The following is a 57,465-nucleotide window of genomic DNA, read 5'->3' as shown; positions in this document are numbered from 1 at the left end:
CTGGATCACTTCGCTGCTCAGTGGTTTGCTGACCACGTAGCGACCTTCGACCACGGAAACGGTTGGCGGCTTGTGGGTCTGTTCAAAGTAATCGTATCCCGGCTTCAACTGAGCCCAGAAGTCCTTGTAATAAGAATATTTGTGGCGTTGCATGTTGGCATCCGTCATTCGGAACGGATAGATGCTGACCTGCACGCTGGACTGACCGAAAACCAGCGCTCCCGTCACGAACTGAAAAATCTCATCAATGCCGCTGTCCGTCATGGCATAACAGCCAACGGAGACGCAGGCGCCGTGAATCATCAGGTATTTGCCTTCATAACCATGCGCGCGATCGTAGGCATTCGGGAAGCCGATATTAATCGCTTTATAGAAGCGGCTGTCCGGTTTGAGCTGGTTACGCTGTACGCTGTAGAAACCTTCCGGGCTTTTGAAATCGCCCTGACGCTGTTTCGGGCCTAATCCACCGGAATAGTTGCAGATTTTGTAGCTGTCGAGCAGTTGATATTGCTCACCCATTTTAACGTAGAGATCGAGGGTGCGCTCTTCTTTGAAAATCTGAATATAGACCGGGGACCCCATCAACTGCTGCTTATACTCTTTGCCGATCGGCGTTGTCGAACGGCCGCTGCTCAGCAAACCGGCAAATGACACGCACGGGATCAAAAGCATCGCAATAAATAATGCGATTTTACGCATACTGCTTGTTCCTTGATAAAACGGTTACACACGCCAGAACGGCCAAAAGGATCCCAAATCGGAGATACCCTGAGTCAGTCGGGTTGCAATAACGGGCAGGCAACCTGAACGAGGATAGGGATAAATCTGAATCTGGAGCGCTCACATTAGCACCACAATATTTTTTCGCAAGTCTCTCGTGCTGTGTTTACAATGTGTACCGGAAATCAACCATCAGGGCAGTCCAGCGCCAGGTAGCCAGATTGTCAGGCTGCGATTTATTCATATTTTTTATTTTACTGAAATAAAAGTATTAATTTTTTAATAATGGATAATTAAGCATGGCGAATATATCGCCGCGATAAACTAAACAAACATTATTTGAACGGGTAATTTTTGTTTATGTCTTTTTCTGGCACTCCCAGGCTGATTTTACCGGGGCTGCTTTCGTTGTGTGTTGTTTTTTCACCGTTGTATGCAGCAACAGTTCCACATTCAACATCCCCTCTTAGCTATGCGGCGAAGTTGCGTATGCGCAACCGTGAACGGCTGCTTAATCAGTTTCACACGCAAATCAAAAAGCAGGCGCGCTATATCGTGGAGGGGACGCCGGAAAGCAAAAAAGCGCTACGACAGCAGAACCGACAGCGGATTAAACAGCATCCGGAGTGGTTCCCTGTGCCATTAAAAGCCAGCGATCGCCCCTGGCAGGCACTGGCGGAAAATAACCACTTTCTCAGCAGCGATCGCTTACATAACATCACGGAAGTGGCTATTCATCGCCTTGAGCAGCAATTGGGAAAACCGTATGTATGGGGAGGCGTTAATCCGCAGCAGGGATTTGACTGCTCAGGTCTGGTTTTCTACGCCTATAACAAAATTCTGGCGTCAAAATTACCGCGCACAGCCAATGAAATGTTTCACTACCGTCGGGCGACTATCGTCTCTGACCGCGATCTGCGGCGTGGCGATCTGCTGTTTTTCCATATTCACAGCCGGGAGATTGCCGATCATATGGGGGTGTATTTGGGCAATGGGCAGTTTATTGAGTCACCGCGCACGGGAGAACGGATTCGGATAAGCCAGCTGGCCGCGCCTTTTTGGCAGGATCACTATCTTGGCGCCCGCCGTATTCTGACGGAAAACACGATTATCTGAACCGTAATATCGCCATAAAATTATTCCGGCGAGTACGGCATTGGCCCGATCGAGGCGGGGAGCCGGAACGCCCCCTCAGACGAGCGGTGGATTCAGAGCCAACTGAAGCCACCGCCTTATCCTTACTAACTTAATGCCCCCATAATTTTTAATTCCAGTTCGTCGGCCACTTCATTGTAAGAAAGCACATGCAGTCCTGGGGCGAAAAGCCGGGCATAGCGGGCTAACAGCGGACGTAGCTGCGGCGCCACTAACAGAACCGGTTCCTTACCCGCCGCCTTCATCTGTTCTTTAATCTGCGGCATATTGGTCTGGAACTGGTTGAGCATATTGGGATCGACGGGCACGCTGTCGAGCATCACTTTTCCACTTTGTTGTGCCTGGTTCACCACGCTGGAGAGCAGGTTTTCCAGCTCGTTATTCAGCGTGTAAACGGCCAGCTCATGCTTGCGGACAAACGCATGGGTGATGCTGCGGCGCAGCGCCAGGCGCACATCCGCAGCCAGCAAAATGTGATCCTTCGTGGTGGCGCTACTGGCGACCAACACCGTGGCAATGGTAACGATATCCCGCAGTGAAACCCCTTCAATTAGCAGAGAGCGGTACACTTTCAGCAGCTGACTGTAGTTCAGTGCGGCGCTGAGATCCTCCCCCAGTCGTGGCGCCATTGAGGAGAGACGATTGTGCAGCTGGGTAATATCGTCATAGTTGAACAGATCGGGAATATAGTGACGGATAACCTTATTCACGTGTGTCGCAATCACGCTGGCGCTATCAATCACCTGATAACCCATATTCAGCGCTTTCGCTTTCTGCGCTGGCTGAATCCAGGTCACGGGCATACCGTAAGCCGGGTCGTTGCCTAACACGCCGTCAATCTCGCCATAGGTTTCACTGGAGGGCAGCGCCATCAGCTTATCGGAAGGAATATCCGCTTCATCGGCTTTGATGCCGTTGATGAAAATCGCATACTGACTGGGCTTCAGGCGGAAGTTTTCCCGAATGCGAATTTCCGGTAACAGGACGCCGTTGCTATCGGAAATGACCTGTCGGACACCACGAATGCGCTGGGTGAGCGGGTTGCCTTTTGACTTATCCACCAGCGAAACCAGCTTATAGCCAAGACTCAGGCTGATCGGTTCAATCAGCGGAATGGTTTCCCAGCTGACCTGTTGCTCTGTGTTTTCGGTGATGGTTTTGGTTAGCGTTTCGAGGTTTTTTTCTTCCGTTTCCGCCGCTTTTGGCCGCTTACTCATTCGCCAGGCGGCAAATCCGAGTAGTCCGCTGAAAATCAGGAACGGAAAGTGCGGCATACCGGGAACAATCGCCAGCACAAACATAATGCTGGTGGCGGTATACAGTACGGAAGGGCTGGCCAGCAGCTGGGTGCGAACGTCAGTGGCAATATCCCCGTTATCACTCACGCGAGTGACGATGATCGCCGCCGCAGTGGAGAGCAGCAGGGAGGGGATCTGGGCGACCAGACCGTCGCCGATGGTCATCAATACATACTGGCGAAAGGCCGCCTCAGCGCTTAAATCGTATTTAAAGATCCCAATACAGACGCCGCCGATCAGGTTGATCGCCAGAATCATCATCCCGGCAATGGCATCCCCGCGCACGAATTTTGAGGCGCCGTCCATTGCCCCGTAGAAATCGGCTTCACTGGCGACATCTTTACGGCGCGTCTGCGCCTGCTGCTGGTTGATAAGGCCGGCGTTGAGATCGGCGTCGATCGCCATCTGCTTGCCCGGCATCGCGTCCAGAGTAAAGCGCGCGGAAACTTCAGAGATACGCTCTGCACCTTTGGTCACCACGATAAAGTTGATGATCATCAGGATGATGAACACCACGAACCCGACGACGAAGTTGCCGCCAATCACCACCTGGCCGAAGGATTCAATCACTTTACCCGCTGCGCCTGCCCCCATATGCCCGTGCAGCAGAACCACACGCGTAGACGCGACGTTCAGCGTCAGTCGCATCAGGGTGGTAATCAACAAAATAGTGGGGAATACGCTGAATTCAAGCGGCCGTTTTGCCGATACGGCTACCAGCAGCACCATCACGGCCAGGACAATGTTAAAGGTGAACAGAATATCCAGCAGCGCCGGGGGGAGCGGCAGGATCACCATCGCCAGGATACAAAGTATCACCAGCGGCACGCCGATATTGCCGTTGCGCAGCAGCGCCAGGAGTTGTTTAGTGATTTTCGGCATCCAGTTTAAGAACCTCTTTTGGAATAGAAATATGTCTGTTCAGTGAGGGGCGTGGCTGTGAACCATCGCGCCAGTGTTTCATCTGCAACACGTATGTCAGCACATGGGCAATGGCCCGATAGAGCTGAAAGGGAATTTGTTGGTTAACCTGCGTGGTGTAGTAGACCGAGCGCGCCAGTTTTGGAAACTCCACCACTTCAATGTTGTTCTCAGCTGCGACCTGACGAATATAGAGGGCAATTTCATCCGTTCCTTTTGCGACCACAAAGGGCGCGGCGGCGCGTGACTGGTCATACTGCAATGCGACGGCGTAATGGGTTGGGTTGGTTATCACCACGTTTGCTTTCGGCACTACTTTGCGGATTTGCCCCATCGCTATTTGTCGTTGCAGGCGGCGCACTCTGGCCTTGACCTCTGGCTTCCCTTCCTGGTTTTTGTACTCTTCCTTCACTTCCTGTTTGGTCATCTTCAGCCCTTTGGTGAACATTTTTTTCGCCAGAGGGACATCGATGAGGGCAAAAAAGATAAACAAAATGACAAAGTTGCGCATGATGCCGCTGTAAAGCGTCAGGCCATCGCTGACGGCCTGTTTAAACCACAGCTCTTGCAGGCCGAGAAAGAGCGTGAAGTTATTGCGCAGGCTTATCCACAGCATCACCAGCAGCACTATCGCCTTCAGCGTCATCTTGCTGGTCTCTATCAGGTGTTCTGATGAAAACAGGCGACCGGCCCCTTTTAGCGGACTGATCTTACTGAAATCCGGCAGGATTTTTTGCGGCAGAAAAACCCAGCCGCCGGGAATCAGCGATGAAACCAGCGCGGCGGCGGGCATGGGGAGCAGCGTCAGAATAAATTTCGCTAAAATCAGCAGGTGGTGCTGTAAAAATTGTCCGATGACGTCCGGATCGTTAATGTTCTGCGCATACTGATGCACGCTGATAAAGCTCTCGCGCACGAACTCTTCATACCAGGGAAAGCTGCTGGAGATCACCATAAATGCTGCAAAAAAGCTCGCTGCCAGCCCCATGTCTTTGGAACGCGGTATCTGCCCCTCTTCTCTGGCTTTGCGAAGTTTTTGCGCCGAGGGTTTTTCTGTTTTTTCTGCGCTGCTGCTATCAGCCATAGTGCCCCTTCAACGCGTCAAGCTGTTGTAAAACGAAGTTCGCCAGATGCAGATAGTGGTCCGGCAGGTTGTACAACAACGTGGCAAAACAGATAAGGCCCGCCAGCATATTGATCGGAAAGCCCAGTGAATAGAGGTTCAACGGTGGCGCGATGCGGTTGAGCAGGCCAAAGCAGCCCTGAACGATCAGCATAATAAAGGTGGTGGGCAGGGCGAGGAGCATCGCCGACGCCACGACCCAGCTGAAGGCCAGCGAAATAGTACGCAGGGTTTGCGGATGCAGCGCGTTGCCGATGGGCCAGTAAGTGAAGCCTTTGTACAAAATGCTCACCAGCAGCAGATGCCCGTCCATCGCGAAGAACAGGATTATCGCGTAAATATTAATCAGCTCAGCCAGCACCGTCGTGGATGCGCCGCTACCGGGATCGTTCATCACCGCCATGCTCATCCCCATATTAAACGAGAGGATTTGCCCCGCCAGCTGAAGCGCGAGAAACAAAAATTGCAGCATCAGGCCGAACAGCATCCCCCACAGGATCTGCTCAGCCGTCAGGATGAGGCTGTTGATGGACAAGAGATCGGTGGGCACGGGGTGCGGGATCATGGGGGTCATAATAATGGCCAGAGCCAGCGATAAAATAATCCGCACGCGGAGGGGCAACGCGCCGTTATCGAAAACCGGCACGTAGCGAATAAACGCCATGATGCGTACAAAGGGAAACCATAATCCCAGCACCAAATTTGTGAGCTGTGTGATATCTGTTTCGCGCATCTCAATGCACCAGAATGGCGGCCTGAGTGAATAAATGAATACAGAGATCGTTCAACTGGACGATCATCCATTTTCCACAGATCCCCAGTACCGCCAGGGTAACAATGAGACGCGGCAGGAAGCTCAGCGTTTGCTCGTTAATTTGGGTTACCGCCTGGAAAATGCTGACGAGAAGCCCAACCAGCAGGCTGGGAACGACCAGGACGCAGACCAGAATAATGACGACTTTTATGCCGCTGGCGACAATGTCTGCCGCTACATCGATGGTTAACATGAGCGCCTCGTTTATCCCAGCCCCAGACCGCGAATGCTGGACGTCAGCGTACCGACGGTGAGCGACCAGCCATCAATCAGAACAAACAGCATCAGCTTGAATGGCAACGAAACAATGAGCGGCGAGAGCATCATCATCCCCATCGCCATCAGGACGCTGGCGACAATCAGATCAATCACCAGGAACGGGATATAAATCATAAAGCCGATCTGAAAGGCGGTTTTCAGCTCGCTCAGAACGTAGGCCGGGACGAGGATCGACAGATCCTGGGAGGCGGCGTTACCTTTGGCGTCTGCAATGGTCATGATCTGGGCCATCGCTTTCTTATTGGTCTGCGCCAGCATAAAGCGCTTCAGTGGCGACGCCGCGGTGCTCAGGGCATCACTCAGGGTTATCCGATCGTTTTCAAAGGGGATCACGGCACGATCGTAGATATTTAGCCAGATCGGGCGCATCACCAGCATCGTCAAACAGAGCGCGATGCCGATCAAAATACGGTTGGGCGGGGTGTTCTGCAAACCCAGCGCCTGACGCAGCAGAGACAGCACAATAATAAAGCGGGTGAAACAGGTCATCATCAGCAGCAACGTCGGGAGTAAACCGACGAGGGTCATCAGAATCAGGACCTGGATCTTAACGCTATATTCCTGGTTATTTCCGTGGGTAACCACATTCAGCAGGGTAATATCGCCGCCCTGTGCACAGGCGAAGGGCGACAGAACGAGTAACGAGATACCCAGCGCGAGCGTCAGTGTTGATGCGAGCTTCATGGTGCCAGGTCGTTGATTTCGTGAGTATTGAATTCGAGAACGCGCAGGCCGTACTTTTCGTTGACCACCACCACTTCGGCTTTGCCAAGCAGGATATTGTTGACCTTGATATCCAGCGGCTCTCCGGCGAGTTTGTCCATTTCTATGACCGTGTCGTCATCAATGTTCAGCAGATCGGACAGCATGATTTCCACTGAAGAAACTTCCAGCGTCAGCGTAACAGGGATACGTTTAAGTAGAGTCATTGATTCAGACAGACGATCCTCCGAACGTGCCGCCCGCGTTTCGGTAACCGATGTCACCGGGATTTCCGGGGTATCGGTGTTGAGTTCGAAACCTTGCTCTAAAATATCTTCTTGCTTACTCATAGGATTTCTCAGTCTTACTCGTTAACTCGGACAGAAACAGTTTGTCTTTATCCTCGACGATCAGGGCATTAAATAATTCAGATTTCCCGATAAATACCGGGAAACTCTCAGGCATATTAATAGGTAAAATATCACCGGGTTTAAGGGTGGTGAGATCGGCGACATTCATCGCCAGTTCGGCAATCTTCACATTCATCGTCAGCGGCAGCGTATGAATAATCTGTTTGATTAACGTCTGTTTCTGCGCGCCGGATGCACTTTTATCGACCTGCTGCTTCGCCTGGCTATGTTCGCTGCGACGAATGAGATTCAAAATATAATCGGTATGAGCATCATCGAGTAGGATCCGGAAATGGCTCTCCTCATCCTCGCCCAATACAAAAGAGAGCTGGTAAGCCCAATGGGTCTGCACGGTGCTGCTATCCATTTTGAGCGTGAGTGGAATACCTGAGGTGTTTTTATTAAAAATAAGATTGCAGATATCCGTCGCCAGTCTGCTTTTCAGCCGGGTTTCTGTTTTTGTTGGCACGCCGTCGGCAGCACTATTATCAGCCAGCGTGGATTCCAGACCGTAAAAATTACCTAACAGCATCAACAAGAGTGAGCGATCAATATCAAATGCCAGATGCCCAACCTGAGAAATCATTAGCTCGGCATTTTTATTGATAATATCCATCTCACAACATATTTTCTTTAGCGTAATATTGGTTCGATGTTTTTTGAGAAAATAGTTTCCGAGATGTGATTCAATTGTGTCAAAATTACCGGTAAACATCGTCGGCAGACGATGATAGGGACGCCCAAGTCTGTTACCTTCCAGTTTGAAGATGCCGGGAGTTTGACTGTACTTCAGCATGATGCACGTTCTCTGCTGTAATGTTTCGACGCGGAAAAACGGATATCAAGTCCCGCGGTTTTTGAAGAAATTAAGAGCCTGACTCATCAGGTTCTGGATTTCTGTTTAATAAATTGCTCATCCCTGTCGCTATTCTCATCTGTTGATGATGACCTCAACGAATTCTGCCATCGGGCATTCATCAATGAACCAGGGTGTGACATTAAATAACCTGTCGTGTTTTTCTGCAAATTATTAATATTGCAAGATAGTAATTAAAAAATAATTAAACGCCTGACGCCGCGAGTTTCTGTGCGCTGCGTCTGATTTTTAGCATAAATCCCATGCGTTTTTTCTGCGCAGGGGTTTGTGTATCTTGTTGTTTTTAAATAAATAATATTTTTATAATGGTTTAATTCAGCATTGTTAACGTAACGAGTGATAGCATTTACTCAGGAGAACCTGACCTGATTATCGACGAGTGGTCTGTGCCGGCCGCTATATCATGATGGTGGATGACGGTAAAACATGAACAGGGATAGATAAAGACAAGACAGGACGATATCTTTTTTGATAATGGTGTCCTGACATAATTTGTGTATTTCTCGTAACGGATGTTAATTTACTCACTGCTAAGTGTGAAATAATCATGTTTGAACTTATTGCGAAATCAGCTTCCAGTATTAATGCCTTTTCCCTGGCAAGGCGCATCGCCTCATTTAATGTTCCGGTTCTTATTCAGGGCGAAACCGGGACAGGGAAAGAGTGTATTGCTAAATATATTCACGCGCTGGCGTTTGCTCAAAATGAGAATGCGCCGTATATCGGTGTGAACTGTGCGGCTATTCCTGAAAATATGCTCGAAGCCACGCTGTTTGGCTATGACAAAGGGGCGTTTACCGGGGCGATTACGACCGTGCCGGGAAAAATGGAGCTGGCCAATAATGGCACGCTGTTACTGGATGAAATCGGTGATATGCCGTTATCGCTACAGGCGAAGATTTTACGCGTTTTGCAGGAGCAGCAGCTCGAACGATTAGGCAGTAATCGCCAGATTAAACTTAACTTCCGTTTAATTGCCTGCACGAATAAAAACCTTGAGGATGAAGTCGCCGCCGGGCGGTTCAGGGAAGATCTCTATTATCGACTGTCGGTTATCCCGGTCATCATGCCGCCTTTACGCGAACGGACGGACGATATTATTCCACTGGCCGAATCGTTTATTAAGAAATATGCCACCGTGCTGGTGAAAAACATCAAACTCTCTGAATCCACGCGCCGGACGCTGATGAGTTATGCCTGGCCTGGTAATGTTCGTCAGCTTGAGAACGCTATCCAGCGCGGCATGATTCTGAATCGTGATGGGGTGATTTATCCCGATTCATTAGGGATCCCAGCGGTACAAATTGATGAAAACGTCGAGTCTGAGTGGCAGACGGTACCCCGTTTACAGATAACGGAAAGCGATAATCTGGGACAGCATGGCCGCAGCGCGCAGTACCAATATATTGCTGATTTGATGCGTAAGTATCAGGGAAATAAAAGCAAGATTGCTGATTTATTAGGGATTACACCTCGCGCTCTTCGCTATCGCCTGGCATCCATGCGCAAGCAGGGATTTGAAGTTTTCTCCTGAGTCGGTCCTTAGCACACATTTTTTAAGAGTAGGTCATGAGCATAACGAATATAAATCCAGCCAGTACGATGCAGACCCGGCTGATGCAGGATATGCAGCAGATGAAAGCGGTCGCCCAGGCGCCGGTTCTCTCCCCCATGCAGATGAACCCCGTTGGGGGGCACTCCACGGTATCTCAGGTCTCTTTTGACCAGGTGATGCAGGGCGCGCTGAACCATGTCGATCGTTTCCAGCAAAGCGCAGAACAGAAGCAAACGGCCATTGATATGGGAAAAAGCGACGATCTGGCGGGGGCGATGATTGCGAGCCAACAGGCATCGCTGTCATTTTCCGCGCTGGTGCAGGTAAGAAACAAAATTGCCACCGGATTCAATGACCTGATGAGCATGTCAATCTAACGCTATGAATGAACTGATTAAGAAGTTAACGCAATCGCTCCCGGCGCTGAACCTCAGGCTGGACGGCAACAGGCGCTGGGCGTTGCTGGCGGCGGCGGCCGTTGCGGCAACGGCGATCATCGTCAGCGTGCTGTGGAACGGCAACCACGGTTATGTTTCGCTGTATGGTCGTCAGGAGAACTTACCGGTTTCGCAGATCGTAACCGTGCTGGATGGCGAAAAGCTCCAGTACCGCATCGATCCGCAAAGCGGGCAGATTCTGGTTCCGGAAGACGCATTATCCAGGACGCGGATGACCCTCGCCGCCAAAGGGGTGCAGGCGATTTTACCCAACGGCTATGAGCTGATGGATAAAGACGAGGTGCTGGGGAGCAGTCAGTTTATCCAGAACGTTCGCTATAAACGCAGCATGGAAGGGGAGCTTGCCCGGAGCATTATGACGCTGGATGCGGTGGAGAGTGCCCGCGTACACCTGGCGTTGAATGAGGAAAGCTCTTTTGTCGTCAGCGATGAACCGCAAAACAGCGCTTCAGTGGTGGTTCGCCTGCACTATGGCGCGAAGCTGGGGATGGATCAGGTCAACGCTATTGTACATCTGGTTTCCGGGAGCGTGCCGGGGCTGAACGCCTCGAAAGTCAGCGTTGTCGATCAGGCCGGAAATCTCCTGACCGATGGGATTGGCGCGGGGGAGGCGGTTGCTGCCGCTACGCGAAAACACGATCAGATCCTCCAGGATATTCAGGATAAAACGCGGGCCAGCGTGGCGAATGTGCTGGATTCACTGGTGGGAACCGGTAACTACCGGATAAGCGTCATGCCGGAACTCGATCTCAGCAATATTGATGAAACCCAGGAGCACTACGGCAACTCGCCGAAGCTCAATCGGGAAGAGAACGTCCAGGACAGCGACACCAGTCAGATTGCGATGGGGATCCCCGGTTCACTGAGCAACCGTCCCCCGATTGCGCCCAATCAGATGACCAGTGCTAACGCGCCTGCAGCGGAGAGTAACCCGCCAGCGGCGTTGTCGAAGCACAGCGAGAATAAACGGGATTACTCATACGATCGCAGCGTGCAGCATATTCAGCACCCAGGTTTTACGGTTAACCGCCTGAATGTGGCGGTGGTACTGAATCAAAACGCCCTGGCGCTGAAAAACTGGACGCCGGAACAGACCACGCAGCTCACGGCGTTATTGAACAACGCCGCAGGTATTGATACCCGGCGCGGCGATAACCTTACGCTATCCATGCTCAGCTTTGTTCCGCAGGCGGTGCCGGTAGAGCCGGTCATTCCGTTATGGAAGGATGACAGCGTCCTGACCTGGGTGCGGACGATCGGCAGCGGTCTGCTGGCGCTGCTGCTGCTGCTGTTTGTTGTGCGTCCGGTCATGAAACGGCTGACGGCGCTACGCCAGAACGCAACGCCTGCGGAACCCGTGCTGGATCCCTCCGCGCTGGCGATCCCGGCCACCGCGTCGCATTTTGTTGCGACGGACGATGAACGTAAAAGTGTTGAACTTCCTTCTTTCCCCGGTGATGACAGCCTGCCTTCGCAAAGCTCTGGTCTGGAAGTGAAGCTGGAGTTTCTGCAAAAACTGGCGATGAATGACACCGATCGCGTCGCTGAAGTTCTCAGACAATGGATTACCAGCAATGAGCGAATTGACAATAAGTAACAGCAGTACCAACAGCTACCTGGAGCAGGCCGCTATTTTGTTGCTGTGTCTGGGAGAAGAAGCGGCGGCCACGGTGATGCAAAAACTGAGCCGGGAAGAGGTGGTGCGCCTGAGCGAAAATATGGCGCGTCTGTCCGGGGTGAAAACCAGCATGGCGCGCAAAGTGATCAATAACTTTTTCGAGGAGTTCCGTGAACAGAGCGGGATTAACGGGGCATCACGCTCCATGCTACAGGGGATCCTCAATAAAGCGCTGGGGAACGAGATTGCCAGCAGCGTGATCAACGGCATTTACGGTGATGAGATCCGCTCGCGCATGGCGCGGCTGCAATGGGTTGAGCCACGACAGCTGGCGATTTTAATCTCTGAAGAACACCTGCAGCTCCAGGCGGTTTTTCTCGCGTTTCTGACGCCGGAAATCTCCGCCACCGTGCTCGCTTACATGAATGAATCGGTGCAGAACGAGATCCTCTATCGGGTTGCGAAGCTGAGCGATGTTAACCGTGACGTGGTGGACGAGTTAGATCGTCTGATTGAACGCGGGCTTTCGGTACTTTCTGAACACGGCTCCAGGATTAAAGGCATTAAGCAGGCTGCGGATATTGTCAACCGCTTCCAGGGGAATCAGCAGGTCATTCTCGACCAGATGCGTGAGCGCGATGAAGACGTGCTTGAGCAGCTGCAGGATGAGATGTACGACTTCTTTATCCTCAGCCGCCAGAACGAAGAGGTGCGTCGTCGCCTGCTGGACGAAGTACCAATGGAAGACTGGGCGGTGGCGCTGAAAGGTACCGAGACCATGCTGCGTCGTTCGATTTACGCCGTGATGCCCAAGCGCCAGGTTCAGCAACTGGAGGCGATTACCGCTCGTCTCGGGCCGGTGCCGGTCAGCCGCATTGAGCAGATTCGCCGTGAAATCATGGGGATCGCCCGCGAGCTGGAAGAGGCTGGTGATATTCAGCTCCAGCTCTTTGCTGAACAGACGGCGGAGTAAGGCGATGGCGATCGAGAATTTGCGCGGGCGCTACCGGTTACACCGTTTCCCGCCCCGCCAGCGTGCGTTGCCAGGCGAATCGCTGACGCCCGGAATGACCGCCGCCGATTACCAGCGGCAGTTGATGGACGGCTTTCAGGAAGGTCTGCAAAAAGGCTTTGAACAGGGCATGACGGAAGGTCAGGAGCAGGGATTTCAGGAAGGCCACCAGAAGGGACACGATGAAGGGCGACGCCAGGGCTATACCGAAGGCAGCCTGGCCGGACAGCTGGAGGGGCGCAAACAGTTTGAACTGGCCGCCCGGCCGCTGGAAGCCATCTCCGGCAAAGTGAACGATTATCTGGCCCACGTCCAGCGTAAACAGCGGGAAGATTTGCTGCAGCTGGTGGAAAAGGTGACGCGGCAGGTTATCCGCTGCGAACTGGCGCTTCAGCCTACGCAATTGCTGGCGCTGGTGGAAGAAGCGCTGTCTGCCTTGCCTGCCACCCCGCAATCGCTACAGGTATTGTTGAGCCACGACGAATTTAACCGTCTCAAAGACGCGGTGCCGGAGAAGGTCAGCGAATGGGGGCTGACCCCCTGCGCGGATCTGCTGCCGGGTGAGTGCCGGGTGGTAACCGATAAGTCTGAACTGGATATCGGCTGCGCGCATCGCCTGGAGCAGTGCATGACGGCGTTAAAAGAGACGCTGGTTCCGGAGTCCCAGGGTGAGTGATTTTTCCGCTTTCGATAACGCGCTTCGCTCAATTGAGTCAGTCCCGCTGGCCCGGGTCGTCGGACGGCTGGTGCGCGTCAACGGCATTCTCCTGGAGAGCGTGGGTTGCCCGCTGGTGACCGGGCAGCTTTGCCGGATTGAAAGCGCGAATCACACCCTTATCGAAGCCCAGGCGGTCGGCTTCAACCGCGATATTACCTATCTGATGCCCTTTAAACATCCCGTCGGTCTGATGGCCGGTGCGCGCGTATTTCCGGAAGAGAAAGCCCAGGAGATTCTGATCGGCGATGGCTGGCTGGGGCGTGTTGTTAACGGTCTTGGCGAGCCGCTGGATGGAAAAGGGCGACTCACGGGAAACGACGTTCTGCCGCCGCAGGCGCCGTCGCTCAATCCGCTCACCCGTCAGTCGGTGAACCAGCCGCTGGATGTAGGCGTTAAGGCGATTAACGGTCTGCTGACGATGGGAAAAGGTCAGCGCGTGGGGCTTATGGCGGGCAGCGGCGTTGGCAAAAGTGTGTTGTTAGGGATGATCACCCGGCAGACCAAAGCGGAAATCGTGGTGGTAGGACTGATTGGCGAACGCGGTCGCGAAGTGAAAGAGTTTATCGATCACTCGCTGGGCGCGCAGGGGCTGGCAAAATCGATAGTCGTCGCGGCCCCGGCGGATGAATCCCCACTGATGCGTCTGAAAGCCACCGAACTTTGCCACTCCATTGCGGCGTGGTTTCGCGATCGGGGTCACCACGTTTTGCTGCTGGTGGATTCCCTTACCCGCTATGCGATGGCGCAGCGAGAGATTGCGCTGTCGCTGGGCGAACCGCCGGCGACGAAAGGCTATCCGCCTTCGGCTTTTGGCATGATCCCTAAGCTTGTGGAGAGTGCGGGCAACAGTGAAAGTGAAGGTTCAATGACCGCGATCTACACGGTGCTGGCGGAGGGGGACGATCAGAACGATCCGATCGTGGACTGCGCACGTGCGGTGCTGGATGGGCATATTGTCCTGACCCGAAAGCTGGCAGAGGCCGGGCACTATCCGGCCATTGATATTGGTCAGTCGATCAGCCGCTGTATGACTCAGGTTACCAGCCGCGAGCATCAGCAGGCGGCCCGCTTATTGAAACAAAACTATGCCGCCTATATGGAAATCAAGCCGTTGATTCCGCTCGGTGGCTATGTGTCCGGCGCCGATCCCGGCGTAGATAAAGCGGTTAAGGTTTTCCCGGCAATTGAACGCTTTCTGCGCCAGGAGGTGAGCGAACCCGCCTCCCTGGAGCTGGTGCAAAGCCGCCTGCAAACTCTCTTCCCGGTCGCAAAAAAACCAGAAGGTAAGTAATCATGCGACAGATTATTGATACCCTGGCGCAGCTACAGCGCCTGCGCGATAAATCGGTCAAAGATATGACGGTGCAGCTGGCGAAGCAACAGCAGGTCTGCGCCGGGTATGAGAACAACATTAAAGCGCTGGGGTACCTGATCCAAAAAACCGGTACCGGCGTTGCTGCCCCCGATATTGAATCGCTTAAGAATGTGACCGGTTATAAAGGGACGCTGCGCAAGGTTATCGCCTGGCAGGAGCAGGAACAGACGCTGGCGAAAATCAAAGAGGCGCGTATCCAGAAAAACCTGGTTGCGGCGGCGTGCGAAGAAAAAAGGGTGGCGATGACGCTGAGTGACAAGCGCCATCAGCTCCGGGATGACATGGCGGTGCAGGAGCAAAATGCGGTGGATGAGATCGCCACCCAGTGCTGGCTGAGAAATAGGGTGCTGAGTCAGAGATGAAAACGGTCATTACCTTTGGCACTTTTGATGTATTTCATGTTGGTCATTTAAAGATCCTGCAACGGGCAAAAGCTTTGGGCGATCGCCTGGTTGTCGGCGTCTCTTCCGATGCGCTCAATGTGGTGAAAAAGGGCCGCGCGCCGGTTTACTCCCAGCACGATCGTATGGGGATCGTGGCCGGTTTGAAATGTGTCGATGAGGTTTTTCTTGAGGAGTCACTGGAGCAAAAAGCGGACTATATTCGCCGCTTTCATGCCGATATGCTGGTGATGGGCGATGACTGGGTCGGAAAGTTCGATAGCTTCTCTTACCTTTGTGAGGTGATCTATTTTCCCCGTACGCCGTCGGTTTCCACAACCTCGATTATTGAGGTCATTAAGAGCCAGCCCCATTAGGCTATTTTGCTCGCCATTGTGAATCCGGGCAGTGCTCAAACTGCCCGGCGGTGGCGGGACAAATTCTGAGCCTCAAGAATATTAAGCAATAGATGAGAAAGCATCAGGCTTTCCCGGCTTTTGATAATATCCTGCAACGTTGCCCTACGGTATATTTCAGGTGTCCACGAGTTATGCAGAGAGATCATTCCCCCTTTAACCTTTTTTAAGGTGTTTGTAAGGGAGTGCGTGGGGGGCGTGAAATAAAACTTAATGTACCGGTTGTAGGGGCTTTCATCCGCGACGCTGAGTTCAAGAATATTGCCATAATCTTCGGCCTCCAGAATTTGATAATGATCGGCCATCGACTCTGCTGCGAGCAAGCTGTTGATAATTGAATTCCCCACCCAATCCCACGGCAGCGGCGAAGGGAGCGGTTGTGCAATTTTCTTTGCAATTTCAGTGGCCCACGCATACAGCAGCGGGTTTTTCTGCTGTTGGCAAAGCAGGATCGCAAGGTGTATTTGTTTTTTTTCCTGGTACCCAAAGGCGTAAAGTTTCGACGCATCGAAGGCATTACCAGAGAAGGGATTGACCGTCATGATCGTATCAACATCAAGAAAGAATCCCCCTCGCGACGCCAGCACCCAGACTGAAACGACATCCGACTGCATGGCTAACGGTAACTGATAAAATGAGCGAGTGAGTAATGCTTTCGGGACAAATTGATGCACGTTTTCATGATTAATCATGCTGACCTTCACCCCAGGAATCGCTTTAATCCAGGTCTGCATACAGAGTTGAAGATAAACAGGCATGGCGCGGTTTGTGGTATTAACCCAGTAGGTATAAATATGCATTGGGTATTCTCTTCGCTGAGGTTAAAAAAGCTTGTTACGCAAACTGGTCAATAACCTGTTTGTCTGAAGTGCTGCGGGACACGCGATGGCATCTGCAATCTCCTGCGCCGCTCTTACTCCCGCGTTGCCATCCATAAATGGATCACAGTAGTCGTGGCGGATGGTCTCCAGCGGAGCCTGCAATGCATCCCAGTCAACGCTGGCGGAGAGGAGCATCCTGAGTTCAGCCATATCGTCTGCGACGGGCAGGATTTTACGGATACGCTGCTCGGCACTGTGCGGACTGGAGTAGCTCTGTTGCCCATCCAGCAACGCCTGCATACCCGGCCAGTTGAGAAGAATGACGCGTTTATTGGCGTGAATGGCGTCGAAAATAAACCCGCTATTATCGGTGAGTACAAAGTCGGCTTTCGCCAACAGGGCGTGGGTATACTGCGGCGCATCGGCCCTTTTTTTCAGGTGTTTATTGGCGAGCGCCAGAGATGCCGCCTCTTCAGGCCGGGAACAGGTTCCGTGATGCAGCTTGCAGATAACATTGAAATCGTGGCGTAAATTGCCCAGCTTTTCCGCCCAGTGCGGCAAAGAACTCAACGCACCGTAGGTGGGGGCGTAGAGCAGGGTCGGCTTTCTGGCATCAAGTTTTAACGCGTCTGGCAACGTGGTATCAATGTTTCCCTGATGCCAGCGGTCAAAACGCGGATTACCCACAACCTTTGCGCTTCCGTTAATGTCCAGTGCCCGCTGGCTGTAATGGCTATAGCACAAAATGCGGTGGTAAAACGTATTCCACCAGGCGTGATTCCACTCTTCCTTCGCCAGCCCGTACATCGCCCGGACATGGATATCGGCCAGATCTTTCAGCGCCGGGGTGTAATAAGGGCTTACCAGACAGGTGAAGCGTTGACGCTGGCGAACCGCTTCGGAAATCCGGCAGCCGCCAAGCGAGGGATCCTGGATCGCTTTGAGGGTTTCCAGTATCTCGTCAAGGAAAGGTTTATGAATGCGATCGTTAACCACCAGCGTGCAGGTGTGGCCCATCGCCTGAAGCGCGGTGATTATTGGCCGGTAGACAGAATAATGAAATGATGTCTCCATAAAGAACGCGATGGCGTCGTTCTTCGCCGGTGCTGCGTGGTGTGATGTTGCCTGAACGCTGGCAGGAGATTGGTTAATTTTGTTGAAATAATAGCGAATATTGTCGGTCTCTTTCTTCTCTGTATCACTGTATCCCGCACGCTGGTAACAAATGCTCGGGTAGCAGGCCAGCCATTTCCCCTCGCGTAGCAGTGGCTGCCACTGTTCCTCCAGCGTATCCGAAGGATCCTGCTGCATCTGCTGCGCCAGCGTGGCGTAATACTGGCTATTGACCAGATAGGCGCAGACCTTATTGCAATCCCGGGCGTGGATCATCCCGCTCAGGCTTTTCAGCATGGTGCCCTGTTTAATTTCCCCGCCAAGCAGGATGACTTCCCAGGGCAGTTTTGCCAGTGCATTGAGCAATGCGTTCAGTACCCGAATATGTTTTCCCTGTTTCAGAATAACCGCGTCATCTTCCAGCAACAGGTAGTTTTTCCAGCCCTGCTTTTGCGCCAGCTGCAGCGCCAGCAGATGAGACTGCCGACGCCCGGACTGGCCGTTTGTTTCGTCGCAGGCGGCCAGACGGGTGATTTTCTCCGCCGGAAATTTAAGGTCCGTCAACTCCTGCTGGATCTGGCGTAATCGATCCGGGCGCTTGTCGAGGTTGACGATCACCACCCGATCGACGGCATCCCACTGGAGCGGCTGGTTATGCGTGGCGTTATGCAGGCTCAGGTACCCGTTTCGCAACATTGGGTCGGCGATGGTTTGTTCCAGCGTGGTGCTCAGCGGTTCACTGGAGCCCAGCACAAAATCCTTATCGAACGTGTTCTCGCTGTGTGAGATACAGAGGATGGTGCGCTCACCGGGCAGCTGCAGCGGGTTGACGGTAAATTGATTGGTGAAACCGGCTTCTTCACTCAGGTTGCAGTCGTCGTCGTAACGATGTTTTTTCAGGTAATTACGATGATAACAAAACGTTCCGTTGAGAATATTCTGCGGACCAAAACGGTGGGTTTTGACGATGCGGTTGATGTGGCTGTACCAGATGGGGATCTGGTCCGAACCTGAAATCAATGCCCGGTGGCGCTGCATCATCGCAATGGTATAAGAGATTTTATCCGGCGGATAAAAATCATCGTCATCCATGCACAGAATATATTCTCCCACCGCCAGCTCGTTGAGCATATTGCGTTTCTTACCCAACGGCAGTTTTTCCGCAGAGTAAATATAGCGGATATTGAACGCCTCAGGCTGCCCCTGGGTCAGACGCTGAATAATGGGAAGATGGCTTTGCGGTGAGTCATCAAGGATCACCAGCTCCCTGCGCTGCGCCGGATAATCCTGGTAACGATAGATATAAAGTAGCCACGGCAAAAAGGCGGCGCGATTCCAGGTCGGCGTGACAACGCTCACGAACGGCTTTTCGCGTCCGGTATCCAGGGTTTTAACGAGGCCAGGCAGAATTTTCGATGATTTGGACATGGTGAATTTCGCGGAAAAAGGACCGGACGCTAACAAATAAGCAGTGAAAAAGCAGAGAGCAGATAATTAGCGGGTAGCATCGTCAGCAGCTGCTGGCGCAATACCGCGGCGTCTTCGCTGCGACGCCAGCGCTCAAACAGCGCGAACAGGGCGTAAATCTCATTATGGGTCAGCGCGGAGCCATCCAGCGTCCAGAGGCTAAAGAGCGTGCGCAACAGGACGAAATCGGTCACCAGCTCAAAATAGTGCCGGGTGACACTGGCGGCGTCGGCGCGCGGGAACATGTCATTGTACAGGCGGTAAATCAGGTAGTTGCTGAAGATCCACGCCTGCCGGGCAAAATATTGCGCATGGGTTTTCCGCCACTGTTCCTGTAACTGCTGTAGCAGGAGTGCCTCACTGTTGGCATCCTGTAGCATTAGCAGGCTGACCTGCAAAGGGAGTGTGGTTTTACGTGTACTTTCCGGAAGCCTCTCCCAGTCAAAATCCAGGCTGCCCATCAGGGTCAGTAACCGGCATTGAAGCTGTGGCACCGCCGGTAAGAGGGCAAACTGCTCCTGCAATTTACCCTCCCCGACAAAGTTTGCCAGACGCTGCGGCTGTGAGGCGATACTGGCCAGCGTTTCATCGCTCTCACCTGGGTGCTTGTCGGCCCAGGAAAGCATAATTCCCAGCGTGTACAGACGTAATTCCGGGCTCAGACCCGCGAGGGTAACCGTATCCAGTGCCGCCTGGTTCAACACCCGATCGCGTGGCGATAACGGCGTGCTGTCAGGTTCGGCATCGCACAGGCTGACGTGCAGTACAAAAGCATGGGGATCGCCCAGCGCCGCTTCACAACTGGCCGCCTCGGTGAGCTCCAGACTTTGACGAATTTCATTGTGCCACATCATCCGGGTATGCAACGGGGAGCCTGGGTTGTGGGATAAAAACGAGCGAACAAAGTCCGGTTCGTAGCATTCAATCATATTCATTATGTGTTCTCAGAAATCCCAATATCCTGGAGCCTGGCCCATCAGGCTCTTTATCTGGTCAGTGCAAAGCAATTTGCGTGCCGATTATTTAATTCTTATATATCAGCAGATTACACAGGCAGCGGAAATAACGTTTCCGCCGCAGAGGAAGGCGCCGGAACTCAGGGCTGGTAAATAAAATCAGGTTCTGTACCTAAAAAAGACTGAATAAATTCATACTGGCGAATCAGCAGATCGCCATTCTTTTCGTTATAGGCTTTGCAGCGTTCAGCTTTTTGTTCGAGGTCTCGCCACCAGGATTGCGCGGCGCGTTGATGCGGGTCCGGCAGCCAGCTAAAAACCTGCTCCAGACCGGCACGGTTGATGCTCACGCCGAGTAATCGCAAAATGGAACGACGCTGCTGGCTGCTGAGGTTCAGCTGCGCGTAATGTCGCTGGATAGCCTCATTAACCGCCAGCAACTCATCGCTGGCGCGACGGATCATGCACAGGCGCTGCTGTTCCAGCAAAGATCGCAGTGCATCATATACGCTGTCGTCTTCGCGGATCCCTTGCAGCAGCGTTTTGACCTGCTCTCGCTTCATGCTCACTCTTCAGGCCTCTTATTTCTGGAAAAAGCTGAGCATGTCGCCGGCAAGCTGGTCGTTATCCATCTGCAGATCGCCTGCGGCCAGCGCAGCCTGCATCCGGGCGACTTTGTCGTTATCGATATCGCTCTGATTGTCATCATTCAGCGCTTGCTGGGCTGACTGCAAACCCGCCTGGGTAATATCATCGGCGGAAAACGTCGGGGTGCTGGCGGCACGGGTGCTCGTCGTGCTTTTACTGTTGCTGCTGTTCGTACCGGATGCTGTCGGCGCCGGGCTGTTCCCGGACATTGTCGCTGTTATTTTCATATCAACCTCGTGCATGTCCCGTCTGGTTGTTTATCTGTTACTGGGGTAGAGCGGTCATCAACGGTGAAAACTTTAATCCCATCACAAAAAATCACCTTATTGCTCTGTATTCGCCGTTGTCACAACCCCTGCGTCGTCCACTATCCCGCTGATAATGCGCTGGCTGCTGGCGTTGCGGACTTTAATCATTTCACCTTTCCGACCGTTTTTCAGCGCCACGCCGGGCATGGACGCCGTGATCCCCTCCATGCGGGCGATAATTATCACCGGCTGATCGCGTTTAACCAGTAATGGCTCGACTAACTCCGCATGCGTGAGCGGTTTACCCGGCTGGAGTACGCGTTTGCTGGTCAGACCGACGGCCTCTTCCATCCGCATTATCAGACCGTTACGTGAATTGCTGACATTGTATTTTTTCAGTTGCAGGTCGGCGGCGGTTAGCACGGTGTTGCGCGCTATCAGGGTTGTGGGCATAACCACCGGGACGAACACATCCGGGCGCACTGCCACGCTCACCTTCCAGCCCGCCGCACCGGGACAGCTGACATCAAAATTCATCCGGCTGAGGGCCGTTTCCGGGGACGATGCGGCTGAAATTTGCGGTTCGGTGGGACAGGGGGCATCGGTTGCCACCCCGGACGGGATATAGACGTTGAAGGTGTAGCGGTAGTCCTGCCACTGCTGCTTTTGTGCCAGCGCGTCGATCTGCTGACTGGCGGCGGTCAGCACCCGCGCGTTGATCTGTTCCCTGGCGCTGTGTTGTACAGGATGGAGGGCGGCATGGGCGGAGAGCGTCAGCAGCCATGTCAGCATTATTTCCGCGACGAAGGGGAAAAGAGCCTTCCTTCTGCTTATCGGTATTTTCATAAAACCATTTCTCATCAATAACTTAAAAGTTGGCATGTATATTGCTTTAAACAGCAAGATTGATGCAGGAGTGATGTGAGAAATGGGAATCAGTTTTCAGCAGGCATTGGGTGTACATCCGCAGGCAGTGAAATTACGTCTTGAGAGGACCGAGCTACTGACTGCGAATCTGGCAAACGTCGATACACCAAATTTCAAAGCTAAAGATATTGATTTTAGCGCTGAGATGCAACGGGCAAGTCGTACAAAAGTGATACCCGAGGTTGACGTGAAGTACCGCGTACCGATGCAGGCCTCAGAAGATGGCAATACCGTTGAGCTGAATACCGAGCAGGCGCGGTTTTCGCAAAATAGTATGGATTATCAAAGCAGTCTGACCTTTTTAAATCTGCAAATTAGTGGGATGCGAGAGGCTATTGAAGGGAAATAACGATGTCGTTTACTGATATTTATCAGATTTCGGGTTCGGCAATGACGGCGCAAACCCTCCGCCTGAACACCGTCGCCAGTAACCTGGCGAATGCCGAGGCGCCTGCGGCCAGCGAAGCTCAGGCCTATAAAGCGCGCAGCCCGGTATTTGCTGCCGTTTACAACAATAGCCTGATGGGTGGCGATAACCGGCACGCGATTGATGGTGCCAGCGTTCAGGTGCAGGACGTGGTGCAAAGCGGCGGGGCGGTGAAGCGCTATGAACCGCATCATCCGCTGGCGGACCGGGACGGTTACGTCTGGTATCCGGACGTCAACGTGGTGGAGCAGATGGCCGATATGATGTCCGCATCGCGGGATTTTGAAACCAACGTAGACGTGCTGAATAACGTCAAAAGTATGCAGCAAAGTTTACTCAAATTAGGGGAAGTGTAATGAACACACTCGCTCTGTATGCCGAATCGCAGACGCTCTCTTCTTCTGCGGGGGAAACTGCCGTTGCAGAAAACAGCGTGGGCGACGCCCCGCAAAGCAGCAACGTGGAGGAGAGCAGCGGCTCCTCCACCAGCGCTGACGCGACGGACACCAGCAATACCAGCGGTACGCCAACCACCACAACCACCACGGAAAGCTCCGGCGTGGAAACTTTTCTGACGCTGTTTGTGGCGGAGATCGAAAATCAGGATCCGACCGATCCGGCTGATTCCACAGAATATATCGATCAGCTCGCCTCCATGGCCCAGGTGGCGATGATGGAAGAGATGAGCGTAGAGGCGAATACCAACGCCATCCTGATGAGCAACATCCAGGTGATGGCGCTGGGGAACATGGTGGGCGACGACATTATGGTGCAGACCACCTCGCTTGAGGTGAGCGATGAGGAAATTAAGGGGCGCGTCACGCTGGACGACGCCTGCACTGAAGCCACCCTGCATTTTACTGATGAAGCCGGGGACGATTATGCGGTGTCGCTGATCCCGGAAGGAGAAACTTCTGTCGGTCCGGGTCAGGTGGATTTTGACATCAACCCTGCGGATTACGCCATTCCGCCTGGGGATTACAGCGTGTCGGTTGTGACCAACACCGGGGAAGAGGAAGTGCCGATTGAGGTTTCCGGCACGGTGGAGGATGTGCGCATCCCACTGGACGGCAGCGCGCCAATGCTCAACGTCACAGGAGTGGGCGAGGTGCCCTTCACCATGCTCAGCCAGTTTGGTATCCCGGATAACACGAATGATGTCACGCCGCCGGACAGCGAGAGCGATGTGCTCTGATTATGTTTATACGACAGGAATAAATAATGAGTTATGAAATTGCAGCGACGGGTCTGAACGCCGTCAACGAACAGCTGGATGGGATCAGTAACAACATCGCCAACGCCGGTACTGTCGGTTACAAATCGATGACCACCCAATTCTCCGCGATGTATTCGGGAACCCAGGCAATGGGGGTGAGCGTCGCGGGAACCGCGCAGAGCATCTCGCGTGGCGGCTCCATGGTCTCTACCGGCAACGCGCTGGATCTGGCAATCAACGACGATGGCTTTTTCGTGATGTGCGACAGCGCGGGTAATATCAGCTACACCCGCGCAGGCTCTTTTGTGACGGATAAAAACGGCTATATCGTTAACGCGTCCGGGGATTATCTGCAAGGCTATCCGGTGGATGACAGCGGCACGCTGCAAACGGGGACCGTCACCGATATCCGGATCCAGACCGGCAACATCCCCGCGCAGGCTACCGACAGCCTGAGCTTCACGGCCAACTTTGACGCCAGCGATGAGGCCATCGATCGCGCCACGGTGACGTTTGACCCAACCAACAGCGCTTCCTACACCGACAGCTACACCACCACGGTGTATGACTCTTTGGGGAACGAGCACGCCGTATGCCAGTACTTTACCAAAACCAGCGATAACACCTGGGAAGTGCAGTACACCTTTGATGGTCAAACGCAGACCGACGTTCCGCCCACCACGCTGACCTTTGATCCGAACAGCGGCAAGCTGGTATCGCCCACCGCGCCGCAGCCCGTCACCTTTACTACCGAAGACGCGGCGCCGATTGAGATGACCTTCGACTACTCAGCCTGCACCCAGTACGGCTCAGAATTCTCGGTCACCACCAACTCGGCGAACGGCTATGCCTCGGCGGAGCAAAACGGCGTTCAGGTTGATGACGACGGTAAAGTTTACGCCACCTACAGCAATGGCGAGCGCATGTTGCAAGGTCAGGTCGTGCTGGCCACCTTCCCGAATGAGGATGGTCTGGAAGCCGTGAGCGGCACCGCCTGGGTGCAGACGGGTGAGTCCGGTTCGCCGTTGATCGGCACGCCGGGATCCGGCTCCTGCGGGACGCTCTCTTCCGGCATGCTTGAAAGCTCCAACGTCGATATCACGTCCGAGCTGGTGGAGCTGATGACGGCGCAGCGTAACTATCAGGCGAACACCAAAGTGATCTCCACCAGTACGCAACTTGATGATGCGCTCTTCCAGGCGATGTAAGGCACGCATATATGGATCGGTTGATTTTTACCGCCCTGAGCGGCGCCACCCAAACGTTGTATGAGCAGCAGGTTAGCGCCAATAACCTGGCCAATGTAAATACGAACGGTTTCCGTGCGGATATGGCGCTGGCCGGAAACAAGAAGGTGAAGGGGAGTGGATTTGATACGCGCTATATGGCGCAGGAAAGTCCGAGTGGGGTTAACGACAGCACGGGGGTTGCTGAGAAAACCGAACGCCCGCTGGATGTCGCTATCCAGGGCAGCGGTTATATCGCCGTGGAAGATCGGCACGGCAATGAAGTTTATACCCGTGATGGCAATATTCAGCAGGACGATCAGGGGCAATTAACCATCAACGGCAATCTGGTGCTCGGTGATAACGGCCCTATCATTCTGCCGCCGAATGCGATTGCTTCGTTTGGCAGCGACGGCACGCTGTCGGTGACGCCCGATGACGGCGATGTGACCGCCACAATGGATATCGATCGCCTGAAGCTGGTGGATATTCCGGTCAATAATCTGGCGAAAAACGCGCAGGGTATGCTGGTGACTGCGGATGGCGTTCCGGCCCAGCGCGATGAAAACATCAAAGTCAGCGGCGGATTTCTCGAGGGCAGTAACGTCTCAGCCGTCAATGAAATGATGAACTCCATTGCGATGAACCGCCAGTTTGAGGCGCAAATCAAGATGATGAAGACCGCTGAAGATATCAGTGCCTCGGGGAATCGTCTGTTAACTGGCTCCTGAGTGGCCGCTTTTAATCAGGAATAAAGCTTTATGAATGCAGCGTTATGGATCAGTAAAACTGGCCTCTCGGCGCAGGATGCTGAGATGAGTGCGATTGCCAACAACATCGCCAACGTCAATACCACAGGCTTTAAGCGCGATCGGGTGATGTTCCAGGATCTGTTCTATCAGACCCAGGAAGCGCCGGGGGCGATGCTCGATCAGAACAACATTATGCCGACCGGTATGCAGTTCGGCAGCGGTGTGCGCATTGTCGGAACCCAGAAAACCTTCACCGAAGGGAATGTGGAAACCACCGATAACACGATGAATGTCGCCATCATGGGGCAGGGCTTTTTCCAGGTGCAGAAAGCGAACGGCGATATCGCCTATACCCGCGACGGCAACATGCAGATCAACGCTGATGGGGTGTTATGTAGCTCCGGCGGGCTGCCGGTGCAGCCGGAAATTGATATCCCGGCGGGGTCGACCAGCGTGGCGTTTGCTGAGGATGGCACGGTGACCGCGATTTTACCCGGTGAAAGCGATCCGACGGAGATGGGGCAGGTGACGCTGGTGAACTTTGCCAACCCGGCGGGGCTTTCCGCAGAAGGGGACAACCTGTATCTGGAAACCGCCGCCAGCGGGCAGCCGACCGAAGGCATTCCCGGGGAAGATGGACTGGGCGCTCTCCAGGACGGCGCACTGGAAGGATCGAACGTGGATATCGTCAATGAAATGGTGGCGATGATCACGGTACAACGCGCTTATGAGATGAACGCCAAAATGGTTTCAGCGGCAGACGACATGCTGCAATTCATCAGTCAGACGCTGTAATAAAACAGACCCGCAGGCCGGGTAAGGCGACGTCGCCCTCCGGCCTGCGGTTAAACAAACAGGCAGAACGTGAAAAATTATCTGTGGCTGATGGTGCTGCTTCCCCTGCTCGGCGGGTGTGAATCACAGGCGCTGTTAGTCAAAAAAAATGACGAGTATTTTGCTCCTCCCAAAACCGAAGCGCCGCCACCGGCGGACGGTCGCGCAGGGGGCGTGTTTGAAACCGGCTACAACTGGTCGTTGACGGCAGACCGCCGGGCCTATCGGGTGGGCGATATTATGACCGTGATCCTCGAAGAATCGACCCAGTCCAGCAAACAGGCAAAAACCAAATTCGGCAAAAATAACACCGTCGATATTGGCGCCCCCACTATTTTCGGTCACACCAAAGATAATCTGTCGGGATCGATTGACGCCAACCGTGATTTTGACGGCAGCGCGACATCGCAACAGCAGAACAGTTTACGCGGTGAGATTACGGTATCGGTTCACTCCGTACAGCCGAACGGCATCCTGGAGATTCGCGGCGAAAAATGGCTCACCCTCAACCAGGGGGATGAATACATCCGGCTGAGCGGCCTTGTTCGCGCCGACGATATTCAGAATGACAACTCTGTGTCATCGCAGCGTATCGCGGATGCGCGCATCTCCTATGCGGGACGCGGCGCGCTCAGCGACGCCAACGCGGCAGGCTGGCTGACGCGTCTGTTTAACCATCCTCTCTTCCCGATCTGACGCCGGAGATGAACATGCACTATCTGAACGGGCGCTGGATGAAGGCGCTCCACGGCGTGACGATCGCCCTGAGCCTGGTGATACCCGGTACGTCGCAGGCTCAGTCTCTGGAGTCGCTGGTGAATGTCCAGGGCGTCAGGGAAAACCAGCTGGTCGGCTACAGCCTGGTGGTCGGTCTGGACGGCACGGGCGATAAAAACCAGGTGAAATTCACCAATCAGACCATTACCAATATGCTGCGCCAGTTCGGCGTGCAGCTGCCGGGTAAAATCGACCCGAAAGTGAAAAACGTCGCGGCGGTGGCGGTGAGCGCCGCTCTGCCGCCGATGTATTCTCGTGGGCAGACGATTGATGTCACGGTTTCTTCCATTGGCGATGCGAAAAGCCTGCGTGGCGGCACCCTGCTGCTCACTCAATTACACGGGGCGGATGGCGAAGTTTATGCCCTGGCCCAGGGAAGCGTGGTGGTGGGCGGGATGAACGCCACCGGCGCCAGCGGCTCCAGCGTGACCGTCAACACGCCGACGGTCGGTCTTATCCCGAACGGGGCGACGGTAGAGCGTGAAATTCCCAGCGATTTCCAGATGGGGAACACCATTACGCTAAACCTGAAGCGTCCTTCTTTTAAAGACGCCAATAACATTGCCGGTGCGATTAATGCTGCGTTTGGCGGCATCGCCACGGCGCAAAGCTCCACCAACGTTATCGTCCAGGCCCCCACCAGTCCGGGGGCACGCGTGGCCTTTATGTCGCAGCTGGATGACGTTCAGGTTCAGGCTGAAAAAGTGCGCGCGCGCGTCGTGTTTAACTCCCGTACCGGTACGGTGGTGATGGGGGATGGCATTGCGCTACATGCGGCGGCGGTATCGCACGGCAGCCTGACGGTTTCGATTAATGAGAGCAGCAACGTCAGCCAGCCAAATGCGTTTGCCGGTGGGCGTACTGCGGTAACGCCGCAGAGCAATATTTCGGTGAACCACGCCCGGCCAGGGATGATTGCGCTGCCGGAGTCCAGCAGTCTGAAAACGCTGGTCAGCGCACTTAACAACCTGGGAGCCACCCCGGATGACATTATGTCTATCCTGCAGGCGCTGCATGAAGCGGGTGCCCTGGATGCTGATCTGGAGGTGATCTGATGGCGGATCTCAAGGTAACCCGTGGCGGCGGCATTGACGGTAGCGACGCGCTGATGGGCCCCAAAATCAAAGAAAACGATTTGCAAAAAGCAGCCCAGCAGTTTGAGGCCATTTTTCTGCGCAACATGTTGAAAGAGATGCGTAAAACCAATGAAATCTTTGATTCAAAAGATAACCCGTTAAACAGCGACTCAGCGCGCATGATGCAGGGACTCTATGACGACCAGCTGTGTACGACCCTTGCCCAGCATCAGGGGATCGGGATTGCGGCGATGATCGTCAGGCAACTCTCTCCTCATCACGAGAAAGGATAAAGGCGAGGCGGCGATTTAAGAACAGCGTGGTTTTCGCCGCTCTTTATCGGAAAGGTTGTTAACGAGATACCGGGCGACAGGCCGGCAAGGATTCATTGATGGATATGATTAACATTGGTTACAGCGGCGCCAGTACGGCGCAGGTGGAGCTGAACGTGACGGCGCAGAATACTGCCAACGCCATGACCGATGGCTACACCCGACAGGTGGCGGTAACCAGCACCATTGGCGCCAGCTCCGGCTCGGCAAACAGCGCCGGAAACGGGGTGCAGGTTGACAGCATTCGCCGCGTCTCCAACCAGTATCAGGTGAACCAGGTGTGGTATGCCGCCAGTGACTATGGCTACTACAGCACCCAGCAGGAATATTTGACGCAGCTGGAAACGGTGCTCAGCGACGAGAACAGTAGTATGAGCGCGGGGTTCGATAACTTTTTTGCCGCGCTGAACGAAGCGACGACCAGCCCGGATGACTCCGCGCTGCGCGAGCAGGTGATTAGCGAATCCGGCGCGCTGGCGATGCGGATTGACAACACGCTGGATTATATCGACTCACAAAGCAGCGAAATCATCAGCCAGGAGCAGGCGATGGTCACCCAGGTGAACACCCTGACGTCGGGGATCGCCAGCTACAACCAGCAAATTACTGAGGCAGAGGCCAACGGCGATAACGCCTCGGCGCTGTACGATGCCCGCGATCAGATGGTTGAAGAATTAAGCGGCATGATGGATGTCCAGGTTAACATCGACGATGAAGGCAACTACAACGTGACGCTGCAAAACGGTCAGCCGTTGGTCAGTGGGCAGGAGAGTTCTACCCTGGCGCTGGAGATGAACGCCGACGGCACGCCTTGCATGTCGCTGACGTTTGCGGGGACCACCTCCACGATGGATACCGATACCGGCGGTTCTCTGGGGGCGCTGTTTGACTATCAGAACGCGATCCTGACGCCGCTGTCCGACACCATTAACAGCATGGCTTCGCAGTTTGCCGATGCCGTTAACAGCCAGCTGGCCCAGGGCTATGACCTGAACGGCAATCCCGGAGAACCGCTGTTCATTTATGACGAGAACGCGTCGGACGGTCCGCTGGAGGTCAACCCGGATATCACCGCCGATGAGCTGGCGTTTTCCAGTTCACCGGATGAGAGCGGGAACAGCGATAACCTGCAGGCGCTGATCGATATTTCGACAGAACCGCTGGAGATCGATGGCCTGGGGAGCGTGACGGTAGGGGAGGCGTGTTCGTCGATCATCAGCAGCATCGGGATCTACAGCCAGCAAAACCAGACGGAAGCGCAGGCGGCAGCAAATGTCTATTCCGAGGCGCAGAACCAGCAAAGCAGCGTCAGCGGCGTCAGTATGGATGAAGAAGCGGTGAACCTTATTACCTACCAGCAAATTTATGAGGCCAACCTGAAAGTCATTTCAACCGGTGCGGATATTTTCGATTCCGTACTGGAAATGTGTAGCTAACCTGGAGGGTCAGTATGCGAGTCAGTACTCAACAATCTTATGTTTCCATGACGCAGAATTTTAACCAACTCTCCGGCGATTTGTCGCATGTTGTTACCCAGATGGCGACCGGGAAACGTATTTTGCTGCCGTCGGACGATCCGATTGCCGCCACCCGTATCACCCAGCTGGACCGTCAGCAGTCGGCTATCGAACAGTATCAAAGCAATATTGATTCGGCGTCTGCGGGGATGAGCCAGCAGGAATCGATTCTGGATGGCGTCAACAACAGCCTGCTGGCGGTGCGTGACGATTTGCTGGAGGCGGCGAACGGTAGCAATACCGCAGAGTCGCTGGCCAGTCTTGGGCAGGATATTCAGTCTTTGACTGAATCCATGGTTGCGGCGCTGAATTACCAGGATGAAGACGGCCACTATGTCTTTGGCGGTACGGTCAACGACAGGCCGCCTGTTGTGGCCGTCGATGATGACGGCGACGGCGTAACCGATAGCTATACGTATCAGGGGAACAGCAGCCATCGTCAGACGACGGTTTCCAACGGGGTGGAAGTGGACACCAACGTGGCGGTCAGCGACTTCTTTGGCAGCAACCTGGACGTGCTCAACACGCTCACCTCGCTGTCCAGTGAGTTGCAGGATCCGACCGTCGATCCGGCTGACCCGCAGGTGCAAAGCGACATTGCCAATGCCATTGACGTGGTGGATGACGCGTCCGATTCGCTGAACGCATCAATTGCTTCGCTGGGCGAGACGCAAAATACGATGTCGATGCTGAGCGACGCGCAGACGGATATCGCCACCTCAAACGATCAGCTCATCGGTCAACTCAGCGATCTGGACTACGGCCCGGCGTCTATCACGTTTACCGGTCTGGAAATGGCGATGGAAGCCACGTTGAAAACCTATTCGCAAGTGAGTCAGTTGAACTTATTTAGTGAGCTTTAACCTTTCTCCCGGGCTCCTCTTTCTCATCGTCGGCACCCGGCGTGTGGGAAAGCGGAGTGGTACAGCAGCAGTTCAGGAATACTATGCAGGTCGGCTTAAATACAACGTCACTCTCCGGTAGCGGAACCCTTAACTCTTCGGTCCAACAGCACGCTGTTGCGCAGAATACCCCTGTCCGTCAGAAGTCAACCGCGACGGCGAGCAGCGACTACCCGGCTTCGCCACTGATCGCTACCCGCCCGCAGCGCTACAGCGTTCAGCTCAACGATCAACTGACCACGTTGCAGCAGGCTGACCACTATCTGGGGCAACTGGAACAGCATCTGCTGGATTATCGTCACACGGCGCGTCGCGGCGGTCAGGCGCAGCAGCAGAAGGGGAGCGAGCTGGCGGCATTCCTGGAAAAACGTCCCACGCTGTCAGGGGGGGCCGTCGATCGGCAACTGAAGTCCGTCCTGCAGGGGGAGGCGCGGGTGAGCTTCCACTCGCCGGATCTGGCGCAGAGGCTGCGGGACAATTCCACCGGCTCGCGAATGTTCAGCATTTCAGACGGGCGTCAGACGCAGCTTTCTGCGGTTGTGGTCGAAGAGGATACCCAACCCGGCCAGTACAACATGATGATGAGTCATGCCCTGCGTCGCGTGGGTGTGCAGATGCATGAAGGGCAGGGCGAGATGACCTTTTCCACCACCGAGGCGCAGTGGCCGCAAATTGAGAAGACGCTGAGCGTATGCAGTGGGGCGGAGAAAACGTTAGCGTTTACCCCGCTGAAAAGCTTTGCCGATCCTTCACGGGCAGATGAGCTGTTGCAGCGCGTCCGGCAGGGGGGGAATCGTGCGCTGGACGGGATACAGCAGGCGCTGGATACGATTAGCGATCAGCGTGCGCAAATGGCGGTGCAGCAGGAGAAAGCGCGGCAGTTAATCGATGGGATGGCGCGCTTTCCACAGGGGGAAAGCGCAGTACAGGCTTCAGAAAATCTGGGGGGCGTTCTGGATCATGCGAATCATAACTACCAGGTGCTGGCGCAGGCGGTAAACGGACAGGCCCGCCTCTCCAGCCAGACGGTGCGCAGTCTGTTAGGTTAATAACCCCGTTATACTCGTCATACTTCCGGTTGCAGGTGTGTTGGCTGCCCTGCAACGCGAATGATTTAAGACTGACACATCGACGTGGAGATATTGAATATTTTGGGGTCTGAGACGATCAGGCTACCCACATCCGGATTAAACATCAGGGTCTGCTCGCTGTTTAAGTGAATCCACCACGCTCGCAGGTTATGTTCACTAACGAAGTAGCTAATATTGGATAACCGCACGTCATTTTTATCGGCATCAGCAGCGCTGAAACGATACTCTCCCTGTTTTAAATTTCCGGAAGTCCGGGTAATGCAGGCGGATACTTTAAAAACTGAGGGGCTGTTATGGGGCGATCCCTGGGGAACGATGGTCAGCGTCGCCTGCTTTCCCGTTCCGTTGACAAACAGTTCATAATGAGAACTTTTCCCGGTAGCAAGATCGTAATCAGCGACAATGGTGTTCTCGATATGTGCCTGCGCCATAAAGGGGGTAAATAAAGAACATACCAGAAGCGCATTTAAAAAAGCGTTATTGACATTTTTGTATTTCATTTAACATTTTCTCCACTTCCTGATACATCACCAGATTCATGTCGTTATCTTTGTTTTGCCAGTTTTCAAAACCCAATGATAATTGCCTGCTGGCATCACACGGCGAGTTCAGAATAATGTCGAGAGTGAATTTACTGAGTGAGATTTTATAGTACAGTTTCATTGTTGCATTATGTGCTATCAGTAAGGCGTTTATTTTTGCTATACCGGGTTTCATGTGCTGAGAAAATATTGACGCATCCTTTTTATTCGGTGCCGTGCTGTAGAAATGATAAGCCTCAATACGGCTGGCATTTTCCAGCGATTCTTTTACCAGCTGTGGCGCATCGCTCGTGGCTGGGGTGTCGGGCATCTTAAGGGGGTAGATAAATATGAATAAAAATAAGGCGGCAACCACGGCGAGTGCGGCGCTCAACCCGCCTTTACGTCGATGTGTTTTGCCGACGTTTACCTGACTGTCTTCCCCGTCCCGGCGCTTAGTCTCCGGGATGTCGAAGAGGTTATTGAGTGGCGCCTGCAGCGCAGGAATTTCATCATCCGCCCCGGTCAATGCCGCTGAGCAGGCGCTGTCTGCCCCTTCAGACTCTGACGGCGTTTCAGCCTCACTATTTCCAGGGAAATAAGTAAGGTTCAAATGACTTTTATTAAACAGGTAACCTTTTTTAGGGATGGTTTTAATAATTTCTTGTTGTTTTCCATCGTCATCGATAGCGACGCGGAGTGCGTGAATTGCCGTTGGCAGGCTATTTCCACCCACAATGCGATTTTTCCAGACTTCAGCCATTAACCAGGAACGAGATAAAACGGTGTCAGCATTTTTAGCTAATGTTTCTAGTAAAATGAAGTGGTATTCGCCCAGACGGCGTGTTTCCCCTGTTTCACAATGTATTAACGCATTGAGTGAGGGATCCATTCTCCAGTTGTTGACGATAATGCTCATGCTTTGGTTTACCTGTGTAATATTCATAATATCCTGGATACCACACCGCTAAAATCAGTGTATTAAAAAAGTAAAAGAAACGGAGATGTTTTTTGTACTCTCTGACTGAGAGGTGATAACAATAATTTTTATTGAGTGATTTTTGGACAGTCCAAAAGGGATTTGAAATGTAACGAAAGAACCTAAGACTCACAATACAAAAATAGGGTGTATTTGCAACTGAATGTAAATATTTTCGGTAATGTGTTGGCTTTCAGCACTTATTGCTTAAGGAATATCTTAAATTTATCAGCGAATTAACCTGAAATTAGCCAGATGTCCAGGCCGATTGGCAGATATTGCAAATAATCTTTTTCTTTGCGTTCGGTTGATCTCGATCTATAAATCGGGATATCTCATTTTTATCTTTAAAAAATATTAAAAACAATAAGTTATTAATTTTTTTGTTTATCCGTGGCATCTCTCATTTTTTTGTGTGGAGAAAAGCGTCGCGCGGCAGAGGACAAAATTTTTTTAGTCCCGCTTTAAGTTTTCGCATGGGGTTGTCGTTTTTACAGGGTATCGAAAATAAAACGGTTAATCACAAGGAGCAGTACCATGTTATCCATTAATACCAACACCGCCTCAATGGCTTCCGTGAATGCCATCAACAAAAGTAGCGCTTCTCTGTCCACCTCTATGGAGCGCCTGGCAACCGGTAATCGCATTAACTCTTCCGCGGACGACGCCGCAGGCAAACAGATCGCTAACCGTCTGACCGCACAGTCCAGCGGTATGAGCGTTGCGCTGAGCAACATTCAGGATGCGACCGCGATGTTGCAGACCGCAGACAGCATGTTCGATGAAATGACGGACGTTCTGGGGCGCATGAAAGACCTGTCTACTCAGGCAGCGAACGGCACCTACAGCGATGAAGATTTGCAGGCGATGCAGGATGAATATGATGAACTGGGCCAGCAGATGTCCGATATGCTGCAAAATACCACCTACGGCGGCACCAACCTGTTCGGTACTTCCGGCACCAGCAACACCGGTAAAGACGGTCTGTTCCAGGGCGCAGTCACCTTCCAGGTGGGCGCTGAATCTTCTGACACCATGACCGTGGATATCTCCACCCAGCTGGGCGATCTGGTAAACGATCTGGGAAGCGTGAGCGCCTCCTTCAGCGCTGACCAGGCTGATACCACGGGGAGCGCGGGCGTTTCCGGCGGATCGGAGCTGACCGCTTCCGGCTCCGCTAACGCGATGATCACCACGATTTCAACGGCGATGGACGATGTGTCCAAAATCCAGTCCAAACTGGGTGCGTCTATCAACCGTCTGAACGATACCGCCAACAACCTGACCAGCATGAAGGACAACACGGAAGTGGCTATCGGTAACATTATGGATACCGACTACGCGACGGAAGCGTCCAACATGACCCAGCAACAGGTGCTGATGCAGACCGGCATTACCATGCTGAAGCAGTCCAACAGCATGTCCAGCATGGTTTCCAGCCTGCTCCAGTAATGTCTGTCCGGTGGTGACAACGTCTGAAATACCCGATGACGCAAGTACATCGGGTCTGCGGCGCCATCCGGCAAAACAAGAGTGACGTTTGTCAGCAATCACAACACCGCCTGCTGGCGGTGTTGTGCTTTCAGGCGTTGGTGAGTTCCAGCAAAACCTTCCCTCTGCAGGAAAATTCGCTTCCTCTTGTTTTCTAATTCATTGATTTAAAGGTGTAAAAATAGTTGGCATGGTTTTTGCTGACTGTGATTAACGACCCAGGAGTTTTTTATGATCAGTCCTAAACAGATTGCACAACAAATTGCCTATGCCGATGTCGCCTCTCAGGCGGCGAGTTTGCAGGAGAAGCAGGCGGATCTGGACGCAGAAAGCAGTGGGCTGGACTCGCTGAGTACGGCATTAAACGATTTCCAGACGGCAATTGATGCGTTGAATAGTGACACTGATGGTCCGGTCACCTTTTCGGCCTCGTCGAACAATGATTCGGCGACGATTTCCGCTAACTCACAAGCGCAGGCGGGAACCTACTCCTTTTATGTTGAGCAGCTGGCGCAGGCGCAGCAGTCAACATTTGATATGAGCGACGACAGCTTTTCCGCTACCGGCACGTTTGAGCTGACGATGGGCGATAGCACGATGGATATCGATCTTGCCGAGGCCGACGCGAACGGTGACGGGGATGGATTTATTGATGCCAGCGAACTGGTCGGCGCAATTAATGACTCTGATGATAACCCTGGCATCTCTGCTGCGCTGGTGAAAACCGATGGCACGACCACCATCATGTTGACCGCTGACAGCACCGGCGCGCAAAGCGCTTTTACGGTGAGCGTTGAAGGTCATGATGCGACCCGCGATGCCACGACAGCGGTACCGACGCTGACCACGATGACGCAGGCGCAGGACGCCATTATTCATCTGGGGAACGCAGAGGGGCCGACCATTACCAACAGCACTAACACCTTCGACGACGTGATCCCCGGCGTCACGATGACGTTTAGTGAAACCAGCGACAATACGGACGATCTGACCACCTTTACCGTGGCGGAAGACAGCAGCGCGACGCAGGCGAAAGTGCAGACTTTTGTCGATGCCTATAACACGCTGGTCGATACCGTGGATTCGTTAACCACCAACGGGAGCGACGGCACCGGGGCGGGCGTATTCGCCGGTGACGCCGGGCTAAAGTCCCTGACCAGTCAGCTTGATGATATTGCCCATGCCTCGTATGACGGCGTCTCGATCGTGGATTACGGCATCACCCTGGACACTAACGGCCATTTACAGATCGACTCCGATCAGTTTGCGGCGGAAATGGAAGAAAACCCGGACGGGCTGAGTGCCATCTTTGTTGGCGAAGACAGCATGGTCGCGCAGATGGATGACCTGATGGAGAGCTATCTCGATTCCAGTAACGGCATCATCGCCCTGCGTGAGCAGAATATTGAAGAACAACAGGAAAAGCTGCAGGACGAAGCGGATCAGCTGACTGAAACCTACAACACCAACTACGAACGCTACGTGGAAGAGTACACCAACACCCTGGTTGAAACGTACACCATGAAAGTCAGTATGGCTGCATTTATGTAAGCGCGGGCTCTTAGTCAAAGAAACGAAGGTTAAACATGTACGAAATGCAGGACGGTTATGCGCAATACAAAGAGATCGATCTCGCTGCCCGCACGGCGGTGGCATCCCCTCTGGAACTGGTGCTGGTGTTATTTTCCGGCCTGATGGATGAGCTGGAGCGCGCCAGGAGCCATATCGAGAACAAACGCTTCGAAAAGAAAGCGCAAAGCATCAATAAATGCATCGACATTCTCAATGCGCTCACCAGCTCGCTGGAGTTTGAAACCGGGGGAGAGCTGGTGGTCAATCTGTCCCGACTCTATGACCACTGCGTCTACCGACTGTATGAGGCGAGCGGCGAGCTGTCGCTGGAAAAGCTTGATGAGGTGAGGATCATTCTGACCAACCTGCGCAAAGGCTGGGATGGCCTGGCGGCGAAGCTTGGGTAAGGCAATGGACAGAACACAGCAACAGCAGCAACTGTTTGCCCTGATTGGTGCGATGAACGAAGCGCTGGACAAACAGCGCTGGCGGCGTCTGCCCGCGCTGCATCAGCAGCTTATGCGTCTCTTTCACGCTTATGAAGCGAGCGAAACGTCAGCGACGGAGCTGCGTGCGGTAAAAGAGCAGCTGCACGCGGCGTTTGCGGCGCTGATTGAGCGGCGAACCCGGCGTGCGGAATTGCTTAAAGCACGGATGGATAAGCATCAACAACACCGGGAAGGCGTTCTGGCGTACTCGGTGGTTAACTTAATTTCGGAGAAGGCATGAATCCTGTATTGCAGACGGCGGCCAATGGTCTGGCAGATGTCATGCCGGAAAACGCGACGATTTCGCCCCCGTCGGCTGACCATTCGGCGACGTTTTCGTTACCGCCATCGGCTGGCTCCCCTCTGGCTGAACGCGCCCGGAGCGCCAAAATCAGCCAGCAATCGTCGTCAGAGGCTCAGCGCCCGCCCGACAGCGATCCGGCGGCAATGCAGGCGCTGATGGCGCTGTTGCTGGCGCAGCCTGCTCATTCCGCGGCACAGTCTGGTCTGCAAAGACAGCCTGAGGGGGAAATGCTGAAAACGCTTGCCGCAACCCAGGGCGGAAATTCCTTTTCCTCCGTTTTACGTCAGCGGGTGAGTGATGCGCAGAGCCGGGGGCAAAACGTCATGCCTTCAGCCCCGCAGAGCGCCGATATGTCCTCGTTACCGTCTGAATGGCAAAGTGCGCTGCAGGCACTCGCCCCGGATGCCTCACCCGTCCCGGCAACACCCGAACAGCAGGCAACGTTAGCCACTTTCGCCGCTCAGAACCTGCGTTCGATCGCGCCGGAGCGGCAGACGCTGTCCGCCTCGCAGCACATTTCCGCGCAGGCGAAACGGACGGGCAGCGATCTGTCTGTGCGCCCGCCGGGGGTGAAAAAAACGGATAGCGTGAATCTGAATCAGCCGGGCGCGGCGCAGAATCTGCTTAACGTTGCCGTACAAGGGAATCAACCTGTTAATGCGGCCAGCCAGCAGCCCGCTATCTCAAGCCACAGCGCACTGCCGGTAGCGATGTCGACGGAAGAGCTGGGTGAAAAACTCAGCGCATTGCTCAAGGACAGAATTCAGTTTCAGCTGAATCAGCAACAGCAGGTCTCGACCATTCGTCTTGATCCGCCGTCGCTCGGCAAGCTGGAAATCGCCATACAGCTGGACGCCGGAAAACTGATGGTTCACATCGGCGCAAACCAGAGTGATGTCTGTCGGTCGCTTCAGCAGTTCAGCGAAAACCTGCGCCAGTATCTGACGGCGCAAAACTTTATGGAGGTGAACGTTCAGGTCTCCTCCGAAGGGCAGTCACAACAGCAGCAACAGTCAGGCCATCAGCAGGATGAGGTGAAGTCGGCCTTATCGCTTAATGATGAACCTCAATATCAACAGAACGAATCTGTACTGATCAAAGTGTAAAAACAAAGATGAAGAAAATTGTGATGGCGAGTGTGATCAGTTCTGTCCTGGCTCTGGTCATTGGTGGCGGGGCGGGATGGGGCGTATATCATTTCGTGGGGAAGGGAAAACCAGAGAGCGCGGCTCATGCTGACGCTGACGAAACGATGGATGAGAGTAACAGTATCTTTGTTTCTCTGCAGGAGAGCATTGTCACGCTGCACGACAATGATAGCGCCGATCATTACATGTCTGCCGAACTGGTGATGTTGGTAACGACTGAAAAAGAAGCTGAGAAAGTAAAACAGCAGGAACCGCTGTATCAAAGCATTATCGTCGAACGACTCTCTGAAATGAAATATGAAGAGGTTCGGGGGATGAAAATCTCGGGAATAAGACAGGTCCTTTCCGAAACTCTGCAAAAAGAGTTAAAGCTTCGCAAAATCCAGGCACCTTATAAAGATGTGTTGGTGAAGAAAGTTGTATTTCAGTAAGCGCCAGGTCAGACAATAAAATGATACAAGACGCTTATGAAAACGAGGAGTTCACCGCCACCCCTGTATTAACACCACAGGAAGAAAGTCATTATTTACAGGCTTATCTTCCGCTGGTCCGAAAAGTGGTACGTCAGCTTGCGCCTCAGTGTACCTGTGTGATTGATCGCCAGGATATGGAGCAAACGGCGTTAATGGGATTGCTTAATGCGATTCGGCGATACGGATTGCCGGATGAAGGCTTTGCCGGATATGCGGTACACCGTATTCGCGGCGCCATCCTGGATGAATTACGCAGCCTCGACTGGCGGCCTCGCCAGCTACGTCAGAAATATCATCAAATTAAAGATCTGATCCGCGACGCGCGTAAGACCCTCGGGCATGAGCCTGACCGGGAAGCGCTTTGCGCATTGGGGTTAACGTCTGAAGATTATCTGGAGTATCAGCAGCTGGAAGGGGCGGAAACGCTGGCGAGTCTGGATGAGCTTCTGGGCGGCGAAAGCCACATTGTACCGCTGGAGGGGCGTGCGCTTGAAGAGCAAATCGTGACCCAGGATATGCTCAGCTTCGCCCTGAGCCAGCTGAGTGAAAAAGAGAGGCTGGTGCTCTCTATGTATTACCAACACGATATGAATTTAAAAGAGATCGCGTTGGTATTAGGGCTGACTGAAGCCAGAATTTGCCAAATGAATAAAAAAATCACGCAGAAAATTCGTGATTGTTTATATCCAGATTAACAATTCGAATTGTAATGCGGAGGATTTAATGCAAAAGATTTTCGGTTTATTAGTGGTGCTGGGATGCGTTTTTGGCGGTTATTTTGAAGCCGGTGGTCAGCTAATTGCCATCTGGCAACCCGCTGAGATCGTTATTATTCTCGGCGCGGGGTTTGGCGCTATGATTATTGGTAACCCTAAGCATGTGCTTAAAGAGATCGCCCATCAACTGAAAGGGGCTATCAGCAAAAAACAGCTCGGCCCGGAATTTCAGCGCCAGCTCTTGATGTGCCTGTTTGAACTGCTGGAACTGGTGCAGAACGGCGGCCTGCGTATGCTGGATCAGCATATCGAGCAGCCGGAAGAAAGTACCATTTTCCAGAAATACCCTCTGATCCTGACCCAAAAGCGTCTGGTGACGTTTATTGCCGATAACTTCCGTCTGATGGCGATGGGGAAAATCGATGCCCATGAACTGGAAGGGATCCTCGATCAGGAGCTGGATGCTGTCGAAGAAGAGTTGCTGACGCCTTCACGCTCGCTGCAACGTACCGCTGAAGCGATGCCGGGATTCGGTATTTGTGCCGCGGTGCTTGGGATCATCATCACCATGCAGTCGATTGATGGATCGATTGCCCTTATCGGCCTGAAAGTGGCGGCGGCGCTGGTGGGGACATTCTTAGGGGTCTTTTTCTGCTACTGCCTGATGGACCCGATGGCAAACTCAATGGAACAGCAGGCGCGGGCGGAACACTCTCTGCTGGAGTGCGTCCGCACGGTGCTGGTTGCACATGCGGGCGGTAAGCCAACGCTGCTGGCGGTTGACGCTGGCCGTAAACTGCTGCATCTGGCGTCTAAACCGACCTTCGCCAATCTGGATGCGTGGGTTAACGCGATGCTGGAGCAGGAATAAGCATGAGAAAGGCGGCTAACCGGCGCGATCGTGGTGTCCATACCACTATTATTCGGCGACAGGTAAAAAAGAATCACGGTGGTCATCATGGCGGCGCGTGGAAGGTGGCATTTGCCGACTTTACGCTGGCAATGATGGCGCTGTTTATGACGCTGTGGATTGTTAACAGCGTCAGTAAAGCCGATCGTGAAAACATCGTGGCGGCCCTGCACGGTCAATCCATCTTTAACGGCGGCGGGCTGACTCCGCTGAACAAGATTGGTAAACAACCGGTAGCGCCGGTAAACAGCAAAAGCGTCGCCCGCAATAAGCCGGATAAAGAGAAAACCACCGCGCCGAAAGAAATGGCGAAGGTGAGTGAAGAGGCCGAGAAAAAAGCGCGTGATGTGAATGAGAAGACGGCGCTGCTGAAGAAAAAATCGGCGACGGAGCTGGGTGAGTTAGCGACTGACATTAATATTATTGCGCGCAATGCCCACATGGAAACCAACCTGGAAATGGAAATCGTTCCCCAGGGGTTACGCGTGCTGATCAAAGACGATCAGAACCGTAATATGTTTGAGCGCGGCAGCGCGCGGATTATGCCGTTCTTTAAATCGCTGTTGGTTGAGCTTGCGCCTGTTTTTGATTCGCTGGACAACAAACTCATCATCACCGGGCATACCGATGCGATGGGATATAAAAGCAATATCTATAACAACTGGAACCTGTCAGGCGACAGGGCGCTCTCTGCCCGCCGGGTGTTGGAAGAAGCGGGAATGCCGCAGGATAAAGTCATGCAGGTCAGCGCAATGGCTGACCAGATGCTGCTGGATGCGAAAAACCCGGAAAGCGCAGGCAACCGTCGCATCGAAATTATGGTATTGACCCAAAGCGCATCTGACACCCTGTATCAGTATTTTGGCCAGCACGGTGAAAAAGTCGTCCAACCGCTGGCGCAAAAACTCGATAAAAAACAGCAGGTCACTTCATTACATCAGAAAACGATTCCAGAACGGTAATTCCTCTTTTCCCCGCGCAATGCGGGGTAGCATTTTTCAGGAGAACACAGTGATAGATGTTATCGATATTATTCCTCTGGATATTCATACTGACTCCATTACCGATGTCGCTTGCCAGGGCGCGCATTATGATCCGCAGTCTGGCATCTGGTATATCGAACCTCATGAACTCAGTGAGGTACTCAGTGATTATGTTTATGATGCCGTCGATTTTAATATTGTCGCACCTTATTACCTCGTTATTACGCCCAGCGTGCGCTGTCCGGGTTGCCACCAGCCAACCCGTATCATCGGCATCTTGTTTACCCGCTACCTGAAAAAAAGCAAAGAGGGTAAGCGCTGGCTCTCTGTGAGGGGAAACAGCTTTGTTTTTCATATCAATCAGCTGCCGGACGCAATAAAAAAGAATATCAAAGCCAGCCACTACTACCTGGACAAAAGCAAAACGACAGGTATGCGCTACTGGATGAATCACTGTGAGATTTGCGGCGAGCGTCTGAGCGACTATGAGCTTTTCTGCGTTAAAGAAGATGTGTTCAAATGGATGTCAGTTGAGAACCTCCTGCACGCGAACGTCAAAAAAGTGAACAAAATGTTTGTTTGTCGGGCTGGAGAAACCGCTGAGGACACCCGCGTGGGGTCAGTCCATTATACCTGTGAAGCACAATTTCGCGTGAGTAAACCCATGCCGCTGTAGTGCTGTCCGGTGGGTGGGCAATCACTTCTCATTTTATTATTATACTGTATACTTGAACAGTATTCCGGGAGGTGAGTAATGCGCAAAATCATACATGTTGATATGGACTGTTTTTTCGCAGCGGTTGAAATGCGGGATAACCCGACCCTGCGCGACATTCCCATTGCAATTGGCGGCAGCCGTGAACGCCGGGGCGTTATCAGCACCGCCAACTACCCCGCGCGAAAATTTGGCGTTCGCAGCGCCATGCCTACGGGGATGGCGCTTAAGCTTTGCCCGCATCTGACGCTGCTTCCTGGCCGCTATGAAGCCTATAAAGAAGCCTCTCACCATATCCGTGAAATTTTCTCTCGCTATACCTCGCGTATTGAACCGCTTTCGCTGGACGAGGCGTATCTGGACGTCACCGACAGCGTTCACTGCCACGGTTCTGCAACCCTGATAGCCCAGGAGATCCGCCGGACCATTTTTCACGAGCTGCAACTCACCGCGTCCGCCGGTATCGCGCCGGTTAAATTTCTGGCCAAGATCGCCTCCGATCTGAATAAGCCGGACGGACAGTATGTCATTACGCCAGCCGGGGTTCCGGAATTTCTCAAAACCCTGCCGCTGGGGAAAATTCCGGGCGTCGGGAAGGTTTCCGCCGCGAAGCTGGAAACAATGGGGTTACGGACCTGCGGGGATGTCCAGCAGTTCGATCTGGCGACGTTGCTCAAGCGCTTCGGCAAGTTTGGACGGGTGCTGTGGGAACGCAGTTGGGGGATTGATGAGCGTGATGTAAACAGCGAGCGGCTGCGTAAATCCGTTGGCGTTGAGCGCACAATGGCAGAAGATATTCATCAGTGGTCAGAGTGTGAGGCGGCCATTGAGCGGTTGTATCCTGAGCTGGAGCGCAGACTGGCAAAGGTGAAACCGGATTTATTGATCGCCTGCCAGGGGATCAAATTAAAATTCAATGATTTCCAGCAGACCACGCAGGAGCATGTTTGGCCACGTTTAAGTAAAGACGATTTAATTTCTACAGCACGTAAAACCTGGGATGAGCGCCGTGGCGGACGCGGTGTGCGGCTGGTCGGATTACATGTCACCTTGCTGGATCCACAACGTGAAAGGCAGCTGCTTTTAGGACTCTGAATAAGATACAAATAAGAGAATATCGGGAAAGTGATTTCCACGCTCTGTGCGCTATTTTTTTACGGGCGGTTACCGCATTTTTACGGTATTTGCGTTTGAGTATAAACCTTTTTTGAACATCATGGATTTCAACGGGTTCGGCAGCAACACGTTGATGCCAGAGGGAAGTGGTTTATTAATTATGGAATGGGGCGCGAAGGTAAGTCTTAAATTCATCTTGCAATAGCACCAGCCCCTGATTAATATACGCGCGCTTTCCATCTTTTTTTTACTGCAAAGGGGGTTAATCATGATGACATATTCTAAAAACTCAATTTGCAGACATTCCCAGGAATAACCTTTCTTTTTTGCCCTGGTAACGTCTGCCATCTCCTTATCTAAATTTTACAGGAATGGTATATGGGCAATCATGTTCATTATCTCTCTGAGGCTATCGCATATATCGCCTCAGACGATCTGTGGATCGAAGGTTCAGCGATCCAACAATTACATACAACGGCAAACTTACCCGGCATGTGTCGTGTAATGGGTATGCCAGATTTACACCCCGGACGCGGCTATCCAATTGGCGCGGCATTCTTTTCACTTGGTCGTTTTTATCCGGCGCTGGTGGGTAATGATATCGGCTGCGGTATGGCGCTGTGGCAAACGGATATTTTGAGGCGCAGGTATAACGCAGATAAGTTTGAGAAGCGACTGGCGGCGCTGGATGACGCCGCAGATGAGCGCTGGCTGGACGAACATCTGCCGGAAAGCCTGATACAGCATCCCTGGCGCAGTGCGCTGGGATCCATTGGCGGCGGTAATCACTTCGCCGAACTACAGCAGGTCGATCAGGTATTTGACAGCGAACGTTTCAGCGAGGCGGGGCTCGATGCGCAGCATTTGCTGCTGCTGGCGCACAGCGGTTCACGTGGTCTGGGACAATCTGTCCTGCAACATCACATTAGCGTCTTTTCTCATCACGGGCTGGCAGAAGGAAGTGAAGATGCACGGCGTTACCTGGCGGCACATGATGATGCGCTGGCGTTCGCTCGTGTAAATCGTCAGCTGATTGCGACCCGCATTTTGCAACAGGTGAAGGCATCCGGAAATCCGCTGCTGGATGTGGCGCACAACTTTGTTGAAGCGTGTCGCATTGGTGGTCAACAGGGCTGGCTGCATCGTAAAGGCGCAACGCCAGATAACCAGGGGCTGGCGATCGTCCCCGGTTCTCGCGGTGATTACAGCTGGCTGGTTCAGCCGGTGGCGACTGAAGAGGCACTGTGCTCACTGGCGCATGGCGCGGGACGCAAATGGATGCGCTCTGAGTGTAAAGGGCGGCTTTCCGGGAAATTCAGCCCGGCGCAGCTCTCCCGTACTGAACTGGGTAGCCGGGTGATTTGCCGTGATAAACAGCTGATCTATGAAGAAGCGCCGCAGGCCTACAAATCAGCAGAAAGCGTGATTAGCTGCCTGGTGCAGGCCGGGCTGGTAAAACCCGTGGCGCGTTTACACCCGGTGCTGACGCTGAAAACGAGTGGAGGAAAAGGCGCATGATGTTATTGCAACTCTCTTCCGCGCAGGGGCCGGACGAGTGCTGTCTGGCCGTCAGGAAAGCGTTGGATCGGCTGATAAAGGAAGCGGCGCAGCAGGATGTCACCGTAACGTTGCTGGAAACAGAGGCGGGCAGATATCCCGATACGCTGCGATCCGCGCTGGTTTCGCTGAGCGGCAGCAATGCGCTGGCCTTAAGCGACCGCTGGTGCGGCACGTTGCAGTGGATTTGCTCCAGCCCGTACCGTCTGAATCACAGGCGAAAAAATTGGTATGTGGGTGTTGGCCGTTTTTCCGTGGATGAGCAGGCGCAATCCGATGCGATCCGCTTTGAAACGCTTCGATCTTCCGGCCCTGGCGGACAGCATGTTAACAAGACCGATTCGGCCGTGCGTGCCACCCATCTGGCGAGTGGGATCAGCGTGAAGGTCCAGTCGGAGCGCAGTCAGCATGCCAACAAGCGGCTGGCGCGGCTGCTGATCGCCTGGCGTCTGGAGCAACAACAGCAGGAAGGCAGCGCGGCGCTGAAATCTCAGCGGCGGATGTTCCATCATCAGATTGAACGCGGGGATCCGGTACGGACGTTTGAAGGAATGGCGTTTACGGAACGGTAATCCGGGATAAAACAACCGGATGGCGCGGCGCTTATCCGACCTACGAGTAACGCTGTAGGCCGGATAAGGTTTACGTCGCCATCCGGCATTTATTGCAAAGGCTTACTTCGCCGGAATCGCTTTCAGCAGTTCAGTCAGAAGCGTCCAGTAGTGACCGACGCTTTCGATATGAACCTGCTCATCCGGAGAGTGTGGACCGGTGATGGTTGGCCCGATAGAAACCATGTCCATATCCGGGTACGGTTTTTTGAACAGACCGCACTCCAGACCTGCGTGGATAATCTGGATATTCGGCGTCTTGTTGAACAGACGCTGATAGGTTTCACGTACCAGGTGCATGACCGGTGAACTGGCGTCCGGCTGCCAGCCAGGGTAGCCGCCTTTGGCTTCGGTTTTTGCACCGGCCAGTTTACCCAGGGAATCCAGCATGCTGACCACATAGTCTTTGCCGCTGTCAATCAGGGAGCGAATCAGACAGTGGATTTCCACGTTGTTGTCGGTCATGGTCACAACACCGACGTTCAGGGACGTTTCTACGACCCCTTTTGCGACATCGGAATTGCGGATCACGCCGTTCGGCGTCGCGTTCAGCAGACGGATAAAGCTGTCGCGGGACCGGGCAGTCAGCGCCGGTTTAGTATTCGCGGCGTTTTCCAGCACAATGACCAGATTCTTCTCTTTCTCTGCCAGTTCGTTTTTCAGGATGTCCTGATAAGCGTTAACCCGCGCTTTCAGCGTATCAACTTTATCTGCGGCAACGGCAAGGGTGGCAAAGGCTTCACGCGGGATGGCGTTGCGCAGCGTACCGCCGTTGAAATCAACCAGGCGCAGATCCAGCTCTTCTGCATGACCCGCCAGGAAGCGTACCAGCAGTTTGTTGGCGTTGCCGAGGCCGACGTGGATTTCACCGCCGGAGTGACCGCCTTTCAGCCCTTTCAGCGTCAGCTTAAAGCTCTGGAAGTCTGCTGGCGTTGCTTCACGGGTTAACGGCAGGTTAGAGGCAAAGTCGATCCCTCCCGCGCAACCCATGTAAATCTCACCTTCTTCTTCGGAGTCGGTGTTGATCAGAATATCGGCTTGCAGCCAGTTGGATTGCAGGCCGAACGCGCCGTCCATACCGGTTTCTTCGGTCATGGTCAGCAGCACTTCCAGCGGGCCGTGAACCACGTTGTCATCACTCAGCACCGCCAGCGCGGAAGCCATACCGATGCCGTTATCTGCGCCCAGCGTGGTACCACGAGCCTTAACCCATTCGCCATCAATATAAGGCTGGATAGGATCTTTGGTGAAGTCGTGCACGGTGTCGTTATTTTTCTGCGGCACCATATCCAGATGCGCTTGCAGCACGACCGGCGTGCGATTTTCCATACCTGCGGTGGCGGGTTTACGAATCAGGATATTACCGACCTGGTCACGCTCGACATGTAACCCTTTCTCTTTTGCCCAACCAACAATGTGCTCAGCGAGCTGCTCTTCATGTTTGGACGGGTGGGGGATAGAACAGATTTTGGCAAAAATATCCCACAGCGGCTGTGGAGATAGTTGAGATAGTTCAGACACGATAATTCTCCTTGTATACTCGTCATACTTCAAATTGCTGGTGCGTTGGCTTTCCCGCAACTCGAATTATTTAGGGTATAGATACTCTGCAAACAATCTTGCAGGTCACAGGGTTAGCAGGTTAATCATTACCACAAGACAGGCTTGCGAGATGGGGTTGAGAATACCACTTTCTTTGTCGGCGGGTAGTATAAAGCACGCAAAAAGAGGAGCGGATTCTGCGAAACACTGGTTTTTGGCGCGTCAGATCTCTATAATCTCGCGCAACCTTTTCCCCCTCGAACACTTTTTAAGCCGTAGATAAACAGGCTGGGACACTTCACATGAGCGAAAAATACGTCGTCACCTGGGACATGTTGCAGATTCATGCACGTAAGCTGGCAAGCCGCCTGATGCCTTCTGAACAGTGGAAAGGCATTATTGCCGTTAGCCGCGGCGGTCTGGTGCCGGGCGCATTACTGGCGCGTGAACTGGGTATTCGTCATGTCGATACCGTTTGCATCTCCAGCTATGATCACGACAACCAGCGCGAACTGAAAGTACTGAAACGTGCTGAAGGCGATGGTGAAGGCTTCATCGTTATTGATGACCTGGTGGACACCGGCGGTACCGCGGTCGCTATCCGTGAAATGTATCCGAAAGCGCATTTCGTCACTATTTTCGCGAAACCGGCAGGTCGTCCGTTGGTTAATGACTATGTGATTGATATCCCGCAGGATACCTGGATTGAGCAGCCGTGGGACATGGGCGTGGCGTTCGTTCCGCCGATTTCCGGTCGCTAATCTGACATTTTCAACGCCTGGCTATGCCGGGCGTTGTTCTTTTTGCGCCGTACGCTTCATCCTTCAGGCTGTCTTTTTGTTGGCTACCTTCGTTATTTCCCCCTACGTGTTGCTCCAGGCCGCGGACAGATTTTAATTATGTCAGTGACCGGGGATTCTCTCAGTTACCGCCGCAATGCATCTTGAATGATTTTGCGTATACAATGTGCCTTAGTGAGTACTCATGGAGGCCGAAATCATGTCGCAGGCTAACCTCAGCGAAATCCTGTTCAAACCCCGCTTTAAACACCCGGAAACCTCAACGCTGGTTCGTCGGTTTAATCACGGGGCGTCGTCGCCTGTGCAGTCCGCTCTGGATGGTAAAAATATCCCCCACTGGTACCGCATGATTAATCGCCTGATGTGGGTCTGGCGCGGCGTGGATCCGCGTGAAATCCTCGACGTGCAGGCGCGAATTGTGATGAGCGACGCCGAGCGGACGGACGCTGAATTGTACGATACGGTGATTGGCTATCGTGGCGGGAACTGGATTTTTGAATGGGCAAAGCAGGCAATGGAGTGGCAGCAGAAGGCCTGTCAGACGCAGGATGCTCAACTGAGCGGTCGCTACTGGTTACATGCTTCCACGCTGTACAACATTGCCGCCTATCCGCATCTGAAAGGTGACGATCTGGCCGATCAGGCGCAGGCGCTGGCCAATCGCGCTTACGAAGAGGCCGCGCAACGCTTGCCCGGTACGCTACGGGAGATGGAGTTCACCATCCCTGGCGGTTCCCCGGTAACCGGATTTCTGCACATGCCAAAAGGCGATGGCCCGTTCCCGACGGTGCTGATGTGCGGTGGTCTGGACGCTATGCAAACCGACTATTACACCCTGTACGAGCGCTATCTCGCGCCGCGTGGGATCGCCATGCTGACGCTGGATATGCCATCGGTGGGCTTTTCGTCCAAATGGAAACTGACGCAGGATTCCAGCCTGCTGCATCAGCATGTGTTGAAGTCGCTGCCAAACGTGCCCTGGGTGGATCATACCCGTGTGGCGGCATTTGGTTTCCGCTTTGGTGCGAACGTCGCGGTGCGTCTGGCCTACCTGGAGTCTCCCCGCCTGAAAGCGGTGGCGTGCCTGGGACCGGTCGTTCATGCGTTGCTCAGCGATCCGCTGCGGCAGGGCGCGGTGCCGGAAATGTATCTTGACGTGCTGGCGAGTCGACTGGGGATGCATGATGCCTCCGATGACGTGCTGCGCGTGGAACTCAACCGCTATTCGCTGAAGGTGCAAGGCTTGCTGGGCAGACGTTGCCCGACGCCGATGCTGTCGGGCTTCTGGAAAAACGATCCGTTCAGCCCGGAAGAGGAATCGCGCTTAATCACATCTTCATCCGCCGACGGTAAGCTTTTCGAAATCCCGTTCAAGCCGGTGTATCGCAATTTTGACAAAGCGTTGCAGGAAATCACCGACTGGATCGAAAAGAGATTGTGTTAATAATTTGCTAAATTCCTGCGATTTGGTAAAACAGTGGCTTCACAACAGGAGATCGCAATGACGTTACCGAGTGGACACCCGAAGAGCAGATTAATCAAGAAATTCACCGCGCTTGGCCCTTATATCCGGGAAGGTAAGTGCGAAGATAATCGATTCTTTTTCGATTGCCTGGCCGTTTGTGTCAACGTGAAGCCGGCCCCTGAAAAGCGAGAGTTCTGGGGCTGGTGGATGGAGCTGGAAGCGCAGGAAAAGCGCTTTACCTATAGCTATCAGTTTGGTCTGTTCGATAAAGAAGGTCACTGGAGTGCGGTTTCGATTAAAGAGAGCGAAGTCGTGGACCGTCTGGAGCACACCCTGCGGGAGTTTCACGAGAAGCTAAGGGAGCTGTTGAGTTCGCTACAGCTGTCTCTGGAACCGGCTGACGATTTTACCGATGAGCCGGTAAAGTTGACGGCATAAATACTACAAATGAAAAAGCCTGATAACGTTACGCTATCAGGCCTCATTTCCATCAACGCAATCAGAACTGATACGTCATACCCAGCGCAACAATATCATCGCTGTTCACGCCCAGTTTGTTGTTACTGTCAATCTGGTTGATTTTATAATCCACAAACGCCGACATATTTTTATTGAAGTAATATGTCATGCCGACATCGATATATTTCACGAGATCCTCATCACCGATCCCTTCAATGTCTTTGCCTTTCGACTGAACATAGCCCAGAGAAGGACGCAGACCGAAGTCGAACTGATATTGCGCCACCGCTTCAAAGTTCTGTGTTTTATTGGCAAAACCACCGGAAACAGGCGCCATATTCCGCGTTTCAGCGTAGATGGTGGCGAGATAGATATTATTGCCATCGTATTTCAGACCGGTTGCCCAACCTTCGGCGTTTTTACCCTGGCCGCGCGCCTGAAGATTCTGATCATAGGTACGATCGGAGTTGGCATATGCGCCGATGATAGCGAAGTCGCTGCCGCCGAAATCGTAGCTGAGTGAAGTGCCGAAGCCGTCACCGTTCTGTTTTTTCACGTCACGGTTTTCGTTCTTTCCTTGATATTGCAGGGTCAGGTTCAGGCCGTCGATAACGCCGAAGAAGTCGGTATTACGATATGTTGCCAGGCCGCTGGCGCGCTTGGTCATAAAGTTATCTGTTTGCGCCAGACCGTCGCCGCCGAATTCCGGGAACATATCCGTCCATGCAGCCACGTCATACAACGCGCCCAGGTTACGACCATAATCGAAAGAGCCGACGTCTTTCAGTTTTACACCGGCAAACGCCAGACGCGTTTTCTGGCCGCTGTCGCTTTCCGCTTTATTACCGGCGAACTCCGCTTCCCAGCGACCGTAGCCCGTCAGCCGATCGTTAATCTGGGTTTCGCCTTTAAAACCAAAACGAACGTAAGTCTGATCGCCATCTTTGCCTTCATCATCGCTGAAATAGTGCATTGCTTTGACTTTGCCATACACATCCAGTTTATTACCGTCTTTGTTAAACACTTCAGCTGCCTGTACGGATGCCGATGCGACAATACCCATCACCACTAATGCCAGAGTGCTCTTTTTCATTTTCGTTCCTGATTTAAAGTACGCGCTAATATTCACTGGGTGCGATCCCCGTTAAAAGACAGGAGGGTTTTTATCGTTCTGGGGTGAAGGTTTTATGACAAAGTAAGAATAATTTTAAAAAAGAATGATTTTTTATTTCAGTAATAAAAGCGTCAAAAACTGCCGCTACGCTTGCTGATCCTGCGCAATAAAGTTTCAAGCTTTGTGCGCTGGTTGTTGGCAACCGGAGCCAGTCCTGTTAAAACGTTCGTTTGGTATCATTTCCCTAATTTTGAACGGCAGAGAATCATGAGTGACAGCCAGACGCTGGTGGTAAAACTCGGCACCAGTGTGCTAACGGGCGGATCGCGCCGCCTGAACCGTGCCCACATTGTAGAACTTGTTCGTCAGTGCGCGCAGCTTCACGCCGCAGGACATCGTATTGTTATCGTGACTTCCGGGGCGATTGCCGCTGGTCGCGAGCATCTGGGCTATCCGGAACTTCCGGCCACCATCGCCTCCAAGCAATTACTGGCCGCGGTAGGGCAGAGCCGACTGATCCAACTGTGGGAACAGCTGTTTTCGATCTATGGTATTCATGTCGGTCAGATGCTGCTAACGCGTGCGGATATGGAAGACAGAGAACGCTTCCTTAATGCCCGCGATACGTTGCGTGCGCTACTGGATAACAATATTGTCCCGGTGATTAATGAAAACGATGCCGTTGCCACTGCTGAAATCAAGGTGGGTGATAACGACAACCTTTCTGCGCTGGCCGCGATTCTGGCGGGGGCGGATAAGCTGCTGCTGCTGACCGATCAGCAGGGGCTGTTCACCGCCGACCCACGTACGAACCCGCAGGCAGAGCTTATTAAAGATGTCTATGGTATTGACGACGCGCTGCGTTCTGTTGCAGGTGACAGCGTGTCCGGCCTGGGCACGGGCGGGATGGGCACTAAACTGCAGGCTGCCGATGTTGCCTGTCGCGCCGGCATCGACACCATCATTGCCGCAGGCAGCAAGCCTGGGGTGATTGGCGATGTTATGGAAGGGGTTTCCGTCGGCACGCGTTTCCACGCTCAGGCCTCTCCGCTGGAGAACCGTAAACGCTGGATCTTCGGCGCGCCGCCTGCCGGTGAAATCACCGTAGATGAAGGGGCCACCTCCGCCATTCTGGAGCGCGGCAGTTCATTGTTACCAAAAGGCATTAAAAGCGTGACAGGCAATTTCTCCCGTGGTGAAGTGATTCGCATCTGTAACCTGGAAGGGCGCGACATTGCCCACGGCGTAAGCCGCTATAACAGTGACGCGCTACGCCGTATTGCCGGACACCACTCTCAGCAGATTGACGCGATTCTGGGTTATGAATATGGCCCGGTTGCCGTCCATCGCGATGACATGATTACCCGTTAAGGAGCAGGCATATGCTGGAACAAATGGGCATTGCTGCCAAAGCCGCGTCGTATAAGCTGGCGCTGCTCTCCAGCCGTGAAAAGAATCGCGTGCTGGAAAAAATAGCTGAGGAACTGGAAGCACAAACCGAAAGCATCCTGAGTGCGAACGCACAGGACGTTGCGAACGCGCGTGAGAATGGCCTGAGCGACGCGATGCTGGATCGTCTGGCGCTGACACCTGCGCGTCTGAAAGCGATTGCTGACGACGTTCGTCAGGTCTGTAACCTGGCCGATCCGGTCGGCCAGGTGATCGATGGCGGTCTGCTGGACAGTGGACTGCGTCTGGAGCGTCGTCGCGTGCCGCTGGGTGTGATTGGTGTGATTTATGAAGCGCGCCCTAACGTGACTGTCGACGTAGCCTCTCTGTGTCTGAAGACCGGCAACGCGGCGATTCTGCGCGGTGGCAAAGAGACGTATCGCACCAATGCCGCAACCGTGCGCGTGATTCAGCAGGCGCTGGAAGCCTGCGGTTTACCTGCGGCTGCTGTCCAGGCGATTGATAGCCCGGATCGTGCGCTGGTGAACGAGATGCTGCGTATGGATAAATACATCGATATGTTGATCCCGCGCGGTGGCGCAGGTTTGCATAAGCTGTGTCGCGAGCAGTCGACGATTCCGGTGATTACCGGCGGGATTGGTGTCTGTCATATCTTTGTTGATGACAGTGCGGAGATTGCTCCGGCGTTGAAGATTATCGTTAACGCGAAGACCCAGCGTCCGAGTACCTGCAATACGGTGGAAACACTGCTGGTACATCAGGATATTGCCGCACGTTTTCTGCCTGCGTTGAGCCAGCAGATGGCACAAAGCGGCGTGACGCTGCATGCTGACGACGCCGCCCTGGCTCTGCTGAAAGCAGGACCAGCAAATGTGGTAGCGGTTAAAGCGGAAGAGTACGACGACGAGTTCCTGTCGTTGGATCTGAACGTCAAAATCGTGGCCGATCTGGATGACGCTATTGCACATATTCGTGCACACGGCACTCAGCATTCCGATGCGATTCTGACCCGCACCCTGCGCAATGCCGATCGTTTCGTCAATGAAGTGGATTCGTCCGCCGTGTACGTTAACGCCTCGACCCGTTTTACCGATGGTGGGCAGTTTGGGCTTGGTGCGGAAGTGGCGGTGAGTACTCAGAAGTTACACGCGCGCGGCCCGATGGGGCTGGAAGCGCTGACCACTTATAAGTGGATCGGCTTTGGTGACGATACCATTCGTGCGTAATTGAACCCGAGTGATGCAAAATCAGCCACTTGATTCGCAAGGCTATTGACGCATCACTCGGTTAGTTTTAACCTTCTGCCCTGTGTTCACGTTCGTGGGCATGTCCTTTCAGGGCCGATATAGCTCAGTTGGTAGAGCAGCGCATTCGTAATGCGAAGGTCGTAGGTTCGACTCCTATTATCGGCACCATCTCAACTTCCTTAAGCGTCCGTATTAGTCCATAAACAATCTGATTTATAACGGTTTTTCTTCTTTTTAGTCCATAGTAGTCCGTAATCATCCAGTAGAATCCGGTACTGAATGTGTATAGGATTGTGTATATGTTCCTGTTCGGTCTGGATTCCTATACACATGCCTTTAAACGATATGCAGATTCGTCGCGCTAAACCTGAAACTAAAGCCTATACACTTGGCGATGGGCAAGGGCTTTCATTGCTTATAGAACCTAATGGAAGCAAGAGTTGGCGGTTCCGCTATCGTTTTGCCGGTAAACCCAAAATGATCTCGCTGGGTGTGTACCCGACGATCACACTTGCCGATGCGCGTTCTCGTCGCGACGATGCCCGAAAACTGGTAGCCGAAGGAAAGAATCCGAGTGAGGTTCGAAAAGAGCAGAAGATTGCTCTGCAAACCGAGTCTGAAAGCGCGTTCGAAAAGATAGCGACGGAGTGGCATCAAATGAAGTCTGCCAAATGGTCGGAAGGATATGCTTCTGACATCATGGAAGCGTTTCAGAACGATATTTTTCCTTACGTGGGTACGAGACCTGTAGGCGAAATCAAACCGCTAGAACTGCTTAATGTGCTGCGTAAAATCGAAAAGCGCGGTGCATTAGAAAAAATGCGCAAAGTTCGGCAGCGATGCTCAGAAGTTTTCCGCTATGCCATTGCTACAGGAAGGGCTGAATTTAATCCTGCAGCAGATCTCTCCAGTGCTCTTGAAGTACATCAATCCAATCATTTCCCGTTCCTAAAAGCTGATGAGATACCTGATTTTCTGCGTGCTTTAGACAGTTACACAGGGAGTAAGCTGGTTCAGATAGCCACGAAATTACTGATGATTACGGGCGTGAGAACCATCGAATTACGTGCGGCATTATGGCAAGAATTTGATCTGGATAACGCTATTTGGGAAATTCCTGCTGAAAGGATGAAAATGCGTAGGGCGCACCTTGTACCATTGTCGACTCAAGCGTTAGATTTACTCAATGAACTCAAGATCATGTCAGGGAACTATCGTTATGTTTTTCCAGGACGGAACGATCCGAACAAACCTATGAGTGAAGCAAGCATTAACCAAACTATCAAACGCTTAGGTTATGATGGAAAGCTAACAGGACATGGATTTAGACATATGATGTCCACGTTGTTACATGAAAAAGGTTTTGATTCAGTATGGATTGAAACCCAACTAGCGCACGTTGATAAGAATAGTATACGTGGAACATACAACCACGCTTTATATATTGAGAGGCGTGCAAATATGTTGCAATGGTATTCCGACTATTTATGGAATGTAAAATGAGCATAAACAATAAACACATTGATACTATCTTAAATGCTGTTGATGAAGATTCACTTGCAATATTTGTTGGTGCTGGCGTTTCAAAATCGTCTGAAAATGAAATAATTAAATTACCCAGCTGGGGCGATCTAATTGAAGAGTTAAAAACAGAGTTAAATATTGATTATGAAGTTGACTACTTAAAAGTTGCGCAATTATATTTCTTAGAGTTCGGGGAGCACTTGTATTATAAAAAAATAAAGTCATTTTTCCCTTCAGATATACCTCCTTCAAAAATACATAAGCTGATTTTTGAAGTTAACCCTCATGTCGTCATAACAACAAATTGGGATTGTATACTTGAAAGTGTTATTCGTGATAATGCTTATATTTATGGTTTAGTCGCAAGCGATAAAGATCTAATGAAATCTAGTTTAGATAAAAAATTAATTAAAATGCACGGAGATTTCTCAAATCATAACATCGTGTTCAAAGAAGATGACTATATAAACTACGAATTTAACTTCCCATTAGTTTCAAATTATATTAAGAGCATTTTATCTACACATACCGTCTTGTTTCTTGGGTACTCTTATAATGATTTTGATATTAAGCAAATTATCAAATGGACTCAGAATCATTCAAATGTTAGGCCACCAATGTTCTTAGTGGTTTTCAAAGCAGATCCTGCTCAATCTAAATATTTGCTAAGTCATGGGATTACAACCATAGTATTAGATGATAAATCTGCGGTAGATCACTTCAATAATTACTATACCAGTCAGTTATATAATTTTTTGCTGTTAATTAAAAACAAAAATATCTCCAATGTTTCGCCTAACAATATAATTAAGCAAGTTCATAATAGATTGTTGCCCCTAAATACACTTGAGGGAATACTTGCAGAGCAGGTGATCAAAAGTTTGACTAATTGTGGTTTGATTTACACCAACACGGATGGTAAACCTCGCGCATTTTTGTATTTTTATAATAAAGAAGTAACGATTGATTTTAATGAAAGTTTGAGAAGTATTTACTCACAATTTGTGATGGTTGTAAAAAACAATGACGAAAAAGAAAATAAATCCATTACTAATAAGTTAGAACCTATTTTTAATATATTAAAAAAGGCAGATATAAGTGGGATAATTATAGATGAAAAGAAAGAAAATGCTGTAGTGTTTAGTGAGGGCAATGATAGTGAATTGAGTAATATTCATTTTGATTTTAACTATGAAAAGGAATTTGATTATACTAGAAAAGGCAGGTCATCAATTAACCTTACATATGACCGCATTGATCCATATGTATTCTATCAAAATGGACACAATGAATTAGCATACATGGCATCAGAAGATCTTATATCTTATGATCTAAAACTTAAAAATTATGCTTCACTTCTGCTTACCCTCTTTAATCAAAATGTTATCCTGCATCAGTTGAAATATGGTTTTTCGACGAATGATAAATATAATGAAATCGAGTCGAATAATATTCTTGAGATTTTTGAAGGATTTCCTAGAAAAATAAGGCGTTCAGTGTCGATGGTTTTAGAGTTAGTTAATTTCAATTATCTCTTCAATTTTAATTATACTATTGACTCACTTCTGGTAAAAGCTAAGGATAGGAAAAATAGTAATAGCTTGTTCTCTTGGGATTCAGAGGAATTTAAACCTGAATTTTTGCATATGAATTTAGTTAATTTTGTAATGAAGAATGGATTCTTGATTGACGTATATAAAGAGTTTCGATATGCCATTAATAAATTTATCCAGATAATTATCACTAAGCAAAAGAAAGAAGATAGAATAACTTTGAAAAAGGAAGAGTTGTTTTCCTGCATAAAGTATATTGAAATCAAAAAACTACGTGAATACTTTAAAAATATCAGAAACAGGAGCTACTTGTCATTAGATGTATGTGATGATGATGCTCGATGGTTAGTAGATCGTGTTTTTATAAATTTAACAGAGTCGTATATTACTGACAATAAATTTTACAGTAAGAGTGATGATTATATTGTTAAGCTGTTGTTTTTAATTTCGAATTCAAATGAAATTGAAAACCATAAAAGCATTGTTTACGACATGGTTATTAAGTTGCTAAGCCACAATGCTAACTCTATCCAGCTAATTGAGGCTATAGACGATTTCATTACTTTAGGTTTTAATAGACTGCTATTAGAATATAATAAGGATTTC

General features: G+C 52.3%; 58 protein-coding genes, 1 tRNA gene and 1 pseudogene (2 of these 60 cut by a window edge). 42 read left to right on the top strand and 18 right to left on the bottom strand.

Features of this window, described 5'->3' with window-relative positions:
• Positions 1–699: the 5' portion of a peptidoglycan meso-diaminopimelic acid protein amidase gene (gene dpaA, locus C3432_RS12445; RefSeq protein ID WP_103776895.1), read on the bottom strand. 42 nt of this gene lie to the left of the window's left edge; 699 of the gene's 741 nt are visible here — the first part of the coding sequence; it begins with the start codon at positions 697–699; its stop codon lies off the left edge, out of view.
• A gap of 381 nt (positions 700–1,080) precedes the next feature.
• On the opposite strand from dpaA, the gene C3432_RS12440 reads away from it, so the two are divergent.
• A complete protein-coding gene (locus tag C3432_RS12440; protein WP_103776894.1) occupies positions 1,081–1,836 on the top strand; it encodes a C40 family peptidase in 756 nt (251 codons plus the stop codon).
• A 125-nt stretch (positions 1,837–1,961) separates the two neighbouring features.
• Here C3432_RS12440 and flhA read toward each other — a convergent pair whose 3' ends face one another.
• From flhA to C3432_RS12405, 7 genes are read right to left on the bottom strand one after another with little or no spacing between them, the layout of a single operon-like run.
• The gene (gene flhA / locus C3432_RS12435) at positions 1,962–4,055 is read right to left on the bottom strand and encodes a flagellar biosynthesis protein FlhA (protein WP_103776893.1); all 2,094 of its coding nucleotides are present in this window, start codon (positions 4,053–4,055) and stop codon (positions 1,962–1,964) included.
• Positions 4,039–5,178, bottom strand: a complete 1,140-nt coding sequence (gene flhB, locus C3432_RS12430) for a flagellar type III secretion system protein FlhB (RefSeq protein ID WP_103776892.1) — start codon at positions 5,176–5,178, stop codon at positions 4,039–4,041. Before flhB ends, flhA begins: the two co-directional genes overlap by 17 nt.
• Entirely contained in the window at positions 5,171–5,950 is a 780-nt protein-coding gene (gene fliR, locus C3432_RS12425) for a flagellar biosynthetic protein FliR (RefSeq protein WP_103776891.1), read from the bottom strand. The genes flhB and fliR overlap by 8 nt, the downstream gene beginning before the upstream one ends.
• A 1-nt stretch (position 5,951) precedes the next feature.
• Positions 5,952–6,224: a flagellar biosynthetic protein FliQ gene (locus C3432_RS12420; RefSeq protein ID WP_103776890.1), complete on the bottom strand. Its 273-nt coding sequence runs from the start codon at positions 6,222–6,224 to the stop codon at positions 5,952–5,954.
• 11 nt (positions 6,225–6,235) lie between these two features.
• Entirely contained in the window at positions 6,236–6,994 is a 759-nt protein-coding gene (gene fliP / locus C3432_RS12415) for a flagellar type III secretion system pore protein FliP (protein ID WP_103776889.1), read from the bottom strand.
• Positions 6,991–7,362: a FliM/FliN family flagellar motor switch protein gene (locus C3432_RS12410; RefSeq protein WP_103776888.1), complete on the bottom strand. Its 372-nt coding sequence runs from the start codon at positions 7,360–7,362 to the stop codon at positions 6,991–6,993. The genes fliP and C3432_RS12410 overlap by 4 nt, the downstream gene beginning before the upstream one ends.
• Complete coding sequence (locus C3432_RS12405; RefSeq protein WP_103776887.1) at positions 7,355–8,218, bottom strand: FliM/FliN family flagellar motor switch protein; 864 nt, start codon at positions 8,216–8,218, stop codon at positions 7,355–7,357. Before C3432_RS12405 ends, C3432_RS12410 begins: the two co-directional genes overlap by 8 nt.
• Before the next feature lie 628 nt (positions 8,219–8,846).
• Between C3432_RS12405 and C3432_RS12400 the strand changes: the two genes are divergently transcribed.
• The 8 genes and pseudogenes from C3432_RS12400 (at position 8,847) to C3432_RS12365 (ending at position 15,792) form a co-directional block, all read left to right on the top strand.
• A complete protein-coding gene (locus tag C3432_RS12400) occupies positions 8,847–9,833 on the top strand; it encodes a sigma-54 interaction domain-containing protein (RefSeq protein WP_103776886.1) in 987 nt (328 codons plus the stop codon).
• 35 nt (positions 9,834–9,868) lie between these two features.
• Entirely contained in the window at positions 9,869–10,231 is a 363-nt protein-coding gene (locus C3432_RS12395; protein ID WP_103776885.1) for a flagellar hook-basal body complex protein FliE, read from the top strand.
• 4 nt (positions 10,232–10,235) lie between these two features.
• Positions 10,236–11,906, top strand: a pseudogene (fliF, locus tag C3432_RS12390) (flagellar basal-body MS-ring/collar protein FliF); the annotation flags it as partial.
• A complete protein-coding gene (locus tag C3432_RS12385) occupies positions 11,887–12,903 on the top strand; it encodes a flagellar motor switch protein FliG (protein ID WP_103776883.1) in 1,017 nt (338 codons plus the stop codon). The pseudogene fliF and the gene C3432_RS12385, both read left to right, overlap by 20 nt.
• Positions 12,904–12,907: 4 nt before the next feature.
• The gene (fliH, locus tag C3432_RS12380) at positions 12,908–13,618 is read left to right on the top strand and encodes a flagellar assembly protein FliH (protein WP_103776882.1); all 711 of its coding nucleotides are present in this window, start codon (positions 12,908–12,910) and stop codon (positions 13,616–13,618) included.
• A complete protein-coding gene (gene fliI / locus C3432_RS12375) occupies positions 13,611–14,951 on the top strand; it encodes a flagellar protein export ATPase FliI (RefSeq protein ID WP_103776881.1) in 1,341 nt (446 codons plus the stop codon). The genes fliH and fliI overlap by 8 nt, the downstream gene beginning before the upstream one ends.
• 2 nt (positions 14,952–14,953) lie before the next feature.
• Positions 14,954–15,397 carry a flagellar export protein FliJ gene (fliJ, locus tag C3432_RS12370; protein ID WP_103776880.1) on the top strand — a complete coding sequence of 148 codons (444 nt, stop codon included), beginning with the start codon at positions 14,954–14,956 and terminating at the stop codon, positions 15,395–15,397.
• Positions 15,394–15,792, top strand: coding sequence for an adenylyltransferase/cytidyltransferase family protein (locus tag C3432_RS12365; protein WP_103776879.1), 399 nt, complete (start codon positions 15,394–15,396; stop codon positions 15,790–15,792). The genes fliJ and C3432_RS12365 overlap by 4 nt, the downstream gene beginning before the upstream one ends.
• A gap of 35 nt (positions 15,793–15,827) precedes the next feature.
• On the opposite strand, the gene C3432_RS12360 is transcribed toward C3432_RS12365, so the two are convergent.
• The 6 genes from C3432_RS12360 to flgA form a co-directional block, all read right to left on the bottom strand.
• Positions 15,828–16,631 (bottom strand): capsular polysaccharide synthesis protein, encoded by an 804-nt coding sequence (locus C3432_RS12360; protein WP_103776878.1) that lies wholly within the window; start codon positions 16,629–16,631, stop codon positions 15,828–15,830.
• 21 nt (positions 16,632–16,652) lie between these two features.
• A complete protein-coding gene (locus tag C3432_RS12355; RefSeq protein ID WP_103776877.1) occupies positions 16,653–19,193 on the bottom strand; it encodes a glycosyltransferase in 2,541 nt (846 codons plus the stop codon).
• A gap of 29 nt (positions 19,194–19,222) precedes the next feature.
• A complete protein-coding gene (locus C3432_RS12350; protein WP_103776876.1) occupies positions 19,223–20,167 on the bottom strand; it encodes a lysine-N-methylase in 945 nt (314 codons plus the stop codon).
• Between the two features lie 161 nt (positions 20,168–20,328).
• On the bottom strand, positions 20,329–20,751 hold the full coding sequence (locus C3432_RS12345) for a flagella synthesis protein FlgN (protein WP_374755464.1): 423 nt from the start codon (positions 20,749–20,751) through the stop codon (positions 20,329–20,331).
• 18 nt (positions 20,752–20,769) lie between these two features.
• Positions 20,770–21,063 (bottom strand): flagellar biosynthesis anti-sigma factor FlgM, encoded by a 294-nt coding sequence (gene flgM / locus C3432_RS12340; protein WP_103776969.1) that lies wholly within the window; start codon positions 21,061–21,063, stop codon positions 20,770–20,772.
• A gap of 96 nt (positions 21,064–21,159) precedes the next feature.
• Positions 21,160–21,876, bottom strand: coding sequence for a flagellar basal body P-ring formation chaperone FlgA (gene flgA / locus C3432_RS12335; RefSeq protein ID WP_258041606.1), 717 nt, complete (start codon positions 21,874–21,876; stop codon positions 21,160–21,162).
• Between the two features lie 136 nt (positions 21,877–22,012).
• On the opposite strand from flgA, the gene flgB reads away from it, so the two are divergent.
• The 12 genes from flgB (at position 22,013) to C3432_RS12275 (ending at position 32,119) form a co-directional block, all read left to right on the top strand.
• Positions 22,013–22,360, top strand: coding sequence for a flagellar basal body rod protein FlgB (gene flgB, locus C3432_RS12330; RefSeq protein WP_103776873.1), 348 nt, complete (start codon positions 22,013–22,015; stop codon positions 22,358–22,360).
• 2 nt (positions 22,361–22,362) lie between these two features.
• The gene (gene flgC, locus C3432_RS12325; protein WP_103776872.1) at positions 22,363–22,794 is read left to right on the top strand and encodes a flagellar basal body rod protein FlgC; all 432 of its coding nucleotides are present in this window, start codon (positions 22,363–22,365) and stop codon (positions 22,792–22,794) included.
• Positions 22,794–23,633: a flagellar hook capping FlgD N-terminal domain-containing protein gene (locus C3432_RS12320; RefSeq protein WP_103776871.1), complete on the top strand. Its 840-nt coding sequence runs from the start codon at positions 22,794–22,796 to the stop codon at positions 23,631–23,633. The genes flgC and C3432_RS12320 overlap by 1 nt, the downstream gene beginning before the upstream one ends.
• Positions 23,634–23,659: 26 nt before the next feature.
• A complete protein-coding gene (flgE, locus tag C3432_RS12315; protein ID WP_103776870.1) occupies positions 23,660–24,862 on the top strand; it encodes a flagellar hook protein FlgE in 1,203 nt (400 codons plus the stop codon).
• A gap of 11 nt (positions 24,863–24,873) precedes the next feature.
• The gene (locus C3432_RS12310; RefSeq protein ID WP_103776869.1) at positions 24,874–25,611 is read left to right on the top strand and encodes a flagellar basal body rod protein FlgF; all 738 of its coding nucleotides are present in this window, start codon (positions 24,874–24,876) and stop codon (positions 25,609–25,611) included.
• Positions 25,612–25,641: 30 nt separating this feature from the next.
• Positions 25,642–26,427: a flagellar basal-body rod protein FlgG gene (gene flgG, locus C3432_RS12305; RefSeq protein ID WP_103776868.1), complete on the top strand. Its 786-nt coding sequence runs from the start codon at positions 25,642–25,644 to the stop codon at positions 26,425–26,427.
• A gap of 69 nt (positions 26,428–26,496) precedes the next feature.
• The gene (gene flgH, locus C3432_RS12300; protein WP_103776867.1) at positions 26,497–27,162 is read left to right on the top strand and encodes a flagellar basal body L-ring protein FlgH; all 666 of its coding nucleotides are present in this window, start codon (positions 26,497–26,499) and stop codon (positions 27,160–27,162) included.
• Between the two features lie 14 nt (positions 27,163–27,176).
• Positions 27,177–28,298 carry a flagellar basal body P-ring protein FlgI gene (locus C3432_RS12295; protein ID WP_103776866.1) on the top strand — a complete coding sequence of 374 codons (1,122 nt, stop codon included), beginning with the start codon at positions 27,177–27,179 and terminating at the stop codon, positions 28,296–28,298.
• A complete protein-coding gene (locus tag C3432_RS12290; RefSeq protein WP_103776865.1) occupies positions 28,298–28,612 on the top strand; it encodes a rod-binding protein in 315 nt (104 codons plus the stop codon). Before C3432_RS12295 ends, C3432_RS12290 begins: the two co-directional genes overlap by 1 nt.
• Before the next feature lie 98 nt (positions 28,613–28,710).
• Positions 28,711–30,087 (top strand): flagellar hook-associated protein FlgK, encoded by a 1,377-nt coding sequence (flgK, locus tag C3432_RS12285; RefSeq protein WP_103776864.1) that lies wholly within the window; start codon positions 28,711–28,713, stop codon positions 30,085–30,087.
• Between the two features lie 14 nt (positions 30,088–30,101).
• Positions 30,102–31,031, top strand: coding sequence for a flagellar hook-associated protein FlgL (gene flgL / locus C3432_RS12280; protein WP_103776863.1), 930 nt, complete (start codon positions 30,102–30,104; stop codon positions 31,029–31,031).
• Positions 31,032–31,114: 83 nt separating this feature from the next.
• Entirely contained in the window at positions 31,115–32,119 is a 1,005-nt protein-coding gene (locus C3432_RS12275) for a flagellar hook-associated protein (RefSeq protein ID WP_103776862.1), read from the top strand.
• Between the two features lie 65 nt (positions 32,120–32,184).
• On the opposite strand, the gene C3432_RS12270 is transcribed toward C3432_RS12275, so the two are convergent.
• Positions 32,185–32,661, bottom strand: a complete 477-nt coding sequence (locus C3432_RS12270; protein WP_103776861.1) for a hypothetical protein — start codon at positions 32,659–32,661, stop codon at positions 32,185–32,187.
• Positions 32,639–33,601, bottom strand: a complete 963-nt coding sequence (locus C3432_RS12265; protein WP_146050973.1) for a winged helix-turn-helix domain-containing protein — start codon at positions 33,599–33,601, stop codon at positions 32,639–32,641. Before C3432_RS12265 ends, C3432_RS12270 begins: the two co-directional genes overlap by 23 nt.
• 597 nt (positions 33,602–34,198) lie before the next feature.
• On the opposite strand from C3432_RS12265, the gene lafA reads away from it, so the two are divergent.
• The 13 genes from lafA (at position 34,199) to prfH (ending at position 45,706) form a co-directional block, all read left to right on the top strand.
• Positions 34,199–35,113, top strand: a complete 915-nt coding sequence (lafA, locus tag C3432_RS12260; protein WP_103776859.1) for a lateral flagellin LafA — start codon at positions 34,199–34,201, stop codon at positions 35,111–35,113.
• A 270-nt stretch (positions 35,114–35,383) separates the two neighbouring features.
• The gene (gene fliD / locus C3432_RS12255) at positions 35,384–36,703 is read left to right on the top strand and encodes a flagellar filament capping protein FliD (RefSeq protein WP_103776858.1); all 1,320 of its coding nucleotides are present in this window, start codon (positions 35,384–35,386) and stop codon (positions 36,701–36,703) included.
• A gap of 35 nt (positions 36,704–36,738) precedes the next feature.
• Positions 36,739–37,131 (top strand): flagellar export chaperone FliS, encoded by a 393-nt coding sequence (gene fliS, locus C3432_RS12250; RefSeq protein WP_103776857.1) that lies wholly within the window; start codon positions 36,739–36,741, stop codon positions 37,129–37,131.
• A 4-nt stretch (positions 37,132–37,135) separates the two neighbouring features.
• Positions 37,136–37,453, top strand: a complete 318-nt coding sequence (locus C3432_RS12245) for a flagellar protein FliT (RefSeq protein ID WP_103776856.1) — start codon at positions 37,136–37,138, stop codon at positions 37,451–37,453.
• Positions 37,450–38,622: a flagellar hook-length control protein FliK gene (locus C3432_RS12240; protein WP_103776855.1), complete on the top strand. Its 1,173-nt coding sequence runs from the start codon at positions 37,450–37,452 to the stop codon at positions 38,620–38,622. The genes C3432_RS12245 and C3432_RS12240 overlap by 4 nt, the downstream gene beginning before the upstream one ends.
• Before the next feature lie 8 nt (positions 38,623–38,630).
• Complete coding sequence (locus tag C3432_RS12235; RefSeq protein WP_103776854.1) at positions 38,631–39,095, top strand: flagellar basal body-associated FliL family protein; 465 nt, start codon at positions 38,631–38,633, stop codon at positions 39,093–39,095.
• A gap of 20 nt (positions 39,096–39,115) precedes the next feature.
• Positions 39,116–39,832: a FliA/WhiG family RNA polymerase sigma factor gene (locus C3432_RS12230; RefSeq protein ID WP_103776853.1), complete on the top strand. Its 717-nt coding sequence runs from the start codon at positions 39,116–39,118 to the stop codon at positions 39,830–39,832.
• 28 nt (positions 39,833–39,860) lie between these two features.
• Entirely contained in the window at positions 39,861–40,724 is an 864-nt protein-coding gene (motA, locus tag C3432_RS12225; RefSeq protein ID WP_103776852.1) for a flagellar motor stator protein MotA, read from the top strand.
• 2 nt (positions 40,725–40,726) lie between these two features.
• Positions 40,727–41,725 carry a putative lateral flagellar export/assembly protein LafU gene (gene lafU / locus C3432_RS12220; protein WP_103776851.1) on the top strand — a complete coding sequence of 333 codons (999 nt, stop codon included), beginning with the start codon at positions 40,727–40,729 and terminating at the stop codon, positions 41,723–41,725.
• Positions 41,726–41,774: 49 nt separating this feature from the next.
• On the top strand, positions 41,775–42,422 hold the full coding sequence (locus C3432_RS12215; RefSeq protein ID WP_103776850.1) for a DNA primase: 648 nt from the start codon (positions 41,775–41,777) through the stop codon (positions 42,420–42,422).
• A gap of 78 nt (positions 42,423–42,500) precedes the next feature.
• Positions 42,501–43,556 (top strand): DNA polymerase IV, encoded by a 1,056-nt coding sequence (gene dinB / locus C3432_RS12210; RefSeq protein WP_103776849.1) that lies wholly within the window; start codon positions 42,501–42,503, stop codon positions 43,554–43,556.
• A 399-nt stretch (positions 43,557–43,955) separates the two neighbouring features.
• Complete coding sequence (locus C3432_RS12200; RefSeq protein ID WP_103776848.1) at positions 43,956–45,095, top strand: RNA ligase RtcB family protein; 1,140 nt, start codon at positions 43,956–43,958, stop codon at positions 45,093–45,095.
• A complete protein-coding gene (gene prfH, locus C3432_RS12195) occupies positions 45,092–45,706 on the top strand; it encodes a peptide chain release factor H (RefSeq protein ID WP_103776847.1) in 615 nt (204 codons plus the stop codon). Before C3432_RS12200 ends, prfH begins: the two co-directional genes overlap by 4 nt.
• A 102-nt stretch (positions 45,707–45,808) precedes the next feature.
• Here prfH and pepD read toward each other — a convergent pair whose 3' ends face one another.
• Positions 45,809–47,266 carry a cytosol nonspecific dipeptidase gene (gene pepD, locus C3432_RS12190; RefSeq protein WP_103776846.1) on the bottom strand — a complete coding sequence of 486 codons (1,458 nt, stop codon included), beginning with the start codon at positions 47,264–47,266 and terminating at the stop codon, positions 45,809–45,811.
• 323 nt (positions 47,267–47,589) lie between these two features.
• On the opposite strand from pepD, the gene gpt reads away from it, so the two are divergent.
• The 3 genes from gpt to crl all read left to right on the top strand — a co-directional run bounded on the left by gpt (position 47,590) and on the right by crl (position 49,990).
• Positions 47,590–48,048, top strand: a complete 459-nt coding sequence (gene gpt / locus C3432_RS12185) for a xanthine phosphoribosyltransferase (RefSeq protein ID WP_103776845.1) — start codon at positions 47,590–47,592, stop codon at positions 48,046–48,048.
• A 238-nt stretch (positions 48,049–48,286) separates the two neighbouring features.
• On the top strand, positions 48,287–49,531 hold the full coding sequence (frsA, locus tag C3432_RS12180; protein ID WP_103776844.1) for an esterase FrsA: 1,245 nt from the start codon (positions 48,287–48,289) through the stop codon (positions 49,529–49,531).
• Positions 49,532–49,588: 57 nt separating this feature from the next.
• The gene (gene crl, locus C3432_RS12175) at positions 49,589–49,990 is read left to right on the top strand and encodes a sigma factor-binding protein Crl (protein ID WP_103776843.1); all 402 of its coding nucleotides are present in this window, start codon (positions 49,589–49,591) and stop codon (positions 49,988–49,990) included.
• Positions 49,991–50,051: 61 nt separating this feature from the next.
• Here crl and phoE read toward each other — a convergent pair whose 3' ends face one another.
• The gene (gene phoE, locus C3432_RS12170; protein ID WP_103776842.1) at positions 50,052–51,104 is read right to left on the bottom strand and encodes a phosphoporin PhoE; all 1,053 of its coding nucleotides are present in this window, start codon (positions 51,102–51,104) and stop codon (positions 50,052–50,054) included.
• Positions 51,105–51,392: 288 nt separating this feature from the next.
• On the opposite strand from phoE, the gene proB reads away from it, so the two are divergent.
• The 5 genes from proB to C3432_RS12145 form a co-directional block, all read left to right on the top strand.
• A complete protein-coding gene (proB, locus tag C3432_RS12165) occupies positions 51,393–52,496 on the top strand; it encodes a glutamate 5-kinase (protein ID WP_103776841.1) in 1,104 nt (367 codons plus the stop codon).
• A gap of 11 nt (positions 52,497–52,507) precedes the next feature.
• Positions 52,508–53,761, top strand: coding sequence for a glutamate-5-semialdehyde dehydrogenase (proA, locus tag C3432_RS12160; protein WP_103776840.1), 1,254 nt, complete (start codon positions 52,508–52,510; stop codon positions 53,759–53,761).
• Between the two features lie 113 nt (positions 53,762–53,874).
• Positions 53,875–53,950: transfer RNA gene (locus tag C3432_RS12155), tRNA-Thr, on the top strand.
• Positions 53,951–54,112: 162 nt separating this feature from the next.
• Positions 54,113–55,285: a tyrosine-type recombinase/integrase gene (locus C3432_RS12150; protein ID WP_103776839.1), complete on the top strand. Its 1,173-nt coding sequence runs from the start codon at positions 54,113–54,115 to the stop codon at positions 55,283–55,285.
• Positions 55,282–57,465, top strand: partial view of an SIR2 family protein gene (locus C3432_RS12145; protein WP_161954521.1) — the 5' portion only. 543 nt of this gene lie beyond the right edge of the window; 2,184 of the gene's 2,727 nt are visible here — the first part of the coding sequence; the start codon lies at positions 55,282–55,284; the stop codon falls past the right edge of the window. The genes C3432_RS12150 and C3432_RS12145 overlap by 4 nt, the downstream gene beginning before the upstream one ends.

This window comes from Citrobacter amalonaticus, assembly GCF_002918555.1.
GTDB classification, from domain to species: domain Bacteria; phylum Pseudomonadota; class Gammaproteobacteria; order Enterobacterales; family Enterobacteriaceae; genus Citrobacter_C; species Citrobacter_C amalonaticus_A.
This window is presented reverse-complemented; position numbering and strand designations above follow the sequence as displayed.

Bases quoted from the DNA above. Each gene is read 5' to 3' on its own strand.
- C3432_RS12440 (WP_103776894.1), top strand. From the start codon at position 1,081: ATGTCTTTTTCTGGCACTCCCAGGCTGATTTTACCGGGGCTGCTTTCG.
- flhA (WP_103776893.1), bottom strand. From the start codon at position 4,055: ATGCCGAAAATCACTAAACAACTCCTGGCGCTGCTGCGCAACGGCAAT.
- flhB (WP_103776892.1), bottom strand. From the start codon at position 5,178: ATGGCTGATAGCAGCAGCGCAGAAAAAACAGAAAAACCCTCGGCGCAA.
- fliR (WP_103776891.1), bottom strand. From the start codon at position 5,950: ATGCGCGAAACAGATATCACACAGCTCACAAATTTGGTGCTGGGATTA.
- C3432_RS12420 (WP_103776890.1), bottom strand. From the start codon at position 6,224: ATGTTAACCATCGATGTAGCGGCAGACATTGTCGCCAGCGGCATAAAA.
- fliP (WP_103776889.1), bottom strand. From the start codon at position 6,994: ATGAAGCTCGCATCAACACTGACGCTCGCGCTGGGTATCTCGTTACTC.
- C3432_RS12410 (WP_103776888.1), bottom strand. From the start codon at position 7,362: ATGAGTAAGCAAGAAGATATTTTAGAGCAAGGTTTCGAACTCAACACC.
- C3432_RS12405 (WP_103776887.1), bottom strand. From the start codon at position 8,218: ATGCTGAAGTACAGTCAAACTCCCGGCATCTTCAAACTGGAAGGTAAC.
- C3432_RS12400 (WP_103776886.1), top strand. From the start codon at position 8,847: ATGTTTGAACTTATTGCGAAATCAGCTTCCAGTATTAATGCCTTTTCC.
- C3432_RS12395 (WP_103776885.1), top strand. From the start codon at position 9,869: ATGAGCATAACGAATATAAATCCAGCCAGTACGATGCAGACCCGGCTG.
- C3432_RS12385 (WP_103776883.1), top strand. From the start codon at position 11,887: ATGAGCGAATTGACAATAAGTAACAGCAGTACCAACAGCTACCTGGAG.
- fliH (WP_103776882.1), top strand. From the start codon at position 12,908: ATGGCGATCGAGAATTTGCGCGGGCGCTACCGGTTACACCGTTTCCCG.
- fliJ (WP_103776880.1), top strand. From the start codon at position 14,954: ATGCGACAGATTATTGATACCCTGGCGCAGCTACAGCGCCTGCGCGAT.
- C3432_RS12365 (WP_103776879.1), top strand. From the start codon at position 15,394: ATGAAAACGGTCATTACCTTTGGCACTTTTGATGTATTTCATGTTGGT.
- C3432_RS12360 (WP_103776878.1), bottom strand. From the start codon at position 16,631: ATGCATATTTATACCTACTGGGTTAATACCACAAACCGCGCCATGCCT.
- C3432_RS12355 (WP_103776877.1), bottom strand. From the start codon at position 19,193: ATGTCCAAATCATCGAAAATTCTGCCTGGCCTCGTTAAAACCCTGGAT.
- C3432_RS12350 (WP_103776876.1), bottom strand. From the start codon at position 20,167: ATGAATATGATTGAATGCTACGAACCGGACTTTGTTCGCTCGTTTTTA.
- C3432_RS12345 (WP_374755464.1), bottom strand. From the start codon at position 20,751: ATGAAGCGAGAGCAGGTCAAAACGCTGCTGCAAGGGATCCGCGAAGAC.
- flgM (WP_103776969.1), bottom strand. From the start codon at position 21,063: ATGAAAATAACAGCGACAATGTCCGGGAACAGCCCGGCGCCGACAGCA.
- flgA (WP_258041606.1), bottom strand. From the start codon at position 21,876: ATGCTGACATGGCTGCTGACGCTCTCCGCCCATGCCGCCCTCCATCCT.
- flgB (WP_103776873.1), top strand. From the start codon at position 22,013: ATGGGAATCAGTTTTCAGCAGGCATTGGGTGTACATCCGCAGGCAGTG.
- flgC (WP_103776872.1), top strand. From the start codon at position 22,363: ATGTCGTTTACTGATATTTATCAGATTTCGGGTTCGGCAATGACGGCG.
- C3432_RS12320 (WP_103776871.1), top strand. From the start codon at position 22,794: ATGAACACACTCGCTCTGTATGCCGAATCGCAGACGCTCTCTTCTTCT.
- flgE (WP_103776870.1), top strand. From the start codon at position 23,660: ATGAGTTATGAAATTGCAGCGACGGGTCTGAACGCCGTCAACGAACAG.
- C3432_RS12310 (WP_103776869.1), top strand. From the start codon at position 24,874: ATGGATCGGTTGATTTTTACCGCCCTGAGCGGCGCCACCCAAACGTTG.
- flgG (WP_103776868.1), top strand. From the start codon at position 25,642: ATGAATGCAGCGTTATGGATCAGTAAAACTGGCCTCTCGGCGCAGGAT.
- C3432_RS12295 (WP_103776866.1), top strand. From the start codon at position 27,177: ATGCACTATCTGAACGGGCGCTGGATGAAGGCGCTCCACGGCGTGACG.
- C3432_RS12290 (WP_103776865.1), top strand. From the start codon at position 28,298: ATGGCGGATCTCAAGGTAACCCGTGGCGGCGGCATTGACGGTAGCGAC.
- flgK (WP_103776864.1), top strand. From the start codon at position 28,711: ATGGATATGATTAACATTGGTTACAGCGGCGCCAGTACGGCGCAGGTG.
- flgL (WP_103776863.1), top strand. From the start codon at position 30,102: ATGCGAGTCAGTACTCAACAATCTTATGTTTCCATGACGCAGAATTTT.
- C3432_RS12275 (WP_103776862.1), top strand. From the start codon at position 31,115: ATGCAGGTCGGCTTAAATACAACGTCACTCTCCGGTAGCGGAACCCTT.
- C3432_RS12270 (WP_103776861.1), bottom strand. From the start codon at position 32,661: ATGAAATACAAAAATGTCAATAACGCTTTTTTAAATGCGCTTCTGGTA.
- C3432_RS12265 (WP_146050973.1), bottom strand. From the start codon at position 33,601: ATGAGCATTATCGTCAACAACTGGAGAATGGATCCCTCACTCAATGCG.
- lafA (WP_103776859.1), top strand. From the start codon at position 34,199: ATGTTATCCATTAATACCAACACCGCCTCAATGGCTTCCGTGAATGCC.
- fliD (WP_103776858.1), top strand. From the start codon at position 35,384: ATGATCAGTCCTAAACAGATTGCACAACAAATTGCCTATGCCGATGTC.
- fliS (WP_103776857.1), top strand. From the start codon at position 36,739: ATGTACGAAATGCAGGACGGTTATGCGCAATACAAAGAGATCGATCTC.
- C3432_RS12245 (WP_103776856.1), top strand. From the start codon at position 37,136: ATGGACAGAACACAGCAACAGCAGCAACTGTTTGCCCTGATTGGTGCG.
- C3432_RS12240 (WP_103776855.1), top strand. From the start codon at position 37,450: ATGAATCCTGTATTGCAGACGGCGGCCAATGGTCTGGCAGATGTCATG.
- C3432_RS12235 (WP_103776854.1), top strand. From the start codon at position 38,631: ATGAAGAAAATTGTGATGGCGAGTGTGATCAGTTCTGTCCTGGCTCTG.
- C3432_RS12230 (WP_103776853.1), top strand. From the start codon at position 39,116: ATGATACAAGACGCTTATGAAAACGAGGAGTTCACCGCCACCCCTGTA.
- motA (WP_103776852.1), top strand. From the start codon at position 39,861: ATGCAAAAGATTTTCGGTTTATTAGTGGTGCTGGGATGCGTTTTTGGC.
- lafU (WP_103776851.1), top strand. From the start codon at position 40,727: ATGAGAAAGGCGGCTAACCGGCGCGATCGTGGTGTCCATACCACTATT.
- dinB (WP_103776849.1), top strand. From the start codon at position 42,501: ATGCGCAAAATCATACATGTTGATATGGACTGTTTTTTCGCAGCGGTT.
- C3432_RS12200 (WP_103776848.1), top strand. From the start codon at position 43,956: ATGGGCAATCATGTTCATTATCTCTCTGAGGCTATCGCATATATCGCC.
- prfH (WP_103776847.1), top strand. From the start codon at position 45,092: ATGATGTTATTGCAACTCTCTTCCGCGCAGGGGCCGGACGAGTGCTGT.
- gpt (WP_103776845.1), top strand. From the start codon at position 47,590: ATGAGCGAAAAATACGTCGTCACCTGGGACATGTTGCAGATTCATGCA.
- frsA (WP_103776844.1), top strand. From the start codon at position 48,287: ATGTCGCAGGCTAACCTCAGCGAAATCCTGTTCAAACCCCGCTTTAAA.
- crl (WP_103776843.1), top strand. From the start codon at position 49,589: ATGACGTTACCGAGTGGACACCCGAAGAGCAGATTAATCAAGAAATTC.
- phoE (WP_103776842.1), bottom strand. From the start codon at position 51,104: ATGAAAAAGAGCACTCTGGCATTAGTGGTGATGGGTATTGTCGCATCG.
- proB (WP_103776841.1), top strand. From the start codon at position 51,393: ATGAGTGACAGCCAGACGCTGGTGGTAAAACTCGGCACCAGTGTGCTA.
- proA (WP_103776840.1), top strand. From the start codon at position 52,508: ATGCTGGAACAAATGGGCATTGCTGCCAAAGCCGCGTCGTATAAGCTG.
- C3432_RS12150 (WP_103776839.1), top strand. From the start codon at position 54,113: ATGCCTTTAAACGATATGCAGATTCGTCGCGCTAAACCTGAAACTAAA.